Origin of the sequence: Myxococcus eversor, from assembly GCF_010894455.1 — a bacterium.
Lineage (GTDB): Bacteria > Myxococcota > Myxococcia > Myxococcales > Myxococcaceae > Myxococcus > Myxococcus eversor.
Genome location: NZ_JAAIXY010000030.1, coordinates 1 through 53,174 on the forward strand (window position 1 = coordinate 1; position 53,174 = coordinate 53,174).

Consider the following 53,174-nt stretch of genomic DNA (forward strand, 5'->3'; position numbering starts at 1 on the left):
TGGAAATGGTGATGCCGGGCGACAACATCGCGATCGAGGTGGAGCTCATCACCCCGGTGGCGATGGACAAGGAGCTGCGCTTCGCTGTTCGCGAGGGTGGCCGCACGGTGGGCGCCGGCGTCGTGGCGGAAGTGATCGAGTAGCAGGCCTCCTCCCGGCTCCCATGGACATCCCCTCGGGGAATTTCCAGGGAGCCGGAGGAAATCCAGTTGCATACACCGGGGCGGGATGGTAATCACCGCGCCCCTTCGTTCTGAAGAAACGGCTCTGTGACAACCAGGGGACGTCGGTCGTAGCGCCTCCCGGGGCGTTGGCACAAAGTTCGTTCTAAGAGGTTCTTGCGAATGGCGACACAGAAGATCCGCATCCGGCTGAAGGCATACGACTCGAAGCTCCTGGACCAGAGCGCGGGTGAGATCGTCGAGACGGCCAAGCGCACGGGCGCGAAGGTGGCCGGTCCGATCCCCCTTCCTACGCGCATCAACAAGTTCACGGTGCTGCGTTCGCCGCACGTGGACAAGAAGAGCCGCGAGCAGTTCGAGATCCGCACGCACAAGCGCCTGCTCGATATTCTCGAGCCCACGCAGCAGACGCTGGATGCGCTCATGAAGCTGGATCTGTCGGCCGGCGTTGACGTCGAGATCAAGTCCTAGGAAGCGGGTGGGCGTCCGAGTGGTTTCACTCCGACCCCCGCGAGGAAAGTGCCATGGCGAAGTTTGACGTTGTCGACCTCGATTTGAAGAAGGTGTCGGAGATTGAGCTCTCCGACGACATCTTCGGCGCTGAGCCGAACGCGCACCTCTTTTACGAGGTCGCGAAGATGCAGCAGATCAACCGGCGTCGCGGCACGGTGGGGGTGAAGAACACCTCGCTGGTCAGCGGCGGCGGCAAGAAGCCCTGGAAGCAGAAGGGCACCGGCCGCGCCCGCCAGGGTTCCATCCGCGCTTCCCACTGGGTGGGCGGCGGCAAGGCGATGGCCCCCAAGGCTCGCGACTACTTCTACCGCCCGCCCCGCAAGGTGCGTCGCGGCGCGCTGAAGTCGGCGCTGTCCCTGCGCGCCAAGGAGAAGACGCTCATCATCCTGAGCGGGTTCTCCCTGGACGCCCCCAAGAGCAAGCAGGCCTTCGAGGCGCTCACCAAGCGCCTGAAGCTGCAGAACGCCCTGGTGGTGGACGAGAAGAGCAACACCAACCTGCACCGCAGCGTGCGGAACCTGGCGAAGTTCGACGTGCTTCCTCCCGAGGGTCTCAACCTCGAGGCTGTTCTGAAGCACTCGCACCTCGTGCTCACCTCCGCGGCCGCGAAGACCCTCGAGGGGGCGCTCTCATGAATCTCAACGACGTCATCAAGGGCCCGCTCATCACCGAGAAGCTGGACAAGGCCCGCGAGAAGTTCCGTCAGTACTCGTTCATCGTCGACCGCAAGGCCACCAAGCACGACGTGGCTCGCGCTGTGGCGACGCTGTTCAAGGTCACGGTCGAGGGCGTCAACACGAACGTCGTCCGCGGCAAGATCAAGCGCGTGGGTCGGAGCATCGGCAAGCGGCCCAACTTCAAGAAGGCGGTCGTCACCCTCAAGGAAGGCGACTCGATCGAACTCTTCGAGGGAGGGGCGGCCTGACGCTACGGCGTTGAGGTCAGCCTGAGGAACACACCATGGGCATCAAGAAGTACAAGCCGACAAGCGCCGCCCGTCGTCACATGACGGTGTCCGATTTCGCGGACATCACCAAGGACGCGCCCGAGAAGAAGCTGACCGAGCCGCTCAAGCGCTCGGGTGGCCGCAACGTGCACGGACACATCACCCGGCGTCACCAGGGTGGTGGTCACAAGCGCCGCTACCGCGTCATCGACTTCAAGCGTCGTGACAAGGACGGCGTGCCGGCCAAGGTCACCGCGGTGGAGTACGACCCGAACCGCACCGCCAACATCGCCCTGCTGACGTACGCGGACGGTGAGAAGCGCTACATCCTGGCCCCGGTGGGTCTGAATGTGGGCGACACGGTGTTCGCCGGCGAGACCGCCGACATCCGTCCGGGCAACTCCCTGCCGCTGCAGAACATCCCGGTGGGTACCATCATCCACAACGTGGAGCTGAAGCCGGGCCGTGGCGCCCAGGTCATCCGCTCCGCGGGAACCTCCGGACAGCTGATGGCGAAGGAGGGCCGCTACGCGCAGGTGCGTATGCCTTCCGGAACCGTCCGCATGGTCCTCATCGAGTGCCGTGCCACCGTGGGCCAGGTGGGCAACATCGAGCACGAGATCATCCGCGTTGGTAAGGCGGGTAAGAGCCGCTGGCTGGGCATCCGCCCGACGGTTCGTGGTCTCGCGATGAACCCCGTGGATCACCCGCACGGTGGTGGTGAGGGTAAGTCCGGTCAGGGTAACCCGCACCCGGTGTCGCCGTGGGGCAAGAAGACCAAGGGTCTGACCACGCGCACCAACAAGCGTACCGACAAGTTCATCGTGAGCGGCCGCCGCCAGGGCGCGCGCAGCCAGTAAGAGGATTCGCAAGCCATGGCTCGTTCGATCAAGAAGGGTCCGTTCGTCGACGACTTCCTCGTCAAGAAGATCGAGGACATGATCAAGACGAACAAGAAGACTGTCGTGAAGACGTGGTCCCGCCGCTCCACCATCCTTCCGGAGTTCGTGGGTCACACCTTCGCGGTGCACAACGGGAAGAAGTTCATCCCGGTGTTCGTCACGGAGAACATGGTGGGCCACAAGCTCGGCGAGTTCGCCCCGACGCGTACGTTCGGTGGACACTCGGCGGAGAAGAAGGTCGCCAAGGCCCCGGGCAAGTAGCCTGGTGCATTGCCTGAGAGCCTGAGGAGATGACCATGGAGTCGACTGCACATCTGCGTTTTCTGCGCATGAGCCCCCGCAAGCTGTCCCTCGTTGCGGCGCTCATCCGGGGCAAGCCCGTCGAGGCTGCCCTCAACATCCTGAAGTTCACCAAGCGCGCCGCGGCCTTGCCGGTGGAGAAGCTCATCAAGAGCGCCGTGGCCAACGCGACGGACCTGTCCAAGGGTCAGGTCGACGTGGACACGCTCTACGTCAAGACCATCTCGGTGGACCAGGGTCCTACCCAGCGCCGGTTCATGCCGCGCGCCATGGGTCGGGCCACCCCGATCAAGAAGAAGACCGCCCACGTCCATGTGGTGCTGGCCGAGGCCAAGAAGTAGGACCCGTCGGGCCCAGCCCGGACGTTCAAGGAGATTCACGTTGGGACAGAAAGTTCATCCGATCGGGTTCCGGCTTGGCGTCATCAAGACCTGGGACTCCAAGTGGTTCGAGCACAAGAACTACGCGCAGTGGCTCCATGAAGACATCCGCATCCGCGAGTTCGTGAAGAAGTCGCTGAACCACGCGGGCGTGTCCAAGGTGGAGATCGAGCGCGCAGCCAACAAGGTGAAGGTCAACGTCCACACCGCGCGTCCGGGTATCGTCATCGGCAAGCGCGGCGCGGGCATCGAGACGGTGAAGAAGGACCTCCAGCAGTTCACGAAGAACGAGGTCTTCCTCAACATCGTCGAGGTCCGCAAGGCGGAGACCGACGCGCAGCTGGTGGCGGAGAACATCGCCACGCAGCTCGAGCGTCGCATCGCGTTCCGTCGCGCCATGAAGAAGGCGCTTCAGACGGCGATGAAGTTCGGAGCCAAGGGCATCCGCGTGGCCTGCTCGGGCCGCCTGGGTGGCGCCGAGATGGCTCGCTACGAGTGGTACCGCGAGGGCCGCGTGCCCCTGCACACCCTCCGCGCGGACATCGACTATGGCTTCGCCGAGGCCAAGACGACCTACGGCAAGATCGGCTGCAAGGTCTGGGTCTGCAAGGGCGAGGTTCTCCCGGGCAAGGGCGGCGCCGCCCCCATGCCTTCCAACCGCTAAGAGCCCTCCCGCTTTGGGCGCTCTCGAGAGAGGGCGCCCGGGGCAGGGCAGTGAAGGACAGCGACGATGCTTCAGCCTGCACGTACGAAGTACCGCAAGATGCACAAGGGCCGCACGCCTGGCGCCGCGCACCGTGGCAGCGACTTGACCTACGGTGAGTTCGGCCTGATGAGCCTGCAGCCGGGATGGATTACGTCCCGGCAGATCGAGGCGGCTCGTATCGCGATGACCCGCCACGTGAAGCGCGGCGGCAAGATCTGGATCCGAATCTTCCCGGACAAGCCCATCACCAAGAAGCCCGCCGAGACCCGAATGGGTACCGGTAAGGGTGGCGTGGAGTACTACGTCGCGGTGGTGAAGCCCGGCCGCATCCTCTACGAGATGGAGGGGATGACGACCGAGGTGGCCACGGGGGCGCTGAAGCTGGCGCAGGCGAAGCTGCCGGTGCTCACGCGTATCGTGACGCGCACGGACCTGAGCCTCTAGGCACCGCGGCGGGAGCCGCCTTCGGGTGGGCTCCCGCACGCATGTGGAGATAGCAATGGCGACTGCGAAGGAACTGAGAGAGCTGTCGGCGGACGACCTGCAGCGGCGGGCGACGGAACTGCGTGAGACGCTGTTCCAGGACCAGCTCAAGCGGCGGACCGGCTCGCTGGACAGCCCGGCGGAGCGGACCCTGCACCGGCGTGACCTGGCCCGTGTGCTGGCGGTTCTTGGCGAGAAGAAGAAGGCGGCGAAGGCTTAAGGGCCCCGTCGCGATTCCTCCAAGCGCGCTCGCTCAACGCGGGTGCGTACGGCCATCCGGGAAGCGAGAGCGCCCGGGTGCATGAGAGACAGTGAGAACGAAGATGGCTGAAACGACTGAAGCGCCCACGGCAGAGACCTCCACCCGCGGCCGTCCGAAGACGCGCGTGGGTATCGTCACCTCCAACAAGATGCAGAAGACGGTCGTGGTCACCGTCCAGCGCCGGGCTCCCCACCCGAAGTACGGGAAGATCATGAGCCTGCGCGAGAAGTACAAGGCGCACGTGGAAGACCACGACTATCCGAAGAAGATCACCATCAACGAGGGTGATCGGGTCCGGATCGCCGAGACCAAGCCTGCCTCGAAGGACAAGCGCTGGCGTGTGGTCGAGGTGCTGGAGAAGAGCAAGAACGTCTAGCACGCACCTCCACCTGCGCGGCCGTGAGGCGGTGTGGTGGAGTCACCGGCGATAGGAGATTCCCAGATGATTCAGATGACGAGCGTGCTCGACGTGGCGGACAACTCGGGCGCGAAGAAGGTGTTCTGCATCAAGGTGCTCGGCGGTTCGAAGCGCAAGTACGCGTCCATCGGCGACGTCATCGTCGTGTCGATCCGCGAGGCGCTGCCCAACTCGAAGGTGAAGAAGGGTGACGTGGCCAAGGCCGTCATCGTCCGCACCAAGCGCGAGGTGGGTCGGGCCGACGGCAGCTTCATCAAGTTCGATGGCAACTCCGCGGTCCTCATCAACAAGGACATGGAGCCCATTGGTACGCGCATCTTCGGGCCGGTGGCCCGTGAGCTCCGCGCCCGCAAGTTCATGAAGATCATCTCGCTGGCGCCCGAAGTCCTCTGAGAGGACCGCAGGCCGGACGGCGAGCAGCCAGAGAGACGAGGAAGCCATGCAGAAGATGAAAGTGGGAGACACGGTCCAGGTCATGGCCGGGGCCGAAGCCTCCGAGAAGAATCCCGCGACGAAGCGCGGCAAGGTGCTGAAGATCGACCGGGAGGCCGGCCGCGTGACCGTGGAAGGTCTGCGCCTGGTCAAGCGTCATCAGAAGAAGACGCCCCAGAACCCCGAAGGTGGGATTGTCGAGAAGCCCGGCACCATCGCCCTGGCGAATGTCCAGGTCGTGTGCGCCAAGTGCGACAAGCCGACCCGCGTGGGGGTCAAGACCGAAGGCGAGAAGCTCCAGCGGTTCTGCAAGAACTGCGACGCGCTGATTGACTAGGAGTCCCTGTTGGGGCATCTATGCGCGCCCTTCTGTCCGCCCTGGTGGGCGGGTAGGGGGGCGTGCAGGCAACGAGGGCCTGGGTTGTTCCGGGGCCCTCGAGGTGTTTTCAGTTTCCAGATGAAGGACTGATCGGACGCGCTGGGTCCACAACGGCGCCCCGAAGCAGAGGATACGACGATGGCTGACGAGAAGAAGCCGGACCAGAAGGAAAAGAAGGCGAAGCGGGGCAAGAAGGAAGAGGCCAAGAAGGTTGGCTTCGCGGCGAACATCGAGGAAGGCCTCGAGAGCAAGCCGGCCCGCATGAAGGAGCGCTTCCGCAAGGAAGGGGTGCCCGCCCTGATGAAGGAGCTGGGCCTCAAGAACCCGATGGAGGTTCCGCGTCTCCAGAAGATCGTCGTCAACATGGGTCTGGGCGAGGCGCTCGCCAACAACAAGATCCTGGAGTCGGCGGTGGACCAGCTCGCGGCGATCACGGGTCAGAAGCCCATCGTCACGCGCGCTCGCAAGTCCATCGCGAACTTCAAGCTGCGCCAGGGCCAGGCCATCGGTGCCGCCGTGACGCTGCGTGGCACCCGCATGTATGAGTTCATGGACCGCCTCATCACCGTGGCGCTGCCGCGCGTGCGTGACTTCAAGGGCGTGTCCCCGAAGGCTTTCGATGGGAAGGGCAATTACACGCTCGGCGTCCGCGAGCAGATCATCTTCCCTGAGATCAACTACGACCAGATCGAGAAGGTGAAGGGGCTCAACATCAGCTTCGTCACCACCGCCGCGAACGACGAGCAGGGGTTGGCGCTGATGCGTCACTTCGGCCTGCCGTTCCGTCAGTAAGCCCTCGAGCCAAGGACCTCAAGACAATGGCCAAGCTCTCCAAGATCGCCCAGGCGAAGCGCAAGCCGAAGTTCGCCGTGCGCCAGTACAACCGCTGCCCGCTGTGCGGTCGGCCGCGCGCCTTCCTGCGCAAGTTCAAGATGTGCCGTATCTGCCTGCGCAACCGTGCGCTGCGCGGTGAGATCACCGGCGTGACCAAGTCGTCCTGGTAGCCGGAAGGGCAGGGTGCTGAGGGGCTCGAAAGGGCTCATCGGCACCCTGGGCGTGCTCCGAGAGGAGCTCGCTCGAATGGATTTTCAACTTCAGCAGTGGCGATCGGCGCGAACCCCCGGGATGGGCCCGGCAGGCGCGGCGGTCGCGAACGCGAGATGCCCGATGACGGCTCTTGCTTTGGAAGGTAGCTCATGCCGGTCAATGATCCTGTTGGCGACATGCTGACCCGCCTGCGCAATGCTTCGCGCGCGCGTCACGACAAGGTCGTCATTCCCCACTCGAAGCTCAAGCTCGAGATCATCAAGGTCCTCAAGGATGAGGGCTACATCGGGGAGTTCGCCGTCGCGACCCCCGAGGGCTCGCCCCAGAGCGAGATCACCGTGCAGCTCAAGTACGGTCCCGACCGCAGCCCCGCCATCACCGGCATCCGCCGCGTGTCCACGCCGGGCCTCCGCCGCTACTGCGGCGTGGGTGACATCCCGCAGGTGCTGGGTGGAATGGGTATCTCCATCCTGTCCACGTCCCGCGGCATCCTGGTGGACTCCGAGGCCCGCAAGCAGAAGGCGGGCGGCGAGCTGCTCTGCACCGTCTACTAGCCAGCTGCCTGGTGGTCGCGCCTCGTGAGAGTGCGCGCCCCGGGCATACAGGACCGAGGCAACCATGAGTCGGATTGGAAAACTGGCGATCAAGCTCGGCGACAAGACGAAGGCCATCGTCGCCGGCCAGCAGGTGAATTTCGAGGGCCCCAAGGGCAAGCTGTCCGTGAAGCTGCCCGCCCGGGTCAAGGTGGAGATCAAGGACGGCCAGGTCAACGTGCAGCGCGAGGATGACTCTCGCGAGGCGCGCAGCCTGCACGGCCTGACCCGCACCATCCTCGCGAACGCGGCGAAGGGCGTGTCCACCGGCTTCGAGCGGAAGCTGGACATCCGCGGCGTTGGTTTCCGCGCCGAGGTGAAGGGCAAGGCCATCCACTTCTCGTTGGGCTACTCGCACCCGGTGGTGTTCAACCTGCCGGAAGGTGTGACGGCCGAAGTGGACAAGGCGGCCCGCACCGAGGACAGCCTGCCCACCGTGGGGCTGACGCTCCGCTCGGCGGACAAGGAAGCGCTTGGCGCGACGGCGGTGAACATCCGCTCGCTGCGTCCTCCCGAGCCGTACAAGGGCAAGGGAATCAAGTACTCCGAGGAGCGCATCCGCCGTAAGGAGGGCAAGACCGGAACGACCTAGTCGTTTCGTCTGTCCTGAGGGTTCCCAATCCCGTCGAGCCCGTGGGGTCCGACGGCATCATCCGGCGGCGGAAGGCCGCATCGCCGCCGGAAGGACAAGGAAGCAGCCATGCCGACGAAGATCGAATCCCGTCTCAAGAGGAAGAACCGCATCCGCAAGAAGCTCTCGGGCACCACCGAGCGGCCGCGGCTTTCCGTTTACAAGAGCCTCAAGCACATCTACGCGCAGGTGGTGGACGACACCACCGGCAAGACCCTCGCGTTTGCCTCGTCGCTGTCCAAGGATCTGAAGGGCCAGGACGAAGGCGACAAGAAGGCGGACGCGAAGCGGGTCGGTGCCCTGATCGCGCAGAAGTGCAAGGCTGCCAACGTCGAGGCGGTGGTGTTCGACCGCAACGGCTTCCCCTATCACGGGCGCATCGCCGCCGTGGCTGACGCCGCGCGCGAGGCCGGGCTGAAGTTCTAGCTTTCGAAAGGATTTCCAAGTGGCAACTCCGATCAATCCGAACGATCTGGACCTCACCGACCGCGTGGTGAACATCAACCGCGTGGCCAAGGTCGTGAAGGGCGGCCGCCGGTTCTCGTTCGCCGCCCTGGTGGTGGTGGGCGACGGCGCGGGACACGTGGGCGTCGGCCTGGGCAAGGCCAACGAGGTCCCCGAGGCCATCCGCAAGGGTGGCGAGAACGCGAAGAAGAACCTCTTCCGCGTCCCGCTCATGGGGCACACGATTCCGCACGAGGTGCTCGGGCACTTCGGCGCCGGCTGGGTGCTGTTGAAGCCGGCCAGCGAAGGTACGGGCGTCATCGCCGGTGGCGCTGTGCGCGCGGTTCTTGAGGCGGCGGGCATCCGCAACATCCTGACGAAGAGCCAGGGTTCGCGGAATCCGCACAACGTGCTGAAGGCCACGGTTGCTGGCCTGAAGCTGCTGCGGAGCGCGGCGCAGGTGTCGCGGCTTCGTGGCAAGGACGTCGAGTCGGCGAAGCTCGCCGGGGAGCAGAGGGGCTAGTCATGGCGCTCAAGGTGAAGCTGACGAAGAGCTATGCGGGCGCTTCCGAGGACATGCTGGCCACCATCCGTGGCCTGGGTCTGAAGAAGTTCGGTCAAGAGCGCCTGCTCAAGGACACCCCTGCCATCCGTGGGATGGCGTTCAAGGTGAAGCACCTGGTCTCCTTGGAGACGGTGACCACCGAGGCGCCGGCGCCGAAGCGCCGCAAGCCGCGCAAGATCGCCCTGCGGGATCGCGCGCGCGCCTACCAGGCCAAGCAGAACAAGGCCTGAGCACGAGAGGACTGAGACAATGAGCACTCTGCACGATTTGAAGCGTCCCTCGCGCTCGTGGCACCGCAAGAAGCGGGTGGGTCGCGGCCAGGGTTCCGGCCTTGGCAAGACGGCCGGCCGTGGTGGCAAGGGTCAGAAGGCCCGTTCCGGCAACATGCGGTTCGAGGGCTTCGAGGGCGGTCAGAGCCCCCTGCAGCGCCGCCTTCCGAAGTTTGGCTTCAACTCCCCCAACCGCACGGTGTACGCGGTGGTGAACCTGTCGGACGTGGATGCCCACTTCGACGCGGGCGCCACGGTGGATGAGGCCTCCCTGAAGAAGGTCGGTCTGGTCAAGGGTCGCTACCACGGCGTGAAGCTGCTGGGACACGGCACGCTGACCAAGAAGGTCACCATCGTGGTCCACAAGGCCTCCGAGGCCGCGAAGTCGGCGGTCGAGAAGGCTGGCGGCGCGGTGGATGTCCTTCCGCTGATGGCCCACAAGCCCGAAGCGGCCGCGAAGGCCCATGCTGGCAAGGGCGTCAAGGCCCCTCGGCAGCCCAAGGCTTGAGCATGTCCGGCGCGCATCACTTGCTGGTGGTGCGCGCCATTTCGCTTGTGTAGGCTTCTGCGCCCCTTTCCCGTCCGTGGAACAGGGGCGTTTTGTCGTCCTGGCAGAACCCTCACGAAGAGGATGGCTACCCCGTGGCTCTCAATGCCTTCGCCAACGTCTTCCGCATCGCGGAGCTGCGCAGCCGGCTCGCGTACACGCTAGCCCTGCTGGCCGTGTACCGCATCGGCATCTTCATCAATACGCCAGGCGTGGACCGGGCTGCGATGAACGCCTTCATGGACGCCCAGAAGCAGTCGGGCGGACTGGTGTCGCTGTTCAACCTCTTCTCCGGCGGCGCGCTGGAGCAGATGTCCATCTTCGGATTGGGCATCATGCCTTACGTCAGCGCCTCCATCATCATGCAGCTGCTGGCGGTGGTCATCCCCAGTCTGGAGCGACTGCAGAAGGAGGGCGCGGCGGGGCGGCAGAAGATCAACCAGTACACCCGCTACGGCACCATCGTCCTCTCCGTCATCCAGGGCATCGGCATCTCCCGGTGGCTGGCGTCCCTGGGGCGCTCGGACGCGGGGCAGAGCGGCTTCAACCAGGTGGTGGTGCCGGACGACAGCGTCTGGTTCACCTTCATGACGGTCATCAGCCTGACGGCCGGTACGGCCTTCATCATGTGGCTGGGTGAGCGCATCACCGAGCGCGGCATCGGCAACGGTATCTCCCTCATCATCTTCGCGGGCATCGTCGCCGGTGTGCTCCCGGGCGCCAAGACGCTGCTGGACCTGACGCGGCAGGAGGTCATCGCGGTGGCCGAGGTCCTGGCGCTGCTGTTCTTCATGCTCCTCATCATCGCGGCGGTGGTCTATGTGGAGCGCGGCATGCGCCGCATCCCCATCCAGTACGCCAAGCGCATGGCGGGGCGCCGGATGTTCGCGGGCCAGGCCACGTACTTCCCGATGAAGGTCAACACCGCGGGCGTCATCCCGCCCATCTTCGCTGGCGCGGTGCTGTCGTTCCCGGCCACGCTGGGCACGTGGTTCCCGTTCCTGCAGGACGTGCAGCGCGCCATTGAAGGCAACCTGTGGATCTACAACGGCCTGTTCGTGCTGATGGTCATCTTCTTCGCCTACTTCTACACGGCACTGACCTTCCGTCCGGATGACGTGGCGGACAACATCAAGAAGCAGGGTGGCTACATCCCGGGCATCCGCCCGGGTCGTCAGACGGCGGAGTTCATCGAGCGAGTGCTGAACCGGCTCACCTTCGGTGGCGCGCTGTACCTGGCGGTCATCTGCGTGATTCCCTCCGTCATCAGTGGCCTGCTCAACGTACGCTTCACCTTCGGCGGCACCGCGCTGCTGATTGTCGTGGGCGTGGCGCTGGACACGGTGCAGCAGATCGAGGGCCACCTCATCAGCCGCAACTACGAGGGCTTCGCCGGGCCGCGTGGCCCGCGCATCCGCGGCCGGGTGCGCGTGGCGGCCTGAGTCACGACGTTCACGTCCCGGGCGCCTCTCCCCGTCGTGGGGAGGGGCGCCTCGTCGTTCCGGGATGGAGTCGTTCAAGGTATTCGGTGGTGCACACGGGGGGCGCTTGGAAGCTTCGTGGCCGACGACTTCCGTGCCTTCCTTGGGAGCTGAGAGGAGCACATGAACCTGATCCTGTTGGGACCGCCGAACGCGGGGAAGGGTACGCAGGCGAAGAAGCTCTTCGCCGACTTCCACATCCCGCAGATCTCCACCGGTGACATCCTCCGCAAGGCAGTGGCGGAGGGGACGGAGCTGGGGAAGGTCGCGGGTCCGTTGATGGCGGCGGGCCAGTACGTGCCGGACGAAGTCGTCATCGGTATCGTCGAGGAGCGCTTGAAGCAGTCGGACGTGGCCCAGGGCTTCGTGCTGGATGGCTTCCCGCGCACGCCGGGCCAGGCTGACGCGCTGGACAGGATGCTGGGGCGGCTGGGCAAGCAGCTCGACGCGGTCGTATCGCTCGAGGTGCCGCACAAGACGCTGGTGGAGCGTGGCTCCGGCCGGCGTGTCTGTCCCGTGGATGGCAGCGTCTACCACGTGGACCAGAGCCCCCCGAAGCGCGCGGGGTACTGCGACAAGTGCGGCACGGGGCTCGTGCAGCGGCCCGACGACATGCCGGACGTCATCGAGAAGCGCCTGCAGAAGTACGACGCGGAGACGGCGCCCCTGAAGGCCTTCTACGCGAAGAAGGGCGTGCTCACGAGCGTGGACGGCGTGGGCTCCCCCGATGGCATCTACGAGGAGATCAAGAGCGCCGCGGGCAAGGGCAAGGCTTGATGTGCGGACGTGCTGGCGAGCGGATGCGAGGCGCTTGCGGCGCCCGCGGAGGCTTGCCGCCCGTTCTCCGTGCGCGGTTGGCGCGCACGGACCGCCCATGAGTCAGGTGGGAATCAAATCGAGGGAGGAGATTGCCCTCATGCGCCAGGCCGGGCGCATCGTCGCCGACGTGCTGGATGCGCTGGAGAAGGCCGTGGTCCCGGGTGTCACCACCTGGGAGCTGGACGCGCTGGCGGAGAATCTGACGGCGGAGCGGGGGGCCAGGCCGGCGTTCAAGGGCTACCTCGGCTTCCCGTGTGTGCTGTGCGCCTCCATCAACGACGAGGTGGTGCACGGCATCCCCAGCAAGCGGCGGAAGCTGGCCGAGGGTGACCTGATGAAGCTCGACTTCGGGGTGTCCTACAAGGGGTGGTTCGGGGACGCGGCGAGGACGGTGCCAGTGGGGAAGGTGTCCGCCGAGGCGCAGTCGTTGCTGGACACGACGCGGGAATCGCTCCAGAAGGCCATCCAGGCGATGAAGCCGGGCAACCGGCTGGGCGATATAGGGCATGCCGTCCAGCGGCACGTGGAGGCCAGGGGGTACTCCGTGGTCCGGGACTTCACCGGCCATGGGATTGGCCGGAAGCTCCACGAGCACCCCCACGTGCCCAACGTCGGACAGGCGGGGGCGGGAATGAAGCTCCGGGCGGGGATGGTCCTCGCGGTGGAGCCCATGGTCAACCAGGGCACCCACGAGGTGGAGATCCTGGACGACGACTGGACGGCGGTGACGGCGGACCGGAAGCTGTCCGCCCATTTCGAGCACACCATCCTCATCACGGATGGCGGAGCTGAAGTGCTCACCCGGGGGGCGTGAAGGCAGCCGGGACAGCGGGTGAAATGCGAAGATGTTACGGTGGGTTGGTAGGAATCCGAGTTTTGCCGCGCGGGACGCTTGCCACTTGCGGACCAAAGTGCTATCCCGCCGCGCTTCCAGAAGGTTCGTGGTCCGGGAAGAGGGTTTGACGCTTGCCGAAGGATGATTCCATCGAAGTCGAGGGGACGGTGATGGAGCCCCTCCCCAATGCGATGTTCCGCGTGGTGCTGGATAATGGCCACAAGGTGCTCGCGCACATCTCGGGCAAGATGAGGATGCACTTCATCCGCATCCTCCCGGGAGACAAGGTGAAGGTCGAGCTGTCTCCGTACGACCTGACGCGCGGGCGGATCACGTACCGGGCGAAGTAGAAAAGGGCGCCGCCCTGGGACTGGGGTGGCGGCCCCTCATGACTTTTCATCTGTTCGAAGGAAGGAAGTTCGCTCCATGAAGGTTCGGGCGTCCGTCAAGAAGATCTGCGACAAGTGCAAGGTTGTTCGCCGCAAGGGCATCGTGCGCGTGATTTGCGCTTCCAACCCCCGGCACAAGCAGCGCCAGGGCTAACGGCCGACAGGCCGTTGGCTTCAGACCAACTCCACTCCAGAAGGAAGACCGAAGATGGCTCGTATCGCCGGCATCGACCTGCCGCCCAACAAGCGCGCCGTGATCTCGCTCCAGTACATCTACGGGATCGGCAACAAGTCCGCGCAAGACATCATCGAGGCGGCGGGCATCGATCCCACCACCCGGACCAAGGACCTCACCGAGGACCAGGCTCGCAAGATCCGTGAGATCATCGAGGCCAGCTACAAGGTCGAGGGTGACCTCCGGCGTGAAGTGACGATGAACATCAAGCGTCTGATGGATCTGGGCTGCTACCGGGGTCTCCGTCACCGCAAGGGCCTGCCTGTCCGTGGCCAGCGCACCCATACCAACGCGCGTACCCGCAAGGGTCCGAAGCGTGGCATCGTCCGGGCGAAGCCTGCCGCTCCGGCTCGGTAAACCGCAGCGCCGGCCCGTGAGGTGCCGGCGTCGATCACCTCCTCTCAGGAGCAGCAACTCAAATGGCTGACGAGATCAATACTTCGGCTGCGGCGCCTACGGGCACCGAGGGCGAGGCCCCTGCCGCGAAGAAGGCCAAGCGCAAGGGCAAGAAGAGCATTCTCAATGGCGTGGTGCACATCCAGTCCACGTTCAACAACACCATCATCACGATCACGGACGTGTCCGGGAACGTGATCTCCTGGTCCTCGGCCGGGGCGCGTGGCTTCAAGGGAAGCCGCAAGTCCACCCCGTTCGCCGCCCAGGTGGCCGCCGGCGATGCCGCGGCGAAGGCGATGGAGCACGGGCTGAAGAACGTGTCTGTGTTCGTGAAGGGTCCGGGCGCGGGCCGTGAGTCGGCGCTGCGCGCGCTGGCCGCCGCCGGTCTGAAGATCAACCTCATCCGCGACGTGACGCCCATCCCGCACAACGGGTGCCGTCAGGCCAAGCGCCGCCGCGTCTAACCCCTTCGTCCGGGCCGCCCTTCGCGCTCGCGAGCGTGGGGGCGGCTCCAGATCACCTTTAAGGAGAAGTCTGTGGCCCGTTACACCGCGAGCGCTTGCCGTATCTGCCGGCGCGAAAACCTCAAGATGTACCTGAAGGGCGACCGCTGCTACACGGACAAGTGTGCCATCGAGCGCCGCCCGTATCCCCCCGGTCAGCACGGCCAGGGCCGCGTGAAGTTCTCTGGTTACGGCGTGCAGCTGCGCGAGAAGCAGAAGGTCAAGCGCATGTACGGCCTGCTGGAGAACCAGTTCCGCGGCTACTACCACCGCGCGTCCGCCGCCAAGGGCAAGACGGGTGAGAATCTCCTGCAGCAGCTGGAGCTCCGCCTGGACAACGTGGTGTTCCGCATGGGCTTCGCGGATACCCGCAACGAGGCGCGCCAGCTGGTTCGCCACGGCCACTTCCAGGTGAACGGCCGCAAGGTCAACATCCCCTCGTTCTCCATCAAGCCCGGCACGTCCGTCGAGGTGGTGGAGAAGAGCCGCAAGGTGCTGCGCATCTCCGAGGCGCTGGAGACCGTGGACCGCCGTGGCGTTCCGCAGTGGATCGACCTGGACAAGAAGTCGTTCAAGGGCACGGTTCGCACGGTCCCCAACCGCGAGGACCTGACGATGCCCATCCAGGAGCAGCTCATCGTGGAGCTCTACTCCAAGTAGTCCCCGCGCCAGGCCGCGGCTCGCGCCTGGACGAGGTACTCAACAACGCCCTGGCCGACGAGGCCGGGGCGTCGTGCTTTATCCGCAGTCCCCTACGTGGCCATCCTCCCGCCGTCCCGGTGGGTAGGTCGGTGGTGGCGCACGTCTCGAGGAGTCGTACACCATGGCTGATACGTACATTGCGAAGAACTGGCGTGACCTCATCAAGCCGCGCCGCATGGAAGTGGATCAGGACAGCCTGACCCCTACCTACGGGAAGTTCATCGCGGAGCCGCTGGAGCGTGGCTTCGGCACCACGCTGGGCAACTCGCTGCGCCGGGTGCTCCTGTCGTCGCTGCAGGGCGCGGCCATCACCTCGGTGAAGATCGAGGGCGTGGACCACGAGTTCACCACCATCCCCGAGGTGTCCGAGGACGTCACGGACGTCGTGCTGAACCTGAAGGAAGTCCTCCTTCGGATGCACACGAACGAGCCGAAGACGCTGCGCATCGAGGCGGAAGGGCCCAAGGAAGTGAAGGCGGGTGACCTCATCACCGACGCCGACGTGGAGATCCTCAACCCGGGTCACCACATCTGCACCATCTCCGAGGGTGGCAAGCTCCGCATGGAGCTGCAGTGCCGCCGCGGCCGTGGCTACGTGCCGGCCAACTCGAACAAGGTGGTGGGTGCGCCCATCGGCACCATCCCCATCGACTCGCTGTTCTCGCCCACCCGCAAGGTGAACTACCAGGTCACCAACGCGCGCGTCGGTCAGGTCACCGACTTCGACAAGCTGTCGCTCGAGGTCTGGACGGACGGCTCGGTGTCCCCGCAGGACGCGGTGGCGTACGCGGCGAAGATCATCAAGGAGCAGCTCACCGTCTTCGTGAACTTCGACGAGACGGAGGAGCCGGTCATCGCCGAGGCGCCGAAGGAAGAGGCGAAGCTGAACGAGAACCTGTTCCGCTCGGTGGACGAGCTGGAGCTGTCGGTGCGTTCCGCCAACTGCCTGCAGCAGGCGAACATCAAGACCATCGGCGACCTGGTGCAGCGCACCGAGGCCGAGATGCTCAAGACGAAGAACTTCGGCCGCAAGTCGCTGAAGGAGATCAAGGAGATCCTCGCGGAGATGGGCCTGTCGCTCGGCATGAAGCTCGAGAACTGGCCCCCGAAGCAGGCTCCGGCCCCGGCGGCGCCGAAGGCGTAGAGTCTTCGTGGTACTTTCCTTGCGCGCCCGCGACATGGCGGTACGCGGCGCGGAGGGAAGGGGTCCAGGGCGGTTGACCGGACCCGACCAGCAGTGGTGAGCCCCGTGTCGGGCTCACCCTTCCCACCCGGTACCTGATACGGCCGGAGTGGTGGCCCCTGACGGGGACCCGGAGCACGACGATGCGTCACAAGGTCGGACAACGAAAGCTGCACCGCACCACGAGCCACCGGCTCGCGATGCTCAACAACATGGTCACCTCGCTGCTCGAGCACCAGGCCATCCGCACCACCGTTCCCAAGGCCAAGGAGGCCCGGAAGATGGCGGAGCGCATCATCACGCTGGGCAAGCGCGGTGGGCTCTCCAACGTGCGTCTGGCGGCTCGGATCGTGAAGGACCGCGACGTGCTGCAGAAGGTCTTCAGCGAGTACAAGGACCGCTACGCCAACCGTCCCGGTGGCTATACCCGCATCATCCGCCTCGGCTTCCGCCGGGGTGATGCCGCGGAGATGGCCCTCCTGGAGCTGGTGGACCGGCCCGAGAAGAAGGCCGCAGCCGCCGAGGCTCCTGCCGCCGAAGAGACCAAGGCCGAGTAAGGCCGTCCTCCGCACGCCCCTTCGCGAGGAGGGGCGGGTGGAAACGCAGAGGGCGCTCTTCCCAAGTGGAAGGGCGCCCTTCGTGTTTGCGGGGCTCCGAAGGGCTCGCTACTTCGGGCCGAGGAGGCGCTTCCACTCGGTGCGCAGATCCTCGGTGAGGTTCGCGCTGTCGTCGCTGCTGTGCATCTCCAGCGTGTCGAAGCGCAGGTCCGCGGGCGCGGCGCCGCCGGTCCCCATGAGCTGCTTGGGGGTAATGGTGATGAACTCCCCGGCGCCCACCGAGGGCACGGCCGCGCGGTACTGGCCGTTGACGATGAGCGTGACGTCCTTCCACGCCTCCTTGCTCTCGTTCCAGATGGTGATGGAGGGCCGGTCCAGTTTGTCGCTGAGCACCAGCCGCGCGTCCATGTCACCCGTCTGCATGGAGCTGCCAGGGCAGGCGATGACGAAGCTCGCCGCCGTCAGCGCCAGCCACCCGGCGATGATGGAGGCCTTGTACTTGAAGAAGCGATCCCGCTGCCGGAAGTCCCCCGCGAACTCCTTCAGGATGGAGAGCGCGTTGAGGGCCTGGTTGGAGGCCTCGCCCGCGAGCCGCTTGCCCAGGGCATCGTCCTGCTTGCCCTTCTGGAGCGGCGCCGTGCGCGCGGCCGACATCACCCGCAGGGTGCCTGGGTCCGTCGGCGTGCGAGGCGTGCCCGGACTGCTCGGAGTCCGGGGCTGAGTGCCGGGATTGGTTACCGTGCGCGGAGACTTGCGGCCATCACTCATCGGGCGCGAAGTGTAGAGGGCACGAGCCGGTGGTGGCTACTGGCCCTTGAGGGATTGCAGCGCGCGCGAGGCCACCGCGTTCTCCGGCTGCGCCTCCAGCACCTTGGACAGCCAGCGCTCGGCTTCCTCGGCCGCCGACTTCCTCACCTGCGGGCGCGAGGACTTCATCGACTGCTCGGTGAAGAGCAGCCCCAGCCGCAGCGAGAACTCCACGTTCTCCGGGTCTTTTTCGACCACGTAGCGCAGCTCGCGCTCCGCGGCGGGATAGTCCGCTTCGAGCTGGTACACGAGCGCCAGCTTGCCCCGTGCGGGGATGGAGTCGGGCGACAGGGATACCGCCACGGTGAAGGCCTCGCGGGCCGCGACCAAATCCCTCCGCTCGAGGTGAAGATCTCCCAGCCGGAACCAGGCCGCGTCCAGCAACGGATGCAGCGCCACGGCCTTCTCGAACGACGCGCGCGCGGCGTCTGGACGCTGGCGGGAGGCGTACAGCTCGCCCAGGTAGAGGTGATTCTTCCCGTCGCGCGGAGCGCTTTCGATGGCCTGCTTGAACTCGTCCACCGCGCGGCCCGCGTCGTCCAGGCGTTGATAGGCGAGCCCCAGCAGCGAGTGCAGCACCGCCAGGTCCGGGTAGTCGTGCAGCACCTCCTCGAAGGCCAGGATGGCGTGCTGGGGCGCATCCAGGTCATTCAGGTAGCGCAGGCCTTCTTCCAGCTTGGCCTCGGCCGCCTTGGGGATGCCGCCGAAGGGGTCGCTGACCTGCTCCATCAACGCGCGCGCGGTGGCCACGTCGGCGGGGGTGGGGCGGCCTCGGACGACGACTCCCAGCGCCTCGACAGCGCCCGCGGAATCACCGGTGCGGTGCAGCGCCTTGGCCAAGGGCAGGCGCCAGGCGGTGCGCTCGGGGGCGAGGGCCGCCGCGCGACGCAGGGGCTCCACGGCGGCGGCGTACTGCTCGGACTCCAGGCGGGCGACGCCCAGGCGGTGGTGATACTCGGCGGTGTCCGGGGAGAGGGTGATGGCGCGCTCGAAGGCCGTCACCGCCGGCGCGCCGGCGTCCTTGGCCCGTGAGAAGAGGGCGAGCCCGAGCATGTACTGGTCCACCGCGCGCTCGCTGGTGGCGATGCGCCCCTGGAGCTCTTCAGTCCACGCGTCCGTGCGGCCCGCCTTCACCTGGGCCTCCGTCAGCGTCCGGGCCACGTCCAGGTCCTCGGGCGTCTTGGCGTGCAGCTCCTTCAGGATGCCGAGCGCCTTCTGCGGCTGGTTCTCCTCCAGGTACGCCCGCGCCCGGGAGCGCTCGTCGGTGGGGCGGGGCGCGCCCGTGGTGGCCGAGGTGGTGTGGCCGCAGCCGGCGGCGAGCAGACCCAGGCCGAGGACTGCGGCGCGGACCCAAGGGCGAAAGCGAAAGGCGGGAGTCGTCGTCACGGGAGAACGTCTCAATTCGTGGAGGTGGCGCGGGCGGCGCTGATGCCTTCGAGGCCCGCGGCGGCGACGGAGTCCTCGGGGTCGCCACCCTTGCCGCCCAGCGCGAGGCTGTCGGCGATGATGACCTCCCGCACGGCGCGGGCGAGGCCCTCCCGGTCATTCTCCGCGAAGCCCGTGGTGTCGATGGGCTTGCCGATCTTCACGCGGATGGGGCCGGGGGTGATGTTCCAGCTGTCCTTGGGCATCAGGTTGCCGGAGCCCTCGATGGTGACGGGGCAGATGGGGACGCGGGCCTTCAGCGCGAGCGCGAAGGGGCCCTTCTTGAAGGGCAGGATGCGGCCGTCCGGTGAGCGGGTGCCCTCGGGGTACAGGAAGATGCTCGTCCCGGCGCGAATCTTCGCCGCGGCCACGTCCAGCGAGGCGATGGCCTTGGAGCGGTTGCTCCGGTTGACGAAGACATGGCCGGCGAGCGCGAGATACCAGCCGATGAACGGCACCCACTTGAGCTGGCTCTTGGCCACGTAACGGAAGGACACCGGCACGGCCATGAAGTGCGCGGGGATGTCGATGGTGGACTGGTGGTTGGCCACGTAGATGGTGGCCCGGTTGGGGTCCACGTTCTCCTGGCCCAGGACCTCCAGCTTCGCGCCACCGGCCCAGAGCAACACCGGAGACCAGATCCTGCGAGCCACCCAGACGGAGTTGGCCGGCCTCAACGTCAGCACCATCGCCAGGATGGCCAGCACGAAGCTGATGGGGGACCACACGCCCGCCGTCACGACACAGAAGAGCTTACGCATCCCTCAGCCCCCTCCTCGGGGCCGGTTCGTCGGGCGGGGGAAAGGCTCGGCCCGAGGGCAGCCCCACGGCGAGATGTCCTGTCCCGGACGGCCGGACAGGCGGCCGCACCCCGGAAGGTGGCGACGCCCTGCGGCGCGGCGAGAGGGACTGCACGGGGGCATGCACTTCTTCTACCACGAGCCTTCCTTACCTTGTTGCTGGTGCGCGCAGCTTGGCGGGGTTACAAGCAGGGGTGGCGTGGCCAGGAAAAAGTTTATCGCCATCGCGGGCAACATCGGCGCCGGGAAGACGGAGCTCACGTCCTTCCTTTGCCGGAAGTACGGGTTGACCCCGTCCTTCGAGCCCAATGACCAAAACCCCTATCTCGCGGACTTCTACAAGGACATGAAGACGTGGGCCTTCCGCTCACAGCTCTTCTTCCTGACGCACAAGTTCCGCCTCCACCGGGAGATGGAGCGCACGGCTGGTACCGTGCTTCAAGACCGCACCCTCTACGAGGACGCGGAGATCTTCGCCAAGAACCTCCACCGCCAGCGGCTCATCGACAAGCGGGACTGGAAGACGTACTGCGAGCTCTACGAGACCATCTCCGAGTCGCTGCGTCCGCCCGACCTGATGATCTACCTGCGCTGCCCCGTGCAGACGCTGAAGGAGCGCATCGCCCTGCGCGGCCGCTCCATGGAGAAGGACATCCCCACCCGCTACCTCCAGCGCCTCAATGCCCTGTATGAGGAATGGTTCGGTGCCTACCGGTTGTCTCCAGTCCTGGTGCTGGCCACCGACAAGCTCGACTACCTGACCGACCTGGTGGACCGCGTGGACCTCTTTCAGCAAATCGAGAAGCACCTGTGATGGAGGTCTACCTCCTGGCGACCGAGCAGGAAGGTCCCGCGCCGCTGGATGCCCTGCGTGCCTCGTTCGCGACGGACGAGGTGGAGTTCACTCCGGACGAGGACGGCCAGGGCTTCGTGCTCCGGGCGGACAGCTCGGAGGTGCATGTCCGGTTGACGGTGGGGCCCGAGGGCCTGCCCAAGTTCAACAAGGCCGCGTACAGCGGCAGCCCGGAGGCCTTCGCGCGCCTGGGCAAGGCGAAGGCCTACTACCACCTGTCGCTGGAGCCGGGCGGCGCGCAGCCCACGTTGCCCGTGTTCGAGGCGCTGTGGGCCGTGCGCACCCTGCTGGAGCACGTGCCCGGGGTGCTGGTGGACCTGGCGGCCTTCAAGCTCCACGAGCCCGAGGACGTGGTGGAGATCACCGAGCTGGACTTCGACATCCGGGACCACGTCCACCTGCACGCGGTGGAGGTGACGGAGGGCGACACGCCGCTGTGGGTGCACTCGCACGGCATGGAGAAGTTCGGCGCGCGAGACCTGGAGATCTTCCACCTGGCGGAGCAGGACCTGCTGCCGGCGGAGAGCTTCCTGCACGAGCTGTGCACCGACCTGGCCTTCGGTCAGGGGCCCGCGCTGCGCTCGCAGGTGGGCACCAGCGAGGGGCAGCCGTTCATGGTGCTGCCTTCCGAGGAGGCTCGCGCCAACCTGCTCGGCGTGCCGCTGGAGACCTTCGAGGGACACGAGGGGTTGTTCCTCACGGTGGTGTCGCCCCTGGGGCGCCACAACACGTCGCAGCTCCTGGCGCCGTACCGGGAGCGCTTCACCCAGGAGCCCGAGGAGCAGACGGAGTCGATGCGCCGCGAGGCCCAGTCGCTCCTGCCTTCGTTCCTGGCGCGCTTCCAGCGCCGGGGGCTGATGGAGCCGCTGACCTTCCTGGTGCGGGCTCCCTTCGACACCCACCCGGATGGGAACACGGTGGTGGAGAACCTCTGGCTGGAGCTGATGGCCCGGGACGACGGCACCCTCGTGGGCAAGCTGGTGGATGGCGCGGTGCACACCACCGAGTGGCGCAAGGGCGCCCACGTCGAGGTCGAGGAGACCCAGGTCAACGCGCTCGCGCTCAGCCGTGAAGGGAGAGCCCTGGATGAAGGGGAAATCCGGGCCCTCCTCAACGCAGAACGGCCCATGTAGGGCGACGGGCGGCGCTTGCCCGTGTCCTCCGGGACGCTAGGCTCCGCGGCCCATGCCCGCACTCCTGCTGCTCACTGGCCCGTCCGCGGGGCGCCGATACGAGGTGCTCTCGGACATGGCCATTGGCCGCAGCCCCTCGTGTGAAATCCCCCTGCGGGATGACCAGGTCTCTCGCAAGCACGCGCAGCTGACGGTCCACGAGGGAGAGGTCCGGTTGACGGACCTGGGCTCGCGCAACGGGACGCTGCTCAACGGCATGCGCATCAGCGGCGAGGTGGTGCTGCAGCCCGGAGACCGCGTCCGCGTGGGCCTGACGATGGCCGTCTTCGAGCCTCCGCCGGTGACGCTGGTGGAGGGTGGCCCCACGTCGCCGGGCCATGTGCCGATTGAAGAGGTGCTGCCGCACGTGGGCGCGGCGGCGGCGATGTACTCGGCGGGCACGGCGCTGCTGGGGGCCACCAGCGAGGCCATGGTGCTGCGGCGCCTGGCGGACGAGGTCGCTCGGGCCCTGAGCGCGGACCGCGCCGCCGCGCTCCTGGGGAGCAACACCGGGCTGCTCACCGCGGCGGTGTCGGGCGCGGAGTCCATGTCCGTGCCCCGCTCGCTGGCGCAGGTGGCGATGGAGCGCAAGGAGCTGGTCCAGGCGGAGACGGAGATGTGCGCGCCGCTCGTGGCTTCCGGGGGCATGCCCTTCGGCGTGCTCTACGCGACGCGCGCGGATTCGGCGTTCACCGGCGGCGAGGGACAGCTCCTCGCGGCGCTCGGGCGGCTGGGGGGCGAGGCGTATACGGCGGTGCGCTCGCGGATGGAGGCGGAGTCTCCCGCGCCCGCGCTCCTCGGGACGTCCAGGCCGCTGCGCGCGTTGGTGGACGGGGCTCGCAGGGCGGCGAACAGCGCCGCGCCCGTGGTGCTGTATGGCGAGCCGGGGACGGGCAAGACGCTGCTGGCCCGCATCGTCCATACGCGCTCTCCCCGGGCGCTGGAGCCGCTGGTGGTGGTGGACTGCCGGCAGCCCGCGGAGGCCGTCGACGAGGTCCTCTTTGGCCGCGCGAGCGCGCCCGGGCAGCCGCCTGGGGCCTCCGCGTTGCTGCGCGCGGACCGGGGCTCACTGCTGCTTCAGCACGTGGATGCGCTTCCTCGGAACCTGGCCGAGCGGTTGGCTCGATTGCTGGCCCGGCGCGTGGCTCCGGCCCGGCAGGGCGGTGAGGAGCCCGTGGACGTGCGGTTGCTCGTCACGGCCTCTGTTCCGGTGGCGCTGCTGGGGACTCGGGGCGAGGTGGATGCCGCGCTCGCTCGGACGCTGATGGGCTTCGAACTGGAGGTGCCTCCACTGCGAGAGCGCCGGGCGGACGTGCTCACGCTGTTCGATGGTTTCCTGTCGCGTGCGGCGCGTCGGGTGCGGAAGGAGCCTCCCGTGCTGGGCGCGGATGCCCGGCGCCTGCTGGCGGACTACCCGTGGCCGCATAACGTCCGGGAGCTGGAGCTGGTGGGGGAGCGGCTGGGGTTGCTCTACGCCGGAGGCCGGGTGGGGGCGCTGCAGCTTCCTCCGGAGGTCCAGCAAGGCGGCCCGGCCAGTGACACCCAGACGCTCCAGTCCCGCGTGGGACGGCTGGAGCGCGACGCCATCGCGGAGGCGCTGCGAGAGGCTGGTGGGAAGAAGGTCCGGGCCGCCGCACTGCTGGGCATCAGCCGCCCCACGCTGGACAAGAAGATCGAGGAGTATGGCCTCGCGGTGGAGCGGGGGCGACGCGGGGAAGACGGGCGCTGATTCCTCGCGGCGTGGCTCGGCGTCACTTCCTGCGACTGAGCAGTACGCCCGCGAGGATGAGCGCCGCGCCGAAGGCCTGGAGCAGCGTGGGCTTCTCTCCACGAACACCCCAGGCGGTGAGCGCCGCCACGACAGGCACTCCCGTGTTGTAGAGCGACGCCCGCGCGCTGCCCACCTGCTGCACCGTCCGTCCCCAGATGAAGTAGCTGAGCACCAGCGGAATCAGCGCCGAGTACACCACGCCCGCCCACGCACCCACGCCGATGCTGCCCACGTCCATCGCGAGCACCGCGGGCACTCCCGCCAGCACCACCCCCGGCGCTCCCGTCAGCATGGTGATGGCGGTGATGCGCAGCGCCGACACCTCGTTGCCCAGCGAGCGGATGCCCACGGTGTAGAGGGCCCAGCAGACACAGGCCACCAGGATGAGCCCGTCTCCCAACCTCGTGTCCGTGCCCAGCGACGGGCCTCGCGCCGCCACCACCAGCAGCATGCCCACCACCGCCAGCGACATGCCCATCACCAGCGGCCGGTTGAGCCGCTCGACTCCCAACGCCGCGCCCAGGGCCGCCACCAGCACCGGCGTCACCGCCACCAACATCCCGCTGTTGGCCGCCGTCGTGTTCGCCAGCCCCAGGATGAAGCTGAGCTGGTACGCCGTATTGCCCACCAGCCCGAGCACCGCGAGCTTGAGGAACACCGGCCTCGGCAGCGGCTTCCAGCCCTCCACCGCCAGCAGCAACCCCGCCATGGCCACCGAGGCCACCGCGAAACGCACCGACATGAAGGCCAGGGGCGGAATCGTCCCCAGGGCTTCCTTCACCACCGTGTAGTTGGTGCCCCAGACAACGACGACACCGAGGATGGCCAGGTCGGACGCAGAGAAGGCGCGCGGTGGCGCGGCAGGGACACTGGCGGCGTTCGTGGACACGGCGCGCGAGGGATAAGGCCCAGCGACTCTTCGTGCAAGCCGACGTTTCCCCGCCGCTCGGCTTGTCCCCATGCCGCGCCGTGGCTTAAACGCGCGGCATGGACCTACGCTTTTCGGACGAGGTGCGTCGCGCCCTCGACTCGCGCCAGCCCGTCGTCGCCCTGGAGACGAGTGTGGTGGCCCAGGGACTTCCCTACCCGGACAACCTCGCCGCCGCTCGCGCCTGCGAGGAGGCCATCCGCCGCGCAGGCGCCGTACCCGCCGCCACCGCAGTGGTGGACGGTGTCGTGTGCATCGGCCTGGAGGACTCGGAGCTGCGCCGGCTCGCGGAGGGCAAGGAGCCCTTGCTGAAGCTCGGCTCTCGCGACCTGGCCATCGCCGTCGCCACCCGTGCCTCCGGAGGCACCACTGTCAGCGCCACGTGCGAGCTGGCCGCCGCGGCCGGCATCCGTGTCTTCTCCACGGGGGGCATCGGTGGCGTGCACCGGGGCGCATCGGAGCACTGGGACATCTCCCAGGACATCACCGCGCTCGCCCGCTTCCCCGTGGCCGTCGTCTGCGCGGGCGCGAAGTCCGTGCTCGATTTGCCCAAGACGATGGAGCTCCTGGAGACCGCGGGCGTGCCCGTCATTGGCGTGGGCACTCGTGAGCTGCCGTCCTTCCACAGCCGTGACTCCGGCATCACCCTGGAGCACAGCGTCAACGACGTGGCCACCGCCGCGCGCATCGCTCGCGCTCGCTTCGAGACGCTGGGGCAGGGCGGTGTGCTCTACACCGTGCCGCCGCCGGAGGAGACCGCGCTGCCTCGCCATGAGGTGGAGCTTCAGATCGCCTCGGCCCTCGCCGAAGCGGAGCGACAGGGCATCAAGGGCAAGGACGTCACGCCCTTCCTGTTGCGGGAGCTGGGGCAGCGCACGGGCGGCAAGACGCTCAAGGCGAACCTCGCGCTCCTCGTGAACAATGCCCGCTTCGCCGGACAACTCGCCGTGGCCTACGCGCGCGGCGACTGACGAAAAGCCTTCCCTGGGGCGCGGGCCTTGTCTCCCGCGCCCTCGGGACATTTCGACACCGCGTTACTGTTGGAACCAGCGCATCATCGATTCGAGCTGCTGGCGGTCCAGCTCGTCGAAGGCGCTCTTGCTCGCGGAGTCGATGTCCAGCACCGCGAGCAGCTCGCGGTTCTTCCCGTACACCGGCACCACGATTTCGGACGCGGAGCGCGCGTCACAGGCGATGTGGCCGGGGAAGGCATGCACGTCCGCCACCACCTGCGTCTCACCCTTCGAGGCGGCGGTTCCGCAGACGCCCTGGCCGAACTTGATCTCCAGGCACCCCAGCGTGCCCTGGTAGGGGCCCACTCGGAGCAGCTTCCCCGGCGTCACCACCCGGTAGAAGCCCGTCCACAGGTGGCCGAAGGCGTGGTGGATGAGGCAGCTCATCGTCGCCATGCCGGCGATGGGGTCGTCGATGCCGGCGAGCGCCGCCTGCACGTGCTGCTGGAGTTCCTCGTAGGCCTGCGCCTTGGGGGCCGCGCGCAGGTCCAGGGTGATTTCCGCCATGATGGGGTCCTCGAGTCAGGTCTCCGCACCCGCCCGTCAGGGCCCGGCGCGGTCATCGTCGTCCCACGCTTCATATCCTGAATCCCACGCCGCACAGGAGGCACCGTGGAAACGCTCCTTCTCGATTCGAATACCTGGCTGCTCGTCCTCACCGGTGCGGGTGTCTCCGCCGAGAGCGGAGTCCCGACCTTCCGAGGAATGAACGGGCTCTGGGAGGACCAGCCCGTGGAGCAGGTGGCCTCGCCCGAGGGCTTCGTGAAGGATCCGCTGCGGGTGTGGCGCTTCTACTCCCAGCGGCGGGCAGGTGCCGCCGGCGTCTCGCCCAACCCCGGCCATGACGCGCTGGTGGCCTGGGAGCGACACCTGGGCGACCGCTTCCTCCTGGCCACGCAGAACGTGGACGGCCTGCACTCACGTGCGGGAAGCCAGCGCGTGGTGGAGATGCACGGCAACCTCTTCAAGACGCGTTGTAGCAATGACGAGTGCAAGCGCGCGCCCTTCGAGGACACCACCGTGTACGCGGCGGGCACCGTGCCCGGGTGCAAGGACTGCGGCAGCCTGCTTCGCCCGCACATCGTCTGGTTCGGCGAGTACCTGGACCCCGCGGACCTGGAGCGCATCCAGGACTTCTCGCTGCGCGCGGCCAGCTCCGGCGGGCGCTTCGTCTTCCTGGCGGCGGGGACCTCCGGCGCCGTCTACCCGGCGGCCGGCATGGTCGACCAGGTGCGCGGTGCGGGCGGGGAGACGTGGCTCGTCAACCTGGACCCGGCGGAGAACTCGCGGCGCTTCCAGCACTCCGTGCAGGGCAAGAGCGGCGAGGTGCTGCCGAAGCTGGGGCGACTCGTCTGAGGGCGGGGAGCGGTGAGGTGCTGCCGAAGCTGGGGCGGCTTGTCTGAGGGCGGGGAGCGGTGAGGTGCTCCCGAAGCCGGGGCGACTCGTCCGAGGGCGGGGCGCGGTGAGGTGCTCCCGAAGCTGGGGCGACTCGTCCGAGGGCGGGGAGCGACGAGGTGCTCCCGAGGCTGGGGCGACTCGTCTCAGGGCGGGGAAGGGCGGCTCCCTGGGGAACGGGAGCCGCCAGTCGCCTACTCGAAGACGCTGATATCCTGGCCGGAGTTGGTGGGCCGGGGCGGCTTCGGCTTCGGCGGACCCGCGACGCGGATGGGCTCCAGCGTCACGTCCACCGTCTGGCTGTCCCCGGCGACGCGGCTGAAGTTGAGCGAGCGCTCCTCGGACTTGTGGTTCGCGAGCCGGAAGCTGAGCTGGTGGGACTTGTCTCGCGGGAGCATCAGCTCGATTGGCGTGGTGCCGATCTGCTCGTCGCCCTCGTAGATGGCGGCCCCGGACGGCGTCGAGTTGAACTTCACCCGAAGCTCCTGCGGCGCGGCCTCCGTCGGATTCGAGGGCGCCGTGGTCCCCGAGGGATTCGCCGGCCTGTCCCGAGGGACCTCGACGACCTGGGTCGAAGGCTGCTTGGAACCGCCCTGGCCCCCTCCCAGCACCACCGCCGCGCCGATGCCGAGCAGCACCAGCGGCACCGCGACGAACGCGACCTTCTTGCCCGTGGACATGCCCTCCGGCTCGGGAGGGGGAGGCGGCGGGGTGGGCGCGGCCCGGCCAGGGGGCGGACGGACGCGGCTGGGCGACGAGCCACTGCCACCCGGTGCTCCCGCCTGGCTGCGTGCGATGACGACGTTGGACGGCGTGGAGCCACGGCCCGGGGCCGAGCCGGCACGCGGGGAGCGAACACCACTGCCGCTGCCTGCTCCCGGACGCCCCGCGCGACTGCCCGCGCGGCTGCCACTTCCACGGTCGCTGACACCCGAGCTGGAGCCGCCGCTGGGCATCGCATCGAGCTGCTCGGGGCTGACGTCCGCCACCGAGTCCAACATCGCGTCCATGAACTCCTGGGCGCTCTGGTGGCGGTCCTCCTTCTCCGGGGACAGCGCCTTGCGGAAGAAGGCGTCCAGCGCGGTGGGGACCGGGGCGCCCTGGCGCTTGGTGTTGACGGCCGGAACCTGCTGCGTGAGCGACGCGGTGAGCGCCTTGCGCACGGTGTTCGCGCCAAAGGGCGAGCTGCCCGTGAGACAGAAGTAGAGCACGCCCGCCATGGAATACAGGTCGGAGCGCTGGTCCACCGCCTCGCCGCCGGCCTGCTCCGGAGGCATGTACTGCGGCGTGCCGAGCACCTGGCCGGTGGAGGTGAGCTGCTCCTCCTCCTCGGCCTCGAGCGCCTTGACGAGACCGAAGTCCAGCACCTTGACGAAGTCCCGGCCGCCCAGGTCCATCACCATGATGTTGTGCGGCTTGAGGTCGCGGTGGACGCAGCCCTCCTGGTGCGCGTGGGCGAGCCCTTGCGTGGCCTGCTCGATGAGGCTGGTGGCGCGGCGCAGGGACATGGGCCCCTCGCGCTTGACCACTTCCTTGAGGCTTTCGCCCTGGAGCAGCTCCATCACGTAGTAGCAGGTGCCGTCGGGCGCGCGGCCGAAGTCGAAGATGGTGATGACGTTCGGATGGCGCAGGCGGCTGGCGATCTCCGCCTCGCGGCGGAAGCGCTCGAAGAACTGGGGAGCGGCGGCGAGCGACGGGTTGAGCGTCTTCACCGCGACGGGGCGCTGCACCGAGGTCTGCGTGGCGCGGAACACCATGCCCATGCCGCCCTGGCCGAGCACGCTCTCAATCTTGTAGCGACCATCGAGCACCTGGCCGATGAGCTGGAGGCTCTGGCCTGAGCAGAGGTGGTCGACGCCGTCGGTGCTTCCGCAATGGGGACAGGGGGCAGCCATGTGGGGCCGGAGTATAGGCAGGCCCCGGCCGGGTCCGGAAAGGGGACGTTGGCTCCCAAGGTCTCCGGGCAGGCATCTGAGCCATTTCCCGAGGGCCCCAGGGCTGTTACATCCCCGGCCGCCATGAGCCTCGTCATCGCCCAGGACCTCAGCCTCTCCTATGGAAAGAAGGTCCTCTTCGACAGCGACAGCTTCACCCTCGGCCCCAAGGACCGTGTAGGCCTCGTCGGGGCCAACGGGACGGGGAAGAGCACCCTGATGAAGATCCTGGCCGGTGTCGCCCAGCCGGACTCGGGGACCTTGACGTACCGGCGGCGCGCCCGGTGGGGGTACCTGCCCCAGGAAATCGCCGGGCTGCCGGAGGGCACCGTGGTGGAGGCGGTGATGAGCACCGTCCCGGGGCGCGACACCCTGGAGTCCCGGCTGAAGGAGACCGAGGAGGCCCTGGCGGCGGCCACCGACGAGGAGGACCTGCTCGAGCTGGCCCAGTCCCTGGCGGACCTGCACGCGGAGCTGGACGACTTCGAGAACCGCTTCGGCCGGCACCACGCCGAGCGCATCCTCAAGGGCCTGGGCTTCAAGGACAACGATCTGGTCAAGCCCACCTCGGCCCTCTCGGGCGGCTGGCGGATGCGCGCGGCGCTGGCGGGCCTGTTGCTCCAGGACCCGGACCTGTTGCTCCTCGATGAGCCGACCAACCACCTGGACGTCCCCACTTTGGCGTGGTTCGACGGCTTCCTGCGCCGCTCCAACAAGGCGCTGGTGCTCATCTCGCACGACAGGGACTTCCTCAACCGGCAGATCAACCGCGTGGTGTCGCTGGAACTGGAGGGCGTGCGCGAGTACGCCGGCAACTACGACGACTACAAGCGCCTGCGCGCCGAGGAGAAGGTGCTCCTCCAGGCCCGGGCGGAGAAGGTGGAGAACCGGCGCGCGGAGCTGCAGGGCTTCATCGACCGCTTCGGCGCGAAGGCCACCAAGGCCAAGCAGGCGCAGAGCCGCGCGAAGATGTTGGAGAAGCTGGAGAAGGTGCAGGTCCTGGAGGAGCGCTCCACGATGAAGTTCCGCTTCCCTGAAGTGGAGCGGAGCGGGCGCGACGTGGTGTCGCTGGAGCGCATCACCAAGCGCTATGGCGCGCAGACGGTGTACGACGGCCTGTCGGGCCGGGTGGAGCGCGGCCAGCGCATCGCCGTGGTGGGCGCCAACGGCGCGGGCAAGACGACACTCCTGCGAATGGTGGCCGGGGAGCTGGTGCCGGACTCGGGCACTGTCACGATCGGCCACAACGTGGTGGTGGGCTATTACGCGCAGCACCACGCGGACAAACTGGACAAGCAGAACACCATCATCGAGGAGGTGCGCCCGCTCGCGGCGGACAAGCCGGAGAGCTACGTGCGCGGCGTGCTCGGCGCCTTCCTGTTCAGCGGCGATGACGTGGAGAAGCCCATCGGCGTGCTCAGCGGTGGTGAGCGTGCGCGCGTGGCGCTGGCGAAGCTGCTGCTGGTGCCCTCCAACTTCCTGCTGATGGACGAGCCCACCAACCACCTGGACCTGGACTCGGCGGAGATGTTGATTGAGGCGCTGAAGCTGTACGGCGGCACGCTGCTGTTCGTCAGCCACAGCCGCAGCTTCATCAACGGGCTGTGCACCCAGGTGTGGGAGGTGGCCGACGGGAAGCTGACGCCGCACCCGGGCAACCTGGACGACTACCTGTACCACCAGGAGCAGCAGCAGCGGCTGAAGGCGGAGGCCGGTGGCGCGGCTCGAAGTGACACCGCGTCCTCCGTGACGATGACGGAGAAGGACCGCAAGCGGCAGGAGGCCGAGGCGCGTCAGCGGCGCAGCGTGGTGGAGGGTCCGCTCAAGAAGGAGATCTCCAAGTTGGAGGAGCAGATCGCCAAGGTGGAGGCCGCGCAGAAGGAGCGCGAGACGCAGCTCGCCGACCCGGTCCTCTACAACGACTTCGCTCGGGCCAAGCCGCTGATGGACGCGCACCGCGACGGCAAGGACACGCTGGAAGACCTCTATGCCCGGTGGGAAGCCGCGCAGGAGAAGCTGGCGCAGGCGACCGCGACCCTGAACTGAGGCACGGCGACAGTCGGCCTCTCGGCTCGCTTCAGCTCACTGTCCGAACACGCGGGTGAACAGCCACATCAGCGCGGAGCCGGTGGCGTCGCCCGTGTATTGCGCCGTCATCGCCCCGGTGTAGCCAGAGGCATGCGGGGTATCCAGCTCGGAGGAGGGAGCCGCCTTCGTCAGCTCCTCCGAGAAGGGCACGGAGCCCTCCGGTGCGCAGCTTCCGCAGTACAGCGCCTCTTCATAGACGAAGCCATAGCGGGGCTTCACCTCGCGCTTGCACTCCACGCATGACGTCGTTCGCCCCATCTTGAGCGTGGGTCGCACGTCCAGGGGCGCGTTGCGATGCGTCGTCGCCGCCTGCTGGAGCTGTTGCAGCTCGCCCGGGTCCAACGCCACGCCCGCGCAGTCCGAGCACACCTCCACCGTGACCCCCAGCACCTGCACGACGGGCAGCGGGGCGTGCCCGCACCGGGGACAGCTCGGCGCCGGGGTTCCACAGCTCGGACACTCCGGGACGTACTGGAGCTTCGCCTGACAGCCCTTGCACATGCCCGCGTGTCCCTTCGCGCGGCGCACCAGCGCGTCGGAGATGGAGCCGCCCATGACGTTCGCCAGCGCCTCGCCCTCGAACCAGACGGAGCCGCAGTGGCCACACTCCTCGCGGGGCAGCCCTCCCATGAAGGTGGGCCGCATCGTGTTGTGGCAGAAGGGGCAGGCGCTCATGGGCAGACAGCCTAGCGCCAATCCCACTCAACTTGCTCGTCGCCGCCGCTCGCGCTTGGGCCGAGGCTCCGGAGCCGATGGGGCAGGGGGCTCGCGCAGTTCCTCCGGAACGGGGAACGACTGGGAGATGCGCGTCGCGGGCGGCGGCGTGCCCGTGCCCTCCGCGACGAGCCCCTCCGCGGGCTTCTCCGCCGGCAGCGCGGGCAGGCGGATGATGAACGTGGTGCCCTCGCTCGCCTTGCTCTGCACGGAGATGCTGCCGCCGTGGTTCTTCACGATGCGCTGACAGATGGCGAGGCCCAGCCCCGTGCCCTTCTGCTTCGTCGTGAAGAACGGCACGAAGATGTGCGGCTGCTGGTCCGTCGGAATGCCCGGCCCGGTGTCGGACACGCGCACCTCCAGCACCTCGCCCCCCGCGTTGCGGAACTCACCGAAGCGCTCCGGCTTCTCCGTGCGCACCGTGATTCGACCCTCGCGCGTGTCCAGCGCCTGCACCGCGTTCTGCACCAGGTTGATGAGCACCTGCTTGAGCTGCTCGGCGTCTCCATCCGCGCGCGGCAGCAGCAGGTCCAACTCCACCGCGAGCTGGACGTTGGAGGGCACGTCGTTCTGGATGAGCCGCATGGTCCGCGTCACCACCTCGTTCAGGTCCGTGGGCCCGAAGCTCTGCTTCATCGGCCGCGCGTAGTCGAGGAACGCCGTCACCACGCCGTTGAGGCGGTTGACCTCCTCGACGATGACCTCCAGGAACTCGCCGTCCTCGCCCGGCAGCCGCATCGGGTCCAGGCACTGCGCCGCGCCCTTGATGGCCCCCAGCGGATTGCGAATCTCGTGCGCGAGGCCCGCCGCCATCTCACCCAGCGCGGCCAGTCGATCTCTCTCTCGAATCTTCTCGTACAGCTTCGAGTTCTCCAGCACCGTCGCCAGCTTCTCCGCCACCTCCAGGATGAGCGCGATTTCGTCGGACGCGTACGCCTCCGGCACCCGCTCGTCCCAGAGGTTCAGGAAGCCGATGACCCGATCATTGCCCACCAGCGGCACGGTGATGCCGGCCTTCATCTGCACCAGCGCCGCGCGCGTGTCGTTCAGTCGCTTCAGTTCGTCGCGGTAGCGCCGTCCCTCCACCGTCTGGAGTCGCATCGTCGCGCCGCGCCGCTCCACGTTCTCCAGCAGCACCGCTTTCTGCCCGCTGGCCACCGCGAACAACAGACCGCGCGCCGCCGCCGTGTCCAGGAACGACACCGGCAACGGCCCCCGCGAGTCCAGCAGCCGATACCCCGGCCGGTCCTCCGCGAGCAGATACACCGATGCATGCGTCACGCGGCCCGTCTCGTGGAGCGTCTCCAACACCAGCCGCGCCAGCTCCGAGATGTCGATGACGTTCGCCATCCTCGCGCGCAGCATCCCCAGCGCGTCGAGCAACGCGAAGCGCTCGCGGAAGAAGATGCGCACCACCATCTCCTCCACCTTCGTGCGCAGCGGGTCCAACAGGATGAGGATGACGAAGGCCGCCACCACCGTGTTGAAGACGAACAGCCCCGTGTCCTCGTCCACCCACGCCGTCAGCACGGTGAAGACCGCCGCGAGGATGACCGCGAGCACCGTCTGGGAGGCGATCTTCCCCAGGAGCTCGTGCAGGTCCATCAGCCGCAGCCGCAAGAGCGTCTGCGCGAGGAAGAACAGGTACAGCGTGGTGAAGACGGGCCCCAGCGTCGGCAGCGGGATGACGGTGCCCAGGAAGTCGAGCGCGGAGAAGAGGATGCCCGCGCCCGCGCCGATGGCCAGATACATCAGCCTCAGTTGCTCGATGCGGGACTCGTTCGTCCTGACCCGGTGGAGCAGCAACGACACCGAAGCGAGCAAGGAGCCGAGCACCCAGACGCCCATGGCCACGCGAGCCCACACCTTGTCGGCGAGGGGGGTGACGGCCACGGCCAGGCCCAGGAAGACCGACAGGAGGGCGAGCCGGCGGCCGACCTGGTGTGTTCCCTTGCTGACATCCAAGAACTCGAGGAAGAAGCCCACGGCCGCGCCCGGTACGAGCGAGGCGACGAGCACGGTGATGCCCAGGGTGATGCGCGCCGCCCAGGGGTAGGTCGCCGCGGGAAAGAGGCTGTGGAAGAAGAACGAGAGGTAGTACCCAGCCACCGTCAGGGCGAAGACGGAGTACAGGGTGAGGACCTTCGGCCGGGCCGGGCGCAACAACATGGACACGCCCAGGGCCAGGCCGATGATGGATGCCAGCAGAGCGCTCTGAGTCCGGATGTCCATGGGCTTGCGGACAGTCTAACCTGTGTCCACCTCCGGAAATTTTCCATGCACTCCCGGTTGTCATGGGGCGAGCCCGCGCCCACCTCCCAGGGTCCCCAGCCCCGCGTATGAAGCCCTTCCTGCCCAAGCTCGCCGTCGTCGCCTCCGCGCTCCTGTTGTCCGCGCAGGCTCCCGCACCCCAGGTCTCCCCGCCCGCCGCGACGGAGGCCCCCGCCGTGACGGAGACGCCCGCCGTGACGGAGGCCCCCGCGTCCCATACGGAGAACGCCCCTTCCGAGGCCCAGCTCTCGCCGCGTCCGGACGCGGAGAAGACGCAGGTGCCCGAGGGCTTCGTGGAGGTCCTCAACCCGGCTTTCCCCAACCCCGCGCCCCCCGCGCCCGTCGTCCACCGGGGCCGTCGCTACGCGCTGGAGGACCTGGCGCCGTACTTCGGCGAGGGCAAGAAGAAGGAGGCCCGGGCGGCCTTCGACAAGGGCCAGTACAGCCGGGCCCGCGAGCTGCTGAAGGACGAGGGCGACAGCCCGCCGGTGCGCTACCTTCGCGCGCTTTCCGCGGTGCGCTCCGGAGATGACGAGACAGCCGCGAAGGAGCTGGCCGCGCTGGCGCCGGACTACCCCGCGCTGCAGGACAGGTGTCTGACGCACGCGGGCGTGGCGCTGGAGGGGCTGCGTCGCTTCGACGAGGCCGCCGTGCTGCTGGCCCAGGTGTCGCCCGAGTCCCGGCTGTACGTGGACGCGCGGCTGGCGCTGTCGAGGGTGCTGCGCAAGAAGAAGGACGCCGCTGGTGCCATGGCCGCGCTGGAGCCGCTCACGTCGCGCGCCGCTCCGAGCTGGGGCCGCAACGTGGGCGCCGAGGCGCTGATGGCCATCGCGGACATCGCCGCCGAGAAGAAGGACAAGGCCGCCGAGCGCGCCGCGCTGTGGCGCCTGTGGGGCGCGCATCCGCTGTCCGCGCTCGCGACGCAGGCGGAGAAGCGCCTCAAGGGCCAGGCGGCGCCGCAGGAGGCGAAGGTCGCTCGCGGCGAGGCGCTGGTGGAGCTGCACCGCAACAAGCAGGGCCTGACGCAGCTGGAGCCGATGCTGGCGCAGTTGAAGCTGCCGGAGCCGCTCGCGTGCCGCGCGCACTTCGCCTACGGCAAGGGCCTGCGCAAGGAGCGCGAGCACACGCGCGCCATCCAGATTCTCTCGCAGGTGGTGGAGAAGTGCTCGGACCGCGACCTGCTCGCGCGGGCGCTGTATGTGCTGGGCTCATCGCGCTCGATTGTCGACTCGGCGCGCGGGACGGATACGTACGAGCGGCTGGCGCGCGAGTTCCCGGACCACAGCTTCGCGGACGACGCGCTGTTCTACGCGGCGGACCTGTACGTGAAGACGGGCCGCCCCAAGGAGGCGATGGCGCGGCTGGACGAGCTGTCGAAGCTGTACCCGCAGGGCGACTTCCTGGGCGAGGCGCTCTTCAAGGCGTACTGGATTGCGCGCACGAGCAAGGCGGAGGACGCGGGCCTGTCCTTCCTGGACCGCATCGAACAGCGCTTCGCGCAGGCGGACGAGAGCTACGACGTGGAGCGCGCGCGGTACTGGCGGGCGCGGACGTTCCAGGAGCAGGGCAACATCCAGGGCGCGGCGGAGCTGTTCGAGAAGGTCGCCGTCGAGCACCCCGCGACGTACTACGGGCTGATGGCGCGCTCGCAGTTGACGACGGTGGATCCGGCGCGGCTGGAGCGCATCTCCCCGGAGATCTTCGCGGTGCCCGACGCCGCAAGCCCGTGGCCGCTGTTCGCGGGGCCTGTGGGCGACGACCCGCACTTCCGCGCGGGCATCGAGCTGTTGCGGCTCGGCTTCCCGGAGGCGGTGTCGTCGGAGCTGCTCGCGGTGAACCGGACGAACCAGCCCGCGGAGGCCGTCCGCCTGCTGGTGCTGGTGCTGCACGAGGCCGGTGACGAGCGCGCCGCCCACGCCGTGGCCCGGCTGGTGCTGCGCAAGGACTTGAGTGGCCGCATCACCCGCGAGACGCGCGTGGTGTGGGAGGTGGCCTATCCCAACGCGTTCCGAGACCTCATCGAGAAGCACACCGCCGTGTCGGGCGTGGAGGCGGACCTGCTCCAGGCGCTGATGCGCGAGGAGAGCGCGTTGGACCCGAAGGCGCTGTCCTGGGCCGGAGCGTTGGGCCTCACGCAGTTGATGCCCTCCACCGCGAAGGGCGTCGCGAGGGAGCTGAAGCTCAAGCGCTTCACGGTGGACCAACTGCTCCAGCCGGACCTGAACATCCGCTTCGGCGCGCACTACCTGGGTGGGCTCTTGAAGAAGTTCGGCGGGCACACGCCGTACGCGGTGGGCAGCTACAACGCGGGCCCCGGCGCGGTGAATCGCTGGCGCGCGGACAAGCCGGACCTGCCGCTGGACGCGTGGGTGGAGGAGATTCCCATCTCCGAGACGCGCGGCTACATCAAACGCGTCCTGCGCTCGTACAACACCTACCAGTTGCTCTACGGCCGGGCGCCCAAGCTGCCCGTCATCAAGAGCGCCGCGCGCTAGGACGTCCCCCTGCGCGGGGCCGCGTTCGAGCAGCCGAGGGCAGGACTGTTGTTCCCACCCGCGGCTGCTTCGTTCCTTGGGGTCCCTAAATCGGCCTGATGTTCTGCGCGTTGAGGCCCTTCGGTCCCTTCGTCACTTCGAATTCGACCCGCTGATTCTCGGCGAGCGACCTGAAGCCGTCCGCGTTGATGGCGGAGTGATGGGCGAAGACATCCTCGCCTCCGTCATCCGGGGTGATGAAACCAAAGCCCTTGGCGTCGTTGAACCACTTCACGATTCCAGTCTTCATGCTGCTGTCCTTGTGACCACGCCTGGGGACTTCCAGGTCGGTGGTAGTGAATCTAGGAACGGTTGGGATAGAGCCATCCGGGCCTGGAGCGGAGCGTTCGCAGGACCGCATGCCCTGCATGGGGCGGAGCACGACGGCCTCCGAGGGGCAGAGGGTGGGGTTTCCCTCGGCCGCGAGACTGCTTCTGGAAGGACGACACCGCTAGATGGGCTTGACGTTCGCCGCCATCTTTCCCTTCCGCTCCGTCTTCACCTCGAACTCGACCTTGTCGCTCTCGCGGAGTGTTCCCTTCGTGGACGGGTCGAGGTCGGTGACGTGCACGAACACATCCGTGCCTCCTTCATCCGGCGTGATGAAGCCGAACCCCTTGGTCTCATTGTAGAACTTCACGGTTCCAGTCTGCATGGTGCCTTCCTCCTGTGTCTCGCCCGGAGAAGTCCAGGTCGGTGGTAGTGAATGAATAGGGATGGGCGCGGAGGGGAGCAGAGGGCGTCACCCATCCTGGGAGTGGGGCGGATCAGGCTCGCATGCCCTGCTGTGGGCGGTTCATGACGGCCTTCGGAAAACAGGTGTCACATCAAATCGGTGTCACATCGCCTCGAGAAACCTGCTCGTCAGACTTTGTAAGAGGGGGCGCCTGGTGCATTTCTTCCAATCCCTGGGCGCGCGCGATAGGCAGACTCGGGGCATCCACCCTTGAACCAGGAGGTTCGTGATGAAGACAGACACCACGGCAGGCATGAAGCAGGACGTGTCCCCCCAGCCTCGGCTGGGCATCCAGCTCGTGATGAAGAACGCGACCGCGGCGCTCACGTTCTATTCGCAGGTCTTCGGCGCGGAGGAGCGGATGCGGCTGGTGGAGCCCTCGGGCCGATTGGGCCATGCGGAGATGCTCCTGGGCGGAGTCGCGCTGTCTCTCGCGGACGAGCATCCGGAGTACGGAATCGTCGGGCCGCAGAGCCGGGGAGGGGCGACGAGCATGCTCCACCTCTCTGTCGACGACGTGGATGGGGTGGCCCAGCGCGCCATCGCCGCGGGAGCCGTGTTGGAGCGCCCCATCACCGACGAGTTCTACGGAGACCGCGTGGCCCACATCCAGGACCCGTTCGGCCACCGCTGGGCGCTCTCCAAGCGCATCGAAGAGGTGTCTCCCGAGGAACTGCAGCGGCGCTTCCTGAAGATGGTGGGCGGCTGATCCTTCCAGATGAAGGCGACCTGCGCGGGCGCTCGAGTGAGCCCGCCCGCGCTGTCGGTACGTCGAGCTAGCCCTTGATGAAGAGCAGCAGGTCCTCGTTGATGACGTCCTTGTGGGTCGAGCACATGCCGTGCGGGAAGCCCTTGTAGACCTTCAGCTGCGCGCCCTTCACCAGCGTGGCGGTGATCTTCCCTCCGCCCTCGAAGGGGACGATCTGGTCATCATCGCCGTGCATCACCAGCGTGGGCACGTCGAACTTCGCCAGGTCCGCGCGGAAGTCCGTCTCCGAGAAGGCCTTGACGGTGTCGTACTCGGACTTGATGGAGCCCTGCAGGCCCTGGATGCGGAAGCTCTCCCTCAGTCCCTCGGAGACCTTCGCTCCCGGCCGGTTGAAGCCGTAGAACGCCATGCTCAGGTCCTTGTAGAAGGTCGAGCGGTCGGAGCGCACGCCGGAGCGGATCTCGTCGAAGGCCTTCATCGGCAGGCCGTTCGGGTGCCAGTCCGTCTTGAGCATGATGGGAGGCACGGCGCTGATGAGCACGGCCTTGCCGACGCGCGAAGTCCCGTGGCGTCCGATGTATCGCGTCACCTCGCCGCCGCCCGTGGAGTGGCCGACGTGCACGGCCTTTCGCAATTCGAGCGCGGCGGTCAGCTCCGCGAGGTCATCCGCGAAGGTGTCCATGTTGTGCCCTTCCCAGGGCTGCGATGAGCGTCCGTTGCCGCGACGGTCATGCGCGATGGTGCGGAAGCCCCGCTCGGACAGGAACATCATCTGGTCTTCCCAGGCGTCGGCCGAGAGGGGCCAGCCATGGGAGAAGACGATGGGCTGTCCGTCCTTGGGCCCCCAGTCCTTGAAGTAGATCTGCGTTCCGTCACGAGTCGTGAGGTAGCTGCCCTGGAGCTTGCTGGCTTGAGTGGCCATACGGGGTCGTCCTCGGGGTCAGGGTGGGGTGCAACGGTTGCGAATATGTGCCTCGTGTGCCCGTGTCGCCCGGTTGGCGGCCGGGCCAGCGCTCGGGAGCGGACATCCGGTGACTCGAATGGATGCACGGCGTGGCGACGGTGCTACCCTGCGCCGCGATGAAGAAACTCCTCGTGGGTCTGGCAGTCGTCTTCGTGCTGTTGGCGGTCGCGGGTGCGGGCGCGTTCTGGTGGGTGGAGCAGGCGGCGCATCAAGCCGTCGCGGCCCCCGGTGCCGCCCCCGTCGAGTTCACCGTTCCCAAGGGCACCTCCGGAAGAGGCCTGGGCGTGTTGCTCGCCAACCAGGGCCTCATCACGGATGCGCGAATCTGGCGCTGGCACCTATTCCGTCGCGGCTCGTTCTCGCCCAAGGCGGGACGGCACCCGGTGAGCGCGTCCATGACGGTGGCGGAGCTGGCCATGGCGCTGGAGGGCAATCCGCTCCCCGATGACATCCCGTTCCTCGTGGTCGAGGGCTGGCGTCTGCGAGACACCGACGCGGCGCTCACCGCGGCGGGCTACATCACCGCGGGCGCGTACATCACCGCGGCCAGCAATCCCAGTCGCTTCACCGCGCCGTTCCCCCTGCCCACCACCACGTTGGAGGGCTACCTGTATCCGGAGTCCTACGGCGTGATTCCGGGGAAGTTCGACGTCGAGGACTTCATCCAGCGCCAGTTGAATGCCTTCGCGGAGCGCTTCTTCACGCCCAACCGGGAGGTCATCGCCAAGAGCGGGCGGACGCTCCACGAGGTGGTGGTGATGGCCTCCATGCTGGAGCGCGAGGAGCCCGTGCCGGCCCAGCGCCCGTTGGTGGCGGGCATCCTCTGGAAGCGCGTGGACAAGGGTTACCCGCTCGGCGTGGACGCGACGTCGCGGTACGTGCTGGCGCAGTGGAATGACCGCAAGGCCTTCCTCCAGCGGCTCAGGGACCCCGAGGACCCGTACAACACGCGTCACCGCAAGGGCCTGCCTCCGGGCCCCATCGGCGCGCCCACGGTGGAGTCGCTCCAGGCCGCCATGGCGCCGACGCAGAGCGAGTTCTGGTACTACCTGCACGACGCGCAGAAGACGCTGCGCCCCTCCCGCAACGCGGAGGAGCACGAGGCGCTGCGCAAGAAGTACAACGTGTACTGACGAACGCTCCCGGGCGCGGTGCTCGCTCCCTCGCCCCCTGTCCGGCAGGGGGAGCGCGCCGACCGGGATGGCGTGACTGTTGCTCATCCATCGCCCTCTCTGGTCACAAGGGAGTGGTGACGTGAGTCGGACGACGGTCGGGGCGGGGTGGTGGGGCTGGGGTGTGGTGCTCGCGCTCCTGAGTGGGTGCGGGGCTTCCCAGGGTGTGGCATCCCGTTCCACTCCGGAGGTGGTCGCCCCTCCAGAGGCGCGGAACGAGAACCTCACCACGCGCTCGGTGACGTTCGTCGCGGCGGCGGACACGCACGTCGTGGCCACGTCTCCGACGATGGGCTTCGGTTCATCGGAGACGCTGGTGCTCGGCCGCTCGCCCGACGCCGAGGCGTACCTCAAGTTCCTCATCCAGCCCTTCGAGGGGACGATGACGGCCGCGAGGCTTCGTCTGTACGTGCTGGAGGGCACGGCGGACGGGCCCACCGTCTACGACCCGCCGGGAGTCCGGACCTGGAACGAGCAGACGATGTGGGACACCCGTCCTCAGTGGGGTGGGTACTGGGCGCTCGTCAGCGCGGGCCCCGTCGCCAGTGGGACGTGGATGGAGCTGGACGTCAGTGACTTGAACGTCTCCCAGAACAGCTATCTCGACATCTTCATGGGCGGTGACAGCGAGGATGGCGTGACGCTCGCGTCCAGCGAGCATCCGGACCCCACGCTGCGCCCCCAACTCGTCCTCACCGTCGAGTCCGTGAAGGACCATCCGCCACCGCGCCCCGAGCCCATCCCCGTGTCGGGGGCGCCCGTGGCCTTCGCGCCGAGCGCCGACACGTTCGTCTCCGCCGATGCGCCGGCTTCCTCGGATGGTGGCGTGTCGGAGTCGCTCCGCATCGGAAGCACGCCCGAGCGGGAGGCCCACCTGCGCTTCTCCGTGCAGGGGCTGACGGAGACGGTGCAGCGCGCGGTGCTGCGCCTGCGAGTGACGGAGGATGGCACGGAGGGCGGGCCCTCGGTCTTCTCGACGCAAGGCGCCTGGAGCGAGTCGAGCGTCACCTGGAACACCCGCCCGTCGAAGCTGGGCGACACATTGGACCGCGCGCCGTTCCTCGCGGCGTCTGGCTTCGCGGACTACGACGTGACGGACCAGGTGCGAGGCAATGGAGACGTCACCTTCGGCCTGTATGCCAATTCCAGCGATGAGGTGTCATTCCACTCGCGCGAGGCGTCTTCACTCGAGCCCCAGTTGCTCGTCTGGACGGGCACGCCTCGGACTTCTCCGACGGATGAGTGCCTGACGCGCCAGGAGGTCCTCGCCACGACTGTCCTCGCGTCGCAGGACACCTTCGTCACGCCGGAGAGCCCCGCGCCGCAACATTACCGGGAGGCCTCGCTGCGAGTGGATGCGTCACCGCGCGCGGAGAGCTATCTGGAGTTCGACGTCCAGCTCGGGACGGCGCCGGTGCGCCGCGTGTTGCTTCGCCTGTATGCGCTGGATGCCTCGGGGAATGGGCCCCGGCTGTTCAAGGCCGAGCCGTTCGATGAAGCAACGACGGGCTGGCACAACAAGCCGACCATCATGGGGGGCGTGGTGGGGGACCTGGGTGCGCTGAAGCAGGACCAGTGGGTGGAGTTGGACGTGACGGACGTGGTGACGACGTCGGGGCGTCACGCCTTCGCGTTGCTCGAAGGGGCCGCGGATGGGATGCGCTTCGCTTCGTCCGAGATGGAGGAGAGAGGGCTGCTCTCCGTCGCGCCGCGACTCGTCGTCATCACCGACAGCGAGCCGTTCTGTTCCTACCAGGGCACGCCTCCGTCGGGCTCGACGGCCTGGGTGACGCAGTCGAATGACCCGGCGGCGGAGCTCTCGACTCACACGGCCCCAGCGCCCGACGGTGGCTTCGTCGTCATCAGCAGGGTGGAGCAGCCTCAGTCCAGTCCTCCGTCGGCCGAGCGGACGGACGTCGTCACCCTCTGAAGGTCCAGCGGGACGGCGCCTACCAGCGGGCTCGGGGGTGCCGGCCGGGCAGGCGCTGCGTGGCACCCAGGCGCTGAGCGTGGCCGTGGACGCGCGGGAGAATGTCACCGTCGGCGGCTGGGCGGCCCCGGGCACCGACTTCGGCGCGGGCGCCATCACTTACCGAGGCCCGTTCGTGGCGCGGTGGAGCATGAGTGGTGCGCCCCTCGGGTCGTGGTTGCTGCCCACGCCCTCCGGCCACTACGCGGATGTTTACGACGTGGGTGTCCTTCCGGACGGGAGCGTGGCCTTCACGGGGACCTTCGACGGATGCTTCACCTTGGCGGGCACGTCCTACGCGAGCCTGGAACCGGATGACTCCTATGACGGTCAGCGGGATGCCCTGTTGGGGCGGCTGAGCGCCACCGGAGCGGAGGTGGCGCTGAGGCGGTTCCAGGATGACCTGGGGCGCAGCCTGGGCCTGGGCTCGCTCGTCGTCGACGCCTCGGGGAGCATCACCACGGCTCAGTCCGGGTGGGGGCGCCTGTTGGGGCTCGGCGCCGTCGGTCCGCCCGAGGACGTGGCTCCGGGCCGTCCCACGGTGTCGAGCTTCGCTCCCGACCTGGGGACGCGGTGGGTCCGGGGGCTGGACCCGCTCGCGTCGGGCCTCCTCCTGGCGCCCGTGGGGGACGGCGTCGTCGTGACGGGGGACCTGGCCGGGCCCTTCGAGCTGGATGGGACCTGGTACACCCCTCGCCTGCGCCGCTCGGACCTGTTGCACCTCAAGCTCCGGCCCTAGGAGGCGGGCCGCACGCTCAGGGGGCGGGATTCGTACCGGGGGCCACACTCGCGGTCGATGGTGGCTTCCCCGGGGCCGGATCTGGGGTATTCACGGCAATAGACATGACTCAGCTCCCAAAGAAGCTCCAGGACCACGCCGATGCACTCGCGGCCGCCGACGAGAGGCTGACCGCGCTGGACGAGGACGCGCTGCTCGCGGCCCCCGTCGATATCTCCGCGATGCTGCGAACCGGCATCGAGCTGCATGACGAGTTGACGGACCAGTCGCGCACGCTGGAGTCGCGCGACTGCGTCGTCGTCATCGGTGACATGGACGTGGAGAAGTTGGTGGTGAAGGGCCCCGGTGGGCTGCTCGTCCTCGGAGACCTGAAGGTCGGCTCGGCGGAGCTGCACTCCACGGTGCTCGTGCTGGGCAATTGCGAAATCGTCGACCAGATTGTCGGCGAGGGCGAGCCGAACACGCTGACCGTCCTGGGTGAAATCCAGGGCGGACGCTGTGAGATGCGCAAGCAGTTCATCATGCAGTTCCTCGGCGGCGGCAAGCTCACCTCGCTGAAGAACAGCGAGGGCGGCGTGGCGGAGCTGCTGGAGCTGCTCAGCGGCGCGGGCAGCGAGCTGGAAGTCGACGAGGTCGACGCGTAGTCGCGCCGGGCGGACACGGTGCCGGGAGCGCTCCTCCCGGCCCTGTGTCCCCGTTCAATCCGCTTCAGCTGGTGACACCCAGCATCTCGCGAATCTGCCGCAGCATCTCGATTTCACTCGGGTGGATGTGGCCGTCGCTGGAGATGAGGGCGTGGGTCGCCTCGATGACCGCCTGGGGATTGGAGCGCAGGACGCCCAGGTTGGGCGCCGGCAGCGGGACGCCGTTCTGGAGGCACTTCGCCAGCTCGGCCAGTTCCGGCAGCGGCACGCTCATGCCTCGCGCGGCGCCCATGATGTGGTCGATTTCCTCGCGGCTCACGCCATCGTCGCCACTGGCGACCTGGAGGAGCAGCTTGAGGACTTCAATCTGGAACCGGGAGTCGGGGCTCGAGGGGGTGGACATCCGTGGTACATCCTCCAAGGGGGCTCGCAGGCTGACGTGTCCGGACACTTCCGTCCAGGGTTGCCTCGGGCTTTGCCGGGAGAATTTCGCATGAAAGTCCTGGAGACAGAGCGGCTCGTCTTGCGTCGGGTGACGCGGGAGGATGCGCCCTTCATCCTGGTGTTGGTGAATGAGCCGGCGTGGCTGCGCTTCATTGGCGACCGGGGTGTGAAGACGCTCGAGGACGCGTGGGGCTACATCACCAACGGCCCCCACGCGAGCTACGAGCGCCATGGCTTCGGCCTGTACCTGGTGGAGCGCAAGTCGGACGGCGCGCCGCTGGGGATGTGTGGCCTGCTCAAGCGCGACTCGCTGGAGTACGTGGACATCGGCTACGCGCTGCTGCCCGCGTACTGGGGGCAGGGCTATGCCCAGGAGGCGGTCTCCGCCACGCTCGCTTACGCGCAGAAGGACCTCGGTTTGAAGCGCATCGCGGCCATCGTCTCGAAGGACAACGCCAGCTCCATCAAGGTGCTGGAGCGAATGGGGCTGCGGTTCGAGAAGTACTTCCGGCTGCCGGGAGCTTCCGAGGAAATCAGCCTGTACCTGACGCCTGCCTGAGTCGAGCGGAGAGCGCCGCGCCGCACTCCGGCGCGAGCAGGCCGTCACCTGCATGACACCTCCCCGTCGTTTGGAGATTGGGTGCCACGTCTCCTAGACTCGGAGGCGTGGGACCCCCGTCGAACAGCGTAGACGGCGGGAAGAACGCGCTGTTGCGCGCACTCCCCTCCATCGAGCAGCTCCTGCGGCGGCCCTCGCTGGAGCCACTGCTTGCGGGTGTTCCCAGGGCCCGGGCCGTGTCCGCGCTGAGGCTCGCGGTGGAGCGGGTCCGAGCCCGACTGCTCCAGGGCGAGCCGCGCGCTTTCGAGGACGCGGACGTGGGCGAGGCGCTGAGCACGTTGGCCACGCCGGGCCTGCGTCCCGTGCTGAACGCGACGGGGGTGGTGCTGCACACCAACCTGGGGCGCGCGCCGTTGGCGCCGGAGGCGGTGGCGCGGGTGGCGGAGGTGGCGCGGGGGTACTCGAACCTCGAATACGACCTGGACGAAGGCGAGCGCGGCAGCCGGTATGCGCCCGTGGTGGGGCTGTTGCGTCAGCTCACCGGCGCGGAGGATGCGCTCGTCGTCAACAACTGCGCGGGAGCGGTGCTGCTGGTGCTGGCCGCGCTGGCGGGTGGCCGCGAGTGTGTCGTGTCGCGCGGGGAGCTGGTGGAGATTGGCGGCGGCTTCCGCGTGCCGGACGTCATGCGCCAGTCCGGAGCGAAGCTGGTGGAGGTGGGCACCACCAACCGCACGCGCCTGGCGGACTACGCGAGCGTGGTGGGCGCGGAGACGGGGCTGTTGTTGAAGGTGCACCGCTCCAACTTCGCGGTGGTGGGCTTCACGGAGGAGGCGAGCGTGGCGGAGCTGGCCGGGCTCGGTCGGGAGCGCGGCGTGCCCGTGTTCCAGGACCTGGGCTCCGGCGCGCTGGTGCGCATGGCGGGAGAGGGACTGAGCCAGGAGCCCACGGTGCCCGAAGTCGTGGCGGCGGGGGCGGACGTGGTGGCCTTCTCCGGAGACAAGCTGCTGGGCGGGCCGCAGGCGGGCGTGGTGGTGGGACGCTCTGCGTTGGTGTCGCGCATCAAGGCGCATCCGCTCACGCGGGCCTTGCGTGTGGACAAGCTGACGGTGGCCGCGCTGGAGGCCACGTTGGAGTTGTACCGGGATGGCAGGCCGGAGGCCGTCCCCACGTACAGGCTGCTTGCCCAGCCGGCCGATGAGCTGCGCGCCCGAGCGCTGCGGCTCCAGGCCTTGCTGGCCGAGCGAGGTGTGAGTGTTCGGGTGGACGAGGTGGTGGGACAAGTGGGCGGGGGCGCCATGCCGCTGGCCCGCTTGCCTTCCTTCGCGTGCAGGCTCACCGTAGGTGCGCCGGAATCATTCCTCGAACGCCTGCGCGGCGGCGGAGTGCCGGTTATTGGCAGGATGGCGGATGGCGAGGTGGTCCTCGACGTCCGCTGCCTCGCGAAGGAGGAACTCGAATCGGTCGCTGAAAGCGTGGCGACCGCAAGTCCCGGGAAACCACCATGATCAACAGCGCCGTCCTCGTACTCAACCGGTACTACCAACCGGTGCACGTCACGTCGGTGAAGCGGGCGTTCTCGCTGCTGTATCAGGGCGTCGCCAAGGCCATCGACCAGCAGTACCGACTCTACGAGTTCGCCGATTGGGCGGCATTGAGCGCCACCAACGATTGCATCACCACCATCAACCGGACCATCCGCGTTCCCCGGGTGCTGGTGCTCAGCGCGTATGACCACCTCCCGCGCGGGAGGGTGCGCTTCTCCCGGCTCAACATCTACGCGCGCGACGCGGACACCTGTCAGTACTGCGGAAAGAACCTCCCTCGCAGCGAGCTGAACCTGGACCACGTCATGCCCCGCACGCAGGGGGGCAAGACGACGTGGGAGAACGTCGTGTGCTCATGCGTGCCGTGCAACCTGAAGAAGGGGGGCCGCACGCCGGAGCAGGCCGACATGAGACTGCTCAAGAAGCCGGTGCGCCCGCGCTGGACGCCCCTGTTCCGCGGTGCTTCGCGCAAGGTGACGTATCAGGAGTGGCTGCCCTTCCTGCACCTCGCGGACGCTTCGTACTGGAACGTGGAGCTGCTGGACGAGTAGGGCGGCTCGCTCGCCCGGTTGTTCACTGGTCAGCCTTGCGAGCCCTGTAATTCTTGGGTCGTCTCCTCTGAAGGACGTGGGGGCTGATTCAGGAAATGGCCAGGGATTGGCGGGGAGTCGACTCGGGCGGTAGGACGGGCTTTGATGCGACTGCCCATGTCCAAACCTTCGCGAGCACCCCAGGCCGATGCCCGTGCCCTGGGGTCCCCGACCCCCGAACCGGTGCATGCGGGACCGCCGGGATTGGGACGTCGCGAGCGGCCTCGTCGCATCATCGCGGTGGGTGGCGGCAAGGGCGGCATCGGCAAGTCGATGGTGTCCGCCAACCTGGGCGTGGCGCTGGCGCAGTCCGGGCTCAACGTGCTGCTGGTGGACGCGGACCTGGGCGGGGCGAACCTGCACACGTGCCTGGGGGTAGGGCAGCCGGAGGCGACGCTGTCCGACTTCCTGCGGCGCAACAAGGCCCGGCTGGAGGACGTCATCGTCCCCACGGGCGTGCCCCGGCTGTCGCTGATCGCCGGCGCGCAGGACGCGCTGGATGCGGCCAACCTCAAGTACGCGCAGAAGCAGAAGCTGTTGAAGACGCTCCTGGGGGCGCAGGCGGACTACCTCATCCTGGACCTGGGCGCGGGCACGAGCTTCAACACCATCGACTTCTTCATCATGGCGGACCATGGGCTGCTGGTGGTGCTGCCGGAGCCCACGTCGGTGGAGAACGCGTACCGCTTCGCGAAGGCGGCGTTCTTCCGGAGGCTGCAGCAGATGGAGGCGCAGTACGGCATCCAGGACCTGGTGGACAGCGCGCTCACGACGCGGGAGGGCTCGCTGCGCACCCTGCATGACGTGCTCGAGCAGGTGAGGCGGAAGGATCCGGTGGGTGCGGAGCGACTGGAGCGGGAGCTGGCGGCCTTCCGCATCCGGCTGGTGGTGAACCAGGCGCGGACGGACGCGGACCTGAACGTGGGAACAGCCGTGGCCTCGGCGTGGAAGAAGTTCTTTGGGATCGACATGGATGACCTGGGGGCCATCCGGTATGACGATGAGGCGTGGCGCGCGGTGCGAAAGCGGCGCCCCGTTCTCATCGAGCGGCCGGATTCCCCGGCGGCTCTGGCCATTCAACGCATCGCCGCGCGCTTGCTCGCAATCGACGGAACCCCCATTCCCGCCACGCCATGAAGCCCTTCGCGCAGCAGACCTATTACGAGCTCCTGGAGGTCCCCGTCACCGCGCAGATGGAGGAGATCCACGTCGCCTATTCGCGGTTGATGGAACTCTATGCGCCGGACTCCATCGCGGTGTACGCGCTCGTGGACGCGGACCAGGTGGACGTGCTCCGCGCCCGGATGACCGAGGCGATGGAGATCCTCACGGACGCGGACCTGCGCGTCGAGTACGACAAGGACCTGGGCCTGCCCGCGAGGAAGGTGGCGGAGGCCGTGACGGCGCCGCCGCCCGTGGCCGAGGTGGGCCCCACGCAGCGCGCGGCGGAGGCGCTCGCGAGCGCGGTGGGGGCGTCGGCCGCGACCTCGCCTGTCGCGACTCCTGAGGTGGCGGGGAAGGGGATGGAGGAGCCGGAGCCCGAGCTGAGCGGTCCGGCGGCGTTCCGGGCCAGCTTCGTCAGCGGATATTCGCTGTCATACGTGACGAGCTCCCTGCAGACCGCGCCGTTCGGCGGTGGGTTCATGGGCATGCCGGCGGCGGGCAGGATGGACGGGGGGGCCGCGAGCACTGTCGAGTCGGGTTCGAGCGCGGCTCCCGTGGCCCAGGTCTCCCCGAAGACGGTGGATACGGGCACGGAGGCGACCGCGGCTGTGTCGGTCGCTGCTCCTGCCAGTGTCGTCGCCGAAGCTCCGAGCCCCGTTGCGGCCCCGGTGGCATCGAGCTCCGCTGCTCCGAGCGGCGAGAGCCCCGTGGTTGCCGTTGTGGCGACGACGGTCCAGCCGGAGGCCTCGAGCCCCGCGGCCTCCAGCGGCGAGAGTCCCGTTGCGGCCTCGTCGCCCTCGGATACGGCCGGTTCCAGCGCGGCGGACGCGAGCGCGGAGGCACAGGGCGCCCAGGCTCCCGCGAGTCCCGCCGCCACCGAGCCGGAGCCGGAGCCGGAGCCGTCGGTCCCCGAGGCGCCCGTCGTCGCGCAGGTGCCGCCCGCTCCGAGCCCCGTCGAGGACGTTCCCGTTCCATCGGTGGCCGCCCAGCCGCCCGTCGCCGAGCCGCAGCCCCCCACACCCGCGCCGCCGTCCACGTCCATCGTCGTTGCCCCACCGCCGAGCCGGTCGACGGGCACGTCCCGTCCCACGACGTCCCCGACGGGGGCGTCCGCGCAGACCCGGGGCCCGGGGCGCCAACTGGGCGACGCGCAGGTGCTCGCCCAGGACGCGGCCATCGCCACGGCGGAGGCCGCCATGGCCCAGGTCTCCGCCCGCGTGCGCGAGGCCCGTCCGCGCCTCCCGGAGATCGCCGCCGACGCCGAGTTCAACGGCGAACTGCTGCGCAGGGTCCGGGAGACCCGGGGCTTCACGCTCCAGCAGGTCGCGGACCGCACCCGCATCTCCTCGCGTCATCTGGAGAACGTGGAGGCGGACCGCTACACCTTGCTGCCCCCGCCCGTATACCTGAGAGGAATCCTCATGAACCTCGCTCGCGAGCTGGGGTTGGATCCGCTCCAGGTGTCCAGGAGCTATCTGGGATTGGCTTCTGAGAAGTCGGGCAAGAAGTGATGCCTCGCCGTGGAGCGGCCAACTGGCGCTCGAACCACAAGGAAAGTTGACTCCCCTCCGAGCGGTGCCTATGTAGGGAGGACGATGACGGACGAGGAAAAGATCAAGGCGATGCGGCTCGCCCGTGCGATTGCCTCGGATATCTCGCTCTACAACGAGCAGAAGATCATCAAGGGTATCGAGCAGGACAACCTCTTCGAGGTCCTCAGGGAGGAACTGGAAGAGGGACGTGAGCTCTACAAGAGCCGCGTCAGCCAGGATGTCTACACGAACGCGAACTTCTTCGAGCGCGCCATCAACGACATCGTGTTGCGCTCCAAGGCGCACGTGAAGTCGAAGATCTGGTAGTCCGCTCCTCGTGGCACCGCCAGACACCCGAGAGCATCGCTCCCCGCCCCAGGCACGCGGAGAGCGCATCGACCAGTATCTCGCCACCGTCTTCACCGGCCTGACGCGCTCCCGCATCCGGGGCCTCATCGACGATGGGCATGTGCTCGTCGACGGCAGGTCCGTGAAGGCGGCGATGCGCCTGCGCGGTGGCGAGCTGCTCAGCCTCCACGTTCCCGCCCCCGTCGCCGCGTCCCCTCAGGCCGAGGAGCTCCCGCTCACCGTGCTCCACGAGGACAAGGACCTGGTCGTCGTGGACAAGGCGGCGGGCATGGTGGTGCACCCGGGCGCGGGACACGCGACGGGAACCCTGGTCAACGCGCTGCTCCACCGCGTGAAGGACCTGGCCGGCGTCGGTGGCGAGCTGCGCCCCGGCATCGTCCACCGCCTGGACAAGGACACCACGGGCTGCCTCGTCGTCGCGAAGAACGAGCGGGCGCTCGTCGCGCTCCAGAAGTCCTTCAAGGGGCGCGAAGTCACCAAGACGTACCTGGCGCTGGTGCACGGCGTGCCGCCCGCGGAAGGGCGCATCGAGACGCTCTACGGCCGTCACCCCGTCAATCGTCAGCGCTTCACCGGCAAGGTGCGAGAGGGCAAGCCCGCCATCACCGTGTACCGCGTGCTCGAGGCCTTCGACAGCGCCGCGCTGGTGGAGGTGGATCTGCTCACCGGGCGCACGCACCAGATTCGCGTGCACCTGACGGAGCTGGGCCACCCGTTGCTCGGAGACACGCTGTACGGCGCCGGGCGCAAGCCGAAGGGCGAGGCCGGTGCGGCGCAGGAGCAGATGGGACGTCAGGCCCTCCACGCGTGGAAGCTGGCCTTCGCGCACCCGCGCACGGGCAAGGCGCTCTCACTGGAAGCGGCGCTCCCCGAGGATTTCACCGCCGCGCTCACGCTGCTGCGGGGCCCCCAGGCTCCCGAGCCCAAGCCCGCGTCGAAGGCGAAGAGGGCCCCGGCACGGAAGAAGGCTCCGGCACGGAAGAAGGCGGCGCCCAAGAAGAGCGCCGCGGCGACTACAAGCCGGAAACGCTGAGCGACTGCTGGCGCTTGGACAGCACCTTCACGGGCTGGATGGCCATGACGCGCATGAAGACCTCGAGCAGCTCCGGGTCGAACTTGTTGCGCATCTCCGTCCACATCAGCATCAGCGCGACTTCCGGGCCGTAAGCGTCGCGGTAGGGGCGCTTGGAGGTGAGCGCGTCGTATGCGTCGCAGATGGCGATGATCTTCGCGTAGGCCCCGAGGTTCGTCTTCGGGATGATCATCTGGATGTTGCCGCGTGAGTCGCGCACCGCGGTACCGAAGTCCGTCTTGTGCTCGAAGGTCGTCACCACGCGCAGCAGGGTGGAGCGGCTGAAGCCCTTCTCCATCAGGATGTTGCGCACGGAGATGAGCGGCGCGCGCTGCACCGCCACGCGCTCCTCCGGAGTGAGCGCACCGCGCTTGGTGGCCAGCTCCTCCGGCAGCGTCGTCATGCCCGCGTCGTGGAAGAGGGCGATGTAGCCCAAGTCGCGCAGCTGCGGCTTGGTGAGCCCCAGCTCCGCGCCGAAGACGATGCAGCTCAGGCACACGTTGACCTGGTGGTACACGAGGTAGTCGTCCTCGCGCCGCATCGTCGTCATGCCCAGGAAGTGCGTCTTCTGCTCGTAGCTGATGTCGACGAAGTCCTGGACGAGCCGCAGCGCCTTGGAGGCGTTGAGGGGTTTGCCCGCGCGCACCGACTCCAGGTACTTGCTGAGGAAGAACACCGAGCGGGCATAGACGGTCATCGCGTACTTCTTGCGATCGACCTTCTGGTCGCCCACGTTGTTCATGTCCTTGTCGAGCTTCTCCTTGAGCTTGGAGAACTTGGCCACGCGCATGTTGAGCAGCTTGCGGCCCGCGAGTCCGTCCTCCTCGGAGGTGCTCGACTGCTCCTTGCTGAAGATCCAGATGAAGTTCTTCAGCTCCGGCACCGTCACCGGCTTGGTGAGCGTGAAGCCGCCCACGTCCTTGGCGCGCATCTCCGTCAAGAGGTAGCGCTGGTTCTCGATGGAGTTCAGGTCCACCTTCACCAGCATGCTGTTCAGGTAGAAGGAGTCCTTGACGCCCGCCAGCTCCAGCCGGCCTTCCTTGCCGATGATTTGATTGATGATGTCCTGGAGTTGATGCAGCGGCTTCTGGAAGACGCCGTTCTCCGGGTCATACATCTTCACCGAGCGCACCAGCATGTAGAGGCCGGCGACCATGGAGCGAGAGAGGGCCTGGAGCTTCTCGTTGTGCTCGCGGCCGAACTCGTTGGTGCTCTCGTCCTGGTTCTGGGTGATTTTGAGGTTCTCAGCCATGGGCCTATGCCTCCTCTGGGAGCGCCGAGTCACCGAACAGCGTCTTGCGGGTCTGGTACATCGCCTTGCGCGCCGCGGTGAGCAGCTCCACCGCCTGGGTGCGGTCCTCGACGAGGGCCTGCAACATCTTGTAGCTCTGGATGGAGCAGGCGCCCTGGAGGCCGGCGATGGCCAGCATCTTGTCTTCCAGCACGCGCTTCTTGTTGAGCAACGAGGCCTTCACCGTGAGCAACTGCTGCATGTGCGAGAGCGCTCCCGGCGTGCCCGTGGCACCGACGGCCATGTAGAAGGCGGTGCGCTCGTCGGGCGTCTTCTTGTCGAACGCGGGCTCGCGAATCAGGCGCATCAAGTCGGAGAACGCCTTGTCCCGGTCGAACTCCGGCAGCATCCGGGCCGCCACCATGCGCACCTGGGAGACGGGGTCCGCGAGCGCCTCGAAGATGAGGCGGCGTGCCTCGCCGGTGCGGCCGCGCCCGATGATGTTGAGCACCTCCAGCTTCACCACCAGGTTGGGGCTCTTGAGCACCTGGCCGAACATCTTGATGCGGTCCGGGTGGTTGCTCTTCTCCAGCACGTACACCATGTCGCGCACCGTCTGAGGACGGTCTGAAATCAGCCGGGCCACGAAGGGCTCCGGCAGCTCCCGGGCGACGACGGCCAGCGCGTCGCACAACAGCGCGCGGTTCTCTTGAATCTCCAGCGTCTCCAGCACGGTGAGCAGGGGGATGACGGAGTCGCGGCCCAGCGCCTGGAGGTAGCGCGTCACGTCCGCGGGGTGCTTGGGACGCGAGCCCTTGAGCGACTCGCCCAGGCGCATCAACCGCTGCTCCTCGCCCATCTTGTGCAGGAAGGACTCGAGCAGCTTCTCGAGCGGCGCGCCGCCTTCCTTCTGCGACAGCGCGCGCAGCTTG

Annotated in this window: 64 protein-coding genes (1 of these 64 running past the window's edge); 50 read left to right on the forward strand and 14 right to left on the reverse strand. The window is 67.9% G+C overall.

Annotation, left to right across the window (positions count from 1 at the left end; translation table 11 throughout):
* Nucleotides 1–11: 11 nt before the first annotated feature.
* The 31 genes from G4D83_RS40995 to rplQ all read left to right on the forward strand — a co-directional run bounded on the left by G4D83_RS40995 (nucleotide 12) and on the right by rplQ (nucleotide 17,099).
* Nucleotides 12–143: an EF-Tu C-terminal domain-related protein gene (locus G4D83_RS40995; protein ID WP_476703755.1), complete on the forward strand. Its 132-nt coding sequence runs from the start codon at nucleotides 12–14 to the stop codon at nucleotides 141–143.
* A 201-nt stretch (nucleotides 144–344) separates the two neighbouring features.
* Nucleotides 345–653, forward strand: coding sequence for a 30S ribosomal protein S10 (gene rpsJ / locus G4D83_RS41000; RefSeq protein WP_002633608.1), 309 nt, complete (start codon nucleotides 345–347; stop codon nucleotides 651–653).
* A gap of 53 nt (nucleotides 654–706) precedes the next feature.
* Nucleotides 707–1,330, forward strand: a complete 624-nt coding sequence (rplD, locus tag G4D83_RS41005) for a 50S ribosomal protein L4 (RefSeq protein ID WP_141643991.1) — start codon at nucleotides 707–709, stop codon at nucleotides 1,328–1,330.
* Nucleotides 1,327–1,620, forward strand: a complete 294-nt coding sequence (locus tag G4D83_RS41010) for a 50S ribosomal protein L23 (protein ID WP_163870396.1) — start codon at nucleotides 1,327–1,329, stop codon at nucleotides 1,618–1,620. Before rplD ends, G4D83_RS41010 begins: the two co-directional genes overlap by 4 nt.
* A 35-nt stretch (nucleotides 1,621–1,655) precedes the next feature.
* Nucleotides 1,656–2,501: a 50S ribosomal protein L2 gene (gene rplB / locus G4D83_RS41015; protein WP_163870397.1), complete on the forward strand. Its 846-nt coding sequence runs from the start codon at nucleotides 1,656–1,658 to the stop codon at nucleotides 2,499–2,501.
* Between the two features lie 15 nt (nucleotides 2,502–2,516).
* Complete coding sequence (gene rpsS / locus G4D83_RS41020; RefSeq protein ID WP_046714300.1) at nucleotides 2,517–2,804, forward strand: 30S ribosomal protein S19; 288 nt, start codon at nucleotides 2,517–2,519, stop codon at nucleotides 2,802–2,804.
* 35 nt (nucleotides 2,805–2,839) lie between these two features.
* Entirely contained in the window at nucleotides 2,840–3,184 is a 345-nt protein-coding gene (gene rplV, locus G4D83_RS41025; RefSeq protein WP_163870398.1) for a 50S ribosomal protein L22, read from the forward strand.
* Between the two features lie 40 nt (nucleotides 3,185–3,224).
* On the forward strand, nucleotides 3,225–3,887 hold the full coding sequence (rpsC, locus tag G4D83_RS41030; RefSeq protein WP_163870399.1) for a 30S ribosomal protein S3: 663 nt from the start codon (nucleotides 3,225–3,227) through the stop codon (nucleotides 3,885–3,887).
* A gap of 66 nt (nucleotides 3,888–3,953) precedes the next feature.
* Complete coding sequence (gene rplP / locus G4D83_RS41035; protein ID WP_141643995.1) at nucleotides 3,954–4,373, forward strand: 50S ribosomal protein L16; 420 nt, start codon at nucleotides 3,954–3,956, stop codon at nucleotides 4,371–4,373.
* A gap of 43 nt (nucleotides 4,374–4,416) precedes the next feature.
* Nucleotides 4,417–4,632: a 50S ribosomal protein L29 gene (gene rpmC, locus G4D83_RS41040; RefSeq protein ID WP_174459337.1), complete on the forward strand. Its 216-nt coding sequence runs from the start codon at nucleotides 4,417–4,419 to the stop codon at nucleotides 4,630–4,632.
* A 91-nt stretch (nucleotides 4,633–4,723) separates the two neighbouring features.
* Complete coding sequence (gene rpsQ, locus G4D83_RS41045; RefSeq protein WP_176435071.1) at nucleotides 4,724–5,050, forward strand: 30S ribosomal protein S17; 327 nt, start codon at nucleotides 4,724–4,726, stop codon at nucleotides 5,048–5,050.
* Nucleotides 5,051–5,116: 66 nt separating this feature from the next.
* Nucleotides 5,117–5,485: a 50S ribosomal protein L14 gene (gene rplN / locus G4D83_RS41050; protein WP_163870400.1), complete on the forward strand. Its 369-nt coding sequence runs from the start codon at nucleotides 5,117–5,119 to the stop codon at nucleotides 5,483–5,485.
* Between the two features lie 46 nt (nucleotides 5,486–5,531).
* On the forward strand, nucleotides 5,532–5,861 hold the full coding sequence (gene rplX / locus G4D83_RS41055; RefSeq protein WP_163870401.1) for a 50S ribosomal protein L24: 330 nt from the start codon (nucleotides 5,532–5,534) through the stop codon (nucleotides 5,859–5,861).
* 303 nt (nucleotides 5,862–6,164) lie between these two features.
* A complete protein-coding gene (gene rplE / locus G4D83_RS41060; protein WP_174459338.1) occupies nucleotides 6,165–6,695 on the forward strand; it encodes a 50S ribosomal protein L5 in 531 nt (176 codons plus the stop codon).
* A 26-nt stretch (nucleotides 6,696–6,721) separates the two neighbouring features.
* Complete coding sequence (locus G4D83_RS41065) at nucleotides 6,722–6,907, forward strand: type Z 30S ribosomal protein S14 (RefSeq protein ID WP_015350175.1); 186 nt, start codon at nucleotides 6,722–6,724, stop codon at nucleotides 6,905–6,907.
* A 192-nt stretch (nucleotides 6,908–7,099) separates the two neighbouring features.
* A complete protein-coding gene (gene rpsH, locus G4D83_RS41070; protein ID WP_163870402.1) occupies nucleotides 7,100–7,504 on the forward strand; it encodes a 30S ribosomal protein S8 in 405 nt (134 codons plus the stop codon).
* Nucleotides 7,505–7,568: 64 nt separating this feature from the next.
* The gene (gene rplF / locus G4D83_RS41075) at nucleotides 7,569–8,135 is read left to right on the forward strand and encodes a 50S ribosomal protein L6 (protein WP_163870403.1); all 567 of its coding nucleotides are present in this window, start codon (nucleotides 7,569–7,571) and stop codon (nucleotides 8,133–8,135) included.
* Between the two features lie 108 nt (nucleotides 8,136–8,243).
* Nucleotides 8,244–8,600, forward strand: a complete 357-nt coding sequence (gene rplR / locus G4D83_RS41080) for a 50S ribosomal protein L18 (protein ID WP_163870404.1) — start codon at nucleotides 8,244–8,246, stop codon at nucleotides 8,598–8,600.
* A 19-nt stretch (nucleotides 8,601–8,619) separates the two neighbouring features.
* On the forward strand, nucleotides 8,620–9,141 hold the full coding sequence (rpsE, locus tag G4D83_RS41085) for a 30S ribosomal protein S5 (RefSeq protein ID WP_046714290.1): 522 nt from the start codon (nucleotides 8,620–8,622) through the stop codon (nucleotides 9,139–9,141).
* Nucleotides 9,142–9,143: 2 nt separating this feature from the next.
* A complete protein-coding gene (gene rpmD / locus G4D83_RS41090) occupies nucleotides 9,144–9,413 on the forward strand; it encodes a 50S ribosomal protein L30 (RefSeq protein WP_163870405.1) in 270 nt (89 codons plus the stop codon).
* Nucleotides 9,414–9,432: 19 nt separating this feature from the next.
* On the forward strand, nucleotides 9,433–9,960 hold the full coding sequence (gene rplO, locus G4D83_RS41095; RefSeq protein ID WP_163870406.1) for a 50S ribosomal protein L15: 528 nt from the start codon (nucleotides 9,433–9,435) through the stop codon (nucleotides 9,958–9,960).
* 134 nt (nucleotides 9,961–10,094) lie between these two features.
* Nucleotides 10,095–11,441, forward strand: coding sequence for a preprotein translocase subunit SecY (gene secY, locus G4D83_RS41100; RefSeq protein WP_163870407.1), 1,347 nt, complete (start codon nucleotides 10,095–10,097; stop codon nucleotides 11,439–11,441).
* 162 nt (nucleotides 11,442–11,603) lie between these two features.
* Complete coding sequence (locus G4D83_RS41105; RefSeq protein ID WP_163870408.1) at nucleotides 11,604–12,257, forward strand: adenylate kinase; 654 nt, start codon at nucleotides 11,604–11,606, stop codon at nucleotides 12,255–12,257.
* A 97-nt stretch (nucleotides 12,258–12,354) separates the two neighbouring features.
* The gene (map, locus tag G4D83_RS41110) at nucleotides 12,355–13,113 is read left to right on the forward strand and encodes a type I methionyl aminopeptidase (RefSeq protein ID WP_163870409.1); all 759 of its coding nucleotides are present in this window, start codon (nucleotides 12,355–12,357) and stop codon (nucleotides 13,111–13,113) included.
* Between the two features lie 152 nt (nucleotides 13,114–13,265).
* Nucleotides 13,266–13,484, forward strand: coding sequence for a translation initiation factor IF-1 (gene infA / locus G4D83_RS41115; protein WP_002614803.1), 219 nt, complete (start codon nucleotides 13,266–13,268; stop codon nucleotides 13,482–13,484).
* A 76-nt stretch (nucleotides 13,485–13,560) separates the two neighbouring features.
* A complete protein-coding gene (gene rpmJ, locus G4D83_RS41120; protein ID WP_002633586.1) occupies nucleotides 13,561–13,677 on the forward strand; it encodes a 50S ribosomal protein L36 in 117 nt (38 codons plus the stop codon).
* Between the two features lie 54 nt (nucleotides 13,678–13,731).
* Nucleotides 13,732–14,115, forward strand: a complete 384-nt coding sequence (rpsM, locus tag G4D83_RS41125) for a 30S ribosomal protein S13 (protein WP_141644008.1) — start codon at nucleotides 13,732–13,734, stop codon at nucleotides 14,113–14,115.
* A gap of 62 nt (nucleotides 14,116–14,177) precedes the next feature.
* Entirely contained in the window at nucleotides 14,178–14,618 is a 441-nt protein-coding gene (rpsK, locus tag G4D83_RS41130; protein ID WP_163870410.1) for a 30S ribosomal protein S11, read from the forward strand.
* Between the two features lie 72 nt (nucleotides 14,619–14,690).
* Nucleotides 14,691–15,317, forward strand: a complete 627-nt coding sequence (gene rpsD / locus G4D83_RS41135; protein ID WP_141644010.1) for a 30S ribosomal protein S4 — start codon at nucleotides 14,691–14,693, stop codon at nucleotides 15,315–15,317.
* A 163-nt stretch (nucleotides 15,318–15,480) separates the two neighbouring features.
* A complete protein-coding gene (locus G4D83_RS41140) occupies nucleotides 15,481–16,503 on the forward strand; it encodes a DNA-directed RNA polymerase subunit alpha (RefSeq protein ID WP_163870411.1) in 1,023 nt (340 codons plus the stop codon).
* Between the two features lie 182 nt (nucleotides 16,504–16,685).
* Entirely contained in the window at nucleotides 16,686–17,099 is a 414-nt protein-coding gene (rplQ, locus tag G4D83_RS41145; RefSeq protein WP_163870412.1) for a 50S ribosomal protein L17, read from the forward strand.
* A gap of 108 nt (nucleotides 17,100–17,207) precedes the next feature.
* On the opposite strand, the gene G4D83_RS41150 is transcribed toward rplQ, so the two are convergent.
* From G4D83_RS41150 to G4D83_RS41160, 3 genes are all read right to left on the reverse strand, one after another.
* Nucleotides 17,208–17,753, reverse strand: coding sequence for a hypothetical protein (locus G4D83_RS41150; RefSeq protein ID WP_240357105.1), 546 nt, complete (start codon nucleotides 17,751–17,753; stop codon nucleotides 17,208–17,210).
* Nucleotides 17,754–17,903: 150 nt separating this feature from the next.
* Entirely contained in the window at nucleotides 17,904–19,292 is a 1,389-nt protein-coding gene (locus tag G4D83_RS41155; RefSeq protein WP_163870414.1) for a tetratricopeptide repeat protein, read from the reverse strand.
* An 11-nt stretch (nucleotides 19,293–19,303) separates the two neighbouring features.
* Complete coding sequence (locus G4D83_RS41160; protein WP_163870415.1) at nucleotides 19,304–20,092, reverse strand: lysophospholipid acyltransferase family protein; 789 nt, start codon at nucleotides 20,090–20,092, stop codon at nucleotides 19,304–19,306.
* Between the two features lie 238 nt (nucleotides 20,093–20,330).
* Between G4D83_RS41160 and G4D83_RS41165 the strand changes: the two genes are divergently transcribed.
* The 3 genes from G4D83_RS41165 to G4D83_RS41175 are packed head-to-tail and all read left to right on the forward strand — an operon-like array spanning nucleotide 20,331 to nucleotide 23,885.
* On the forward strand, nucleotides 20,331–20,945 hold the full coding sequence (locus G4D83_RS41165) for a deoxynucleoside kinase (protein ID WP_163870416.1): 615 nt from the start codon (nucleotides 20,331–20,333) through the stop codon (nucleotides 20,943–20,945).
* Nucleotides 20,945–22,117, forward strand: a complete 1,173-nt coding sequence (locus G4D83_RS41170) for a DUF2314 domain-containing protein (RefSeq protein ID WP_163870417.1) — start codon at nucleotides 20,945–20,947, stop codon at nucleotides 22,115–22,117. The genes G4D83_RS41165 and G4D83_RS41170 overlap by 1 nt, the downstream gene beginning before the upstream one ends.
* 52 nt (nucleotides 22,118–22,169) lie before the next feature.
* Nucleotides 22,170–23,885, forward strand: coding sequence for an FHA domain-containing protein (locus G4D83_RS41175; protein WP_163870418.1), 1,716 nt, complete (start codon nucleotides 22,170–22,172; stop codon nucleotides 23,883–23,885).
* A gap of 22 nt (nucleotides 23,886–23,907) precedes the next feature.
* Here the strand turns inward: G4D83_RS41175 and G4D83_RS41180 are convergent, their stop codons facing one another.
* Nucleotides 23,908–24,816 (reverse strand): DMT family transporter, encoded by a 909-nt coding sequence (locus G4D83_RS41180; RefSeq protein WP_240357106.1) that lies wholly within the window; start codon nucleotides 24,814–24,816, stop codon nucleotides 23,908–23,910.
* A gap of 98 nt (nucleotides 24,817–24,914) precedes the next feature.
* Here G4D83_RS41180 and G4D83_RS41185 point away from each other — a divergent pair, with 98 nt between their 5' ends.
* Complete coding sequence (locus G4D83_RS41185; protein ID WP_163870420.1) at nucleotides 24,915–25,826, forward strand: pseudouridine-5'-phosphate glycosidase; 912 nt, start codon at nucleotides 24,915–24,917, stop codon at nucleotides 25,824–25,826.
* Nucleotides 25,827–25,889: 63 nt separating this feature from the next.
* On the opposite strand, the gene G4D83_RS41190 is transcribed toward G4D83_RS41185, so the two are convergent.
* On the reverse strand, nucleotides 25,890–26,375 hold the full coding sequence (locus tag G4D83_RS41190) for a GAF domain-containing protein (RefSeq protein WP_163870421.1): 486 nt from the start codon (nucleotides 26,373–26,375) through the stop codon (nucleotides 25,890–25,892).
* Between the two features lie 105 nt (nucleotides 26,376–26,480).
* Here G4D83_RS41190 and G4D83_RS41195 point away from each other — a divergent pair, with 105 nt between their 5' ends.
* Entirely contained in the window at nucleotides 26,481–27,224 is a 744-nt protein-coding gene (locus G4D83_RS41195) for an SIR2 family NAD-dependent protein deacylase (protein WP_163870422.1), read from the forward strand.
* A 233-nt stretch (nucleotides 27,225–27,457) separates the two neighbouring features.
* Here the strand turns inward: G4D83_RS41195 and G4D83_RS41200 are convergent, their stop codons facing one another.
* Nucleotides 27,458–29,026 (reverse strand): serine/threonine protein kinase, encoded by a 1,569-nt coding sequence (locus G4D83_RS41200; protein WP_240357113.1) that lies wholly within the window; start codon nucleotides 29,024–29,026, stop codon nucleotides 27,458–27,460.
* 255 nt (nucleotides 29,027–29,281) lie between these two features.
* On the opposite strand from G4D83_RS41200, the gene G4D83_RS41205 reads away from it, so the two are divergent.
* On the forward strand, nucleotides 29,282–31,243 hold the full coding sequence (locus tag G4D83_RS41205) for an ABC-F family ATP-binding cassette domain-containing protein (RefSeq protein ID WP_163870424.1): 1,962 nt from the start codon (nucleotides 29,282–29,284) through the stop codon (nucleotides 31,241–31,243).
* Nucleotides 31,244–31,279: 36 nt separating this feature from the next.
* Here G4D83_RS41205 and G4D83_RS41210 read toward each other — a convergent pair whose 3' ends face one another.
* Both G4D83_RS41210 and G4D83_RS41215 read right to left on the reverse strand, forming a co-directional pair.
* Nucleotides 31,280–31,960 carry a zf-TFIIB domain-containing protein gene (locus tag G4D83_RS41210; protein ID WP_163870425.1) on the reverse strand — a complete coding sequence of 227 codons (681 nt, stop codon included), beginning with the start codon at nucleotides 31,958–31,960 and terminating at the stop codon, nucleotides 31,280–31,282.
* Between the two features lie 27 nt (nucleotides 31,961–31,987).
* Nucleotides 31,988–34,231 (reverse strand): ATP-binding protein, encoded by a 2,244-nt coding sequence (locus G4D83_RS41215; RefSeq protein WP_163870426.1) that lies wholly within the window; start codon nucleotides 34,229–34,231, stop codon nucleotides 31,988–31,990.
* A gap of 107 nt (nucleotides 34,232–34,338) precedes the next feature.
* Between G4D83_RS41215 and G4D83_RS41220 the strand changes: the two genes are divergently transcribed.
* The gene (locus G4D83_RS41220; RefSeq protein ID WP_163870427.1) at nucleotides 34,339–36,765 is read left to right on the forward strand and encodes a transglycosylase SLT domain-containing protein; all 2,427 of its coding nucleotides are present in this window, start codon (nucleotides 34,339–34,341) and stop codon (nucleotides 36,763–36,765) included.
* A gap of 85 nt (nucleotides 36,766–36,850) precedes the next feature.
* On the opposite strand, the gene G4D83_RS41225 is transcribed toward G4D83_RS41220, so the two are convergent.
* Both G4D83_RS41225 and G4D83_RS41230 read right to left on the reverse strand, forming a co-directional pair.
* The gene (locus G4D83_RS41225) at nucleotides 36,851–37,054 is read right to left on the reverse strand and encodes a cold-shock protein (RefSeq protein WP_163870428.1); all 204 of its coding nucleotides are present in this window, start codon (nucleotides 37,052–37,054) and stop codon (nucleotides 36,851–36,853) included.
* Nucleotides 37,055–37,255: 201 nt separating this feature from the next.
* Nucleotides 37,256–37,459 carry a cold-shock protein gene (locus G4D83_RS41230; RefSeq protein WP_163870429.1) on the reverse strand — a complete coding sequence of 68 codons (204 nt, stop codon included), beginning with the start codon at nucleotides 37,457–37,459 and terminating at the stop codon, nucleotides 37,256–37,258.
* A gap of 310 nt (nucleotides 37,460–37,769) precedes the next feature.
* Here G4D83_RS41230 and G4D83_RS41235 point away from each other — a divergent pair, with 310 nt between their 5' ends.
* Nucleotides 37,770–38,249 carry a VOC family protein gene (locus G4D83_RS41235; protein ID WP_163870430.1) on the forward strand — a complete coding sequence of 160 codons (480 nt, stop codon included), beginning with the start codon at nucleotides 37,770–37,772 and terminating at the stop codon, nucleotides 38,247–38,249.
* 67 nt (nucleotides 38,250–38,316) lie between these two features.
* Here G4D83_RS41235 and G4D83_RS41240 read toward each other — a convergent pair whose 3' ends face one another.
* Nucleotides 38,317–39,171, reverse strand: coding sequence for an alpha/beta fold hydrolase (locus G4D83_RS41240; RefSeq protein ID WP_163870431.1), 855 nt, complete (start codon nucleotides 39,169–39,171; stop codon nucleotides 38,317–38,319).
* 158 nt (nucleotides 39,172–39,329) lie between these two features.
* Between G4D83_RS41240 and mltG the strand changes: the two genes are divergently transcribed.
* From mltG to G4D83_RS41260, 4 genes are all read left to right on the forward strand, one after another.
* On the forward strand, nucleotides 39,330–40,346 hold the full coding sequence (gene mltG / locus G4D83_RS41245) for an endolytic transglycosylase MltG (protein WP_163870432.1): 1,017 nt from the start codon (nucleotides 39,330–39,332) through the stop codon (nucleotides 40,344–40,346).
* Nucleotides 40,347–40,467: 121 nt separating this feature from the next.
* The gene (locus G4D83_RS41250; protein ID WP_163870433.1) at nucleotides 40,468–42,315 is read left to right on the forward strand and encodes a CBM96 family carbohydrate-binding protein; all 1,848 of its coding nucleotides are present in this window, start codon (nucleotides 40,468–40,470) and stop codon (nucleotides 42,313–42,315) included.
* 37 nt (nucleotides 42,316–42,352) lie between these two features.
* Nucleotides 42,353–43,093, forward strand: coding sequence for a hypothetical protein (locus tag G4D83_RS41255; protein WP_163870434.1), 741 nt, complete (start codon nucleotides 42,353–42,355; stop codon nucleotides 43,091–43,093).
* Nucleotides 43,094–43,197: 104 nt separating this feature from the next.
* Nucleotides 43,198–43,737, forward strand: a complete 540-nt coding sequence (locus G4D83_RS41260; protein ID WP_163870435.1) for a hypothetical protein — start codon at nucleotides 43,198–43,200, stop codon at nucleotides 43,735–43,737.
* Nucleotides 43,738–43,801: 64 nt separating this feature from the next.
* On the opposite strand, the gene G4D83_RS41265 is transcribed toward G4D83_RS41260, so the two are convergent.
* On the reverse strand, nucleotides 43,802–44,140 hold the full coding sequence (locus G4D83_RS41265; protein WP_163870436.1) for a tellurite resistance TerB family protein: 339 nt from the start codon (nucleotides 44,138–44,140) through the stop codon (nucleotides 43,802–43,804).
* Nucleotides 44,141–44,230: 90 nt separating this feature from the next.
* Between G4D83_RS41265 and G4D83_RS41270 the strand changes: the two genes are divergently transcribed.
* The 7 genes from G4D83_RS41270 to G4D83_RS41300 all read left to right on the forward strand — a co-directional run bounded on the left by G4D83_RS41270 (nucleotide 44,231) and on the right by G4D83_RS41300 (nucleotide 50,972).
* Entirely contained in the window at nucleotides 44,231–44,740 is a 510-nt protein-coding gene (locus tag G4D83_RS41270; RefSeq protein WP_163870437.1) for a GNAT family N-acetyltransferase, read from the forward strand.
* A gap of 107 nt (nucleotides 44,741–44,847) precedes the next feature.
* The gene (gene selA / locus G4D83_RS41275) at nucleotides 44,848–46,245 is read left to right on the forward strand and encodes an L-seryl-tRNA(Sec) selenium transferase (protein ID WP_163870438.1); all 1,398 of its coding nucleotides are present in this window, start codon (nucleotides 44,848–44,850) and stop codon (nucleotides 46,243–46,245) included.
* Nucleotides 46,242–46,835, forward strand: a complete 594-nt coding sequence (locus G4D83_RS41280; protein ID WP_163870439.1) for an HNH endonuclease — start codon at nucleotides 46,242–46,244, stop codon at nucleotides 46,833–46,835. The genes selA and G4D83_RS41280 overlap by 4 nt, the downstream gene beginning before the upstream one ends.
* 222 nt (nucleotides 46,836–47,057) lie before the next feature.
* Nucleotides 47,058–48,011 (forward strand): P-loop NTPase, encoded by a 954-nt coding sequence (locus tag G4D83_RS41285; RefSeq protein ID WP_163870510.1) that lies wholly within the window; start codon nucleotides 47,058–47,060, stop codon nucleotides 48,009–48,011.
* Entirely contained in the window at nucleotides 48,008–49,549 is a 1,542-nt protein-coding gene (locus tag G4D83_RS41290; RefSeq protein WP_163870440.1) for a helix-turn-helix domain-containing protein, read from the forward strand. The genes G4D83_RS41285 and G4D83_RS41290 overlap by 4 nt, the downstream gene beginning before the upstream one ends.
* An 84-nt stretch (nucleotides 49,550–49,633) precedes the next feature.
* Nucleotides 49,634–49,897 carry a hypothetical protein gene (locus G4D83_RS41295; protein WP_163870441.1) on the forward strand — a complete coding sequence of 88 codons (264 nt, stop codon included), beginning with the start codon at nucleotides 49,634–49,636 and terminating at the stop codon, nucleotides 49,895–49,897.
* Nucleotides 49,898–49,907: 10 nt separating this feature from the next.
* Nucleotides 49,908–50,972, forward strand: a complete 1,065-nt coding sequence (locus G4D83_RS41300; protein WP_163870442.1) for an RluA family pseudouridine synthase — start codon at nucleotides 49,908–49,910, stop codon at nucleotides 50,970–50,972.
* Here the strand turns inward: G4D83_RS41300 and G4D83_RS41305 are convergent.
* A complete protein-coding gene (locus G4D83_RS41305) occupies nucleotides 50,953–52,263 on the reverse strand; it encodes an HD-GYP domain-containing protein (RefSeq protein WP_163870443.1) in 1,311 nt (436 codons plus the stop codon). The two genes, G4D83_RS41300 and G4D83_RS41305, sit on opposite strands and share 20 nt — an antisense overlap.
* A 4-nt stretch (nucleotides 52,264–52,267) precedes the next feature.
* Nucleotides 52,268–53,174, reverse strand: partial view of a HEAT repeat domain-containing protein gene (locus G4D83_RS41310; protein WP_163870444.1) — the 3' portion only. The gene runs 857 nt beyond the window's last position; 907 of the gene's 1,764 nt are visible here — the last part of the coding sequence; the start codon falls outside the window, past its right edge — the gene reads right to left on this strand; the stop codon is at nucleotides 52,268–52,270.

What these genes read in the sequence shown, in the direction of transcription:
- G4D83_RS40995 (WP_476703755.1), top strand. Translation starts at nt 12, where the DNA reads ATGCCGGGCGACAACATCGCGATCGAGGTGGAGCTCATCACCCCGGTG.
- rpsJ (WP_002633608.1), top strand. Translation starts at nt 345, where the DNA reads ATGGCGACACAGAAGATCCGCATCCGGCTGAAGGCATACGACTCGAAG.
- rplD (WP_141643991.1), top strand. Translation starts at nt 707, where the DNA reads ATGGCGAAGTTTGACGTTGTCGACCTCGATTTGAAGAAGGTGTCGGAG.
- G4D83_RS41010 (WP_163870396.1), top strand. Translation starts at nt 1,327, where the DNA reads ATGAATCTCAACGACGTCATCAAGGGCCCGCTCATCACCGAGAAGCTG.
- rplB (WP_163870397.1), top strand. Translation starts at nt 1,656, where the DNA reads ATGGGCATCAAGAAGTACAAGCCGACAAGCGCCGCCCGTCGTCACATG.
- rpsS (WP_046714300.1), top strand. Translation starts at nt 2,517, where the DNA reads ATGGCTCGTTCGATCAAGAAGGGTCCGTTCGTCGACGACTTCCTCGTC.
- rplV (WP_163870398.1), top strand. Translation starts at nt 2,840, where the DNA reads ATGGAGTCGACTGCACATCTGCGTTTTCTGCGCATGAGCCCCCGCAAG.
- rplP (WP_141643995.1), top strand. Translation starts at nt 3,954, where the DNA reads ATGCTTCAGCCTGCACGTACGAAGTACCGCAAGATGCACAAGGGCCGC.
- rplN (WP_163870400.1), top strand. Translation starts at nt 5,117, where the DNA reads ATGATTCAGATGACGAGCGTGCTCGACGTGGCGGACAACTCGGGCGCG.
- rplX (WP_163870401.1), top strand. Translation starts at nt 5,532, where the DNA reads ATGCAGAAGATGAAAGTGGGAGACACGGTCCAGGTCATGGCCGGGGCC.
- rplE (WP_174459338.1), top strand. Translation starts at nt 6,165, where the DNA reads ATGAAGGAGCGCTTCCGCAAGGAAGGGGTGCCCGCCCTGATGAAGGAG.
- G4D83_RS41065 (WP_015350175.1), top strand. Translation starts at nt 6,722, where the DNA reads ATGGCCAAGCTCTCCAAGATCGCCCAGGCGAAGCGCAAGCCGAAGTTC.
- rpsH (WP_163870402.1), top strand. Translation starts at nt 7,100, where the DNA reads ATGCCGGTCAATGATCCTGTTGGCGACATGCTGACCCGCCTGCGCAAT.
- rplF (WP_163870403.1), top strand. Translation starts at nt 7,569, where the DNA reads ATGAGTCGGATTGGAAAACTGGCGATCAAGCTCGGCGACAAGACGAAG.
- rplR (WP_163870404.1), top strand. Translation starts at nt 8,244, where the DNA reads ATGCCGACGAAGATCGAATCCCGTCTCAAGAGGAAGAACCGCATCCGC.
- rpmD (WP_163870405.1), top strand. Translation starts at nt 9,144, where the DNA reads ATGGCGCTCAAGGTGAAGCTGACGAAGAGCTATGCGGGCGCTTCCGAG.
- rplO (WP_163870406.1), top strand. Translation starts at nt 9,433, where the DNA reads ATGAGCACTCTGCACGATTTGAAGCGTCCCTCGCGCTCGTGGCACCGC.
- G4D83_RS41105 (WP_163870408.1), top strand. Translation starts at nt 11,604, where the DNA reads ATGAACCTGATCCTGTTGGGACCGCCGAACGCGGGGAAGGGTACGCAG.
- map (WP_163870409.1), top strand. Translation starts at nt 12,355, where the DNA reads ATGAGTCAGGTGGGAATCAAATCGAGGGAGGAGATTGCCCTCATGCGC.
- rpmJ (WP_002633586.1), top strand. Translation starts at nt 13,561, where the DNA reads ATGAAGGTTCGGGCGTCCGTCAAGAAGATCTGCGACAAGTGCAAGGTT.
- rpsM (WP_141644008.1), top strand. Translation starts at nt 13,732, where the DNA reads ATGGCTCGTATCGCCGGCATCGACCTGCCGCCCAACAAGCGCGCCGTG.
- rpsK (WP_163870410.1), top strand. Translation starts at nt 14,178, where the DNA reads ATGGCTGACGAGATCAATACTTCGGCTGCGGCGCCTACGGGCACCGAG.
- G4D83_RS41140 (WP_163870411.1), top strand. Translation starts at nt 15,481, where the DNA reads ATGGCTGATACGTACATTGCGAAGAACTGGCGTGACCTCATCAAGCCG.
- rplQ (WP_163870412.1), top strand. Translation starts at nt 16,686, where the DNA reads ATGCGTCACAAGGTCGGACAACGAAAGCTGCACCGCACCACGAGCCAC.
- G4D83_RS41150 (WP_240357105.1), bottom strand. Translation starts at nt 17,753, where the DNA reads ATGTCGGCCGCGCGCACGGCGCCGCTCCAGAAGGGCAAGCAGGACGAT.
- G4D83_RS41160 (WP_163870415.1), bottom strand. Translation starts at nt 20,092, where the DNA reads ATGCGTAAGCTCTTCTGTGTCGTGACGGCGGGCGTGTGGTCCCCCATC.
- G4D83_RS41170 (WP_163870417.1), top strand. Translation starts at nt 20,945, where the DNA reads ATGGAGGTCTACCTCCTGGCGACCGAGCAGGAAGGTCCCGCGCCGCTG.
- G4D83_RS41175 (WP_163870418.1), top strand. Translation starts at nt 22,170, where the DNA reads ATGCCCGCACTCCTGCTGCTCACTGGCCCGTCCGCGGGGCGCCGATAC.
- G4D83_RS41185 (WP_163870420.1), top strand. Translation starts at nt 24,915, where the DNA reads ATGGACCTACGCTTTTCGGACGAGGTGCGTCGCGCCCTCGACTCGCGC.
- G4D83_RS41190 (WP_163870421.1), bottom strand. Translation starts at nt 26,375, where the DNA reads ATGGCGGAAATCACCCTGGACCTGCGCGCGGCCCCCAAGGCGCAGGCC.
- G4D83_RS41200 (WP_240357113.1), bottom strand. Translation starts at nt 29,026, where the DNA reads ATGGGCATGGTGTTCCGCGCCACGCAGACCTCGGTGCAGCGCCCCGTC.
- G4D83_RS41205 (WP_163870424.1), top strand. Translation starts at nt 29,282, where the DNA reads ATGAGCCTCGTCATCGCCCAGGACCTCAGCCTCTCCTATGGAAAGAAG.
- G4D83_RS41210 (WP_163870425.1), bottom strand. Translation starts at nt 31,960, where the DNA reads ATGAGCGCCTGCCCCTTCTGCCACAACACGATGCGGCCCACCTTCATG.
- G4D83_RS41215 (WP_163870426.1), bottom strand. Translation starts at nt 34,231, where the DNA reads ATGGACATCCGGACTCAGAGCGCTCTGCTGGCATCCATCATCGGCCTG.
- G4D83_RS41220 (WP_163870427.1), top strand. Translation starts at nt 34,339, where the DNA reads ATGAAGCCCTTCCTGCCCAAGCTCGCCGTCGTCGCCTCCGCGCTCCTG.
- G4D83_RS41225 (WP_163870428.1), bottom strand. Translation starts at nt 37,054, where the DNA reads ATGAAGACTGGAATCGTGAAGTGGTTCAACGACGCCAAGGGCTTTGGT.
- G4D83_RS41230 (WP_163870429.1), bottom strand. Translation starts at nt 37,459, where the DNA reads ATGCAGACTGGAACCGTGAAGTTCTACAATGAGACCAAGGGGTTCGGC.
- G4D83_RS41235 (WP_163870430.1), top strand. Translation starts at nt 37,770, where the DNA reads ATGAAGACAGACACCACGGCAGGCATGAAGCAGGACGTGTCCCCCCAG.
- G4D83_RS41240 (WP_163870431.1), bottom strand. Translation starts at nt 39,171, where the DNA reads ATGGCCACTCAAGCCAGCAAGCTCCAGGGCAGCTACCTCACGACTCGT.
- mltG (WP_163870432.1), top strand. Translation starts at nt 39,330, where the DNA reads ATGAAGAAACTCCTCGTGGGTCTGGCAGTCGTCTTCGTGCTGTTGGCG.
- G4D83_RS41260 (WP_163870435.1), top strand. Translation starts at nt 43,198, where the DNA reads ATGACTCAGCTCCCAAAGAAGCTCCAGGACCACGCCGATGCACTCGCG.
- G4D83_RS41265 (WP_163870436.1), bottom strand. Translation starts at nt 44,140, where the DNA reads ATGTCCACCCCCTCGAGCCCCGACTCCCGGTTCCAGATTGAAGTCCTC.
- G4D83_RS41270 (WP_163870437.1), top strand. Translation starts at nt 44,231, where the DNA reads ATGAAAGTCCTGGAGACAGAGCGGCTCGTCTTGCGTCGGGTGACGCGG.
- G4D83_RS41280 (WP_163870439.1), top strand. Translation starts at nt 46,242, where the DNA reads ATGATCAACAGCGCCGTCCTCGTACTCAACCGGTACTACCAACCGGTG.
- G4D83_RS41290 (WP_163870440.1), top strand. Translation starts at nt 48,008, where the DNA reads ATGAAGCCCTTCGCGCAGCAGACCTATTACGAGCTCCTGGAGGTCCCC.
- G4D83_RS41295 (WP_163870441.1), top strand. Translation starts at nt 49,634, where the DNA reads ATGACGGACGAGGAAAAGATCAAGGCGATGCGGCTCGCCCGTGCGATT.
- G4D83_RS41305 (WP_163870443.1), bottom strand. Translation starts at nt 52,263, where the DNA reads ATGGCTGAGAACCTCAAAATCACCCAGAACCAGGACGAGAGCACCAAC.